57 protein-coding genes and 1 tRNA gene (1 of these 58 running past the window's edge) are annotated in these 53,918 nt (G+C 66.1%); 26 read left to right on the top strand and 32 right to left on the bottom strand.

Annotated elements, in window-relative coordinates:
- The 5 genes in view from ACTIEF_RS07820 to ACTIEF_RS07800 are tightly spaced (at most 15 nt apart) and all read right to left on the bottom strand, a layout consistent with a single transcriptional unit that may run on beyond the window.
- Positions 1-245 carry the 5' portion of a hypothetical protein gene (locus ACTIEF_RS07820; protein WP_439471569.1) on the bottom strand. It extends 187 nt beyond the left edge of the window, so only the first 245 of its 432 coding nucleotides appear in the window; the start codon lies at positions 243-245; its stop codon lies beyond the left edge, outside the window.
- 15 nt (positions 246-260) lie between these two features.
- Complete coding sequence (locus tag ACTIEF_RS07815) at positions 261-2,171, bottom strand: hypothetical protein (RefSeq protein WP_439471568.1); 1,911 nt, start codon at positions 2,169-2,171, stop codon at positions 261-263.
- A complete protein-coding gene (locus ACTIEF_RS07810; protein WP_439471567.1) occupies positions 2,164-3,096 on the bottom strand; it encodes a TniB family NTP-binding protein in 933 nt (310 codons plus the stop codon). The genes ACTIEF_RS07815 and ACTIEF_RS07810 overlap by 8 nt, the downstream gene beginning before the upstream one ends.
- Positions 3,093-5,264 carry a Mu transposase C-terminal domain-containing protein gene (locus ACTIEF_RS07805; protein WP_439471566.1) on the bottom strand — a complete coding sequence of 724 codons (2,172 nt, stop codon included), beginning with the start codon at positions 5,262-5,264 and terminating at the stop codon, positions 3,093-3,095. Before ACTIEF_RS07805 ends, ACTIEF_RS07810 begins: the two co-directional genes overlap by 4 nt.
- Positions 5,261-6,064 carry a TnsA endonuclease N-terminal domain-containing protein gene (locus tag ACTIEF_RS07800; protein ID WP_439471565.1) on the bottom strand — a complete coding sequence of 268 codons (804 nt, stop codon included), beginning with the start codon at positions 6,062-6,064 and terminating at the stop codon, positions 5,261-5,263. Before ACTIEF_RS07800 ends, ACTIEF_RS07805 begins: the two co-directional genes overlap by 4 nt.
- A 514-nt stretch (positions 6,065-6,578) precedes the next feature.
- Between ACTIEF_RS07800 and ACTIEF_RS07795 the strand changes: the two genes are divergently transcribed.
- Positions 6,579-6,989, top strand: coding sequence for a hypothetical protein (locus ACTIEF_RS07795; protein WP_439471564.1), 411 nt, complete (start codon positions 6,579-6,581; stop codon positions 6,987-6,989).
- A 556-nt stretch (positions 6,990-7,545) separates the two neighbouring features.
- Here the strand turns inward: ACTIEF_RS07795 and ACTIEF_RS07790 are convergent.
- The 4 genes from ACTIEF_RS07790 to ACTIEF_RS07775 all read right to left on the bottom strand — a co-directional run bounded on the left by ACTIEF_RS07790 (position 7,546) and on the right by ACTIEF_RS07775 (position 11,970).
- Positions 7,546-8,226, bottom strand: coding sequence for a hypothetical protein (locus ACTIEF_RS07790; RefSeq protein WP_439471563.1), 681 nt, complete (start codon positions 8,224-8,226; stop codon positions 7,546-7,548).
- 2 nt (positions 8,227-8,228) lie between these two features.
- A complete protein-coding gene (locus ACTIEF_RS07785) occupies positions 8,229-10,469 on the bottom strand; it encodes a ThiF family adenylyltransferase (protein ID WP_439471562.1) in 2,241 nt (746 codons plus the stop codon).
- Positions 10,456-11,586 carry a hypothetical protein gene (locus ACTIEF_RS07780; RefSeq protein ID WP_439471561.1) on the bottom strand — a complete coding sequence of 377 codons (1,131 nt, stop codon included), beginning with the start codon at positions 11,584-11,586 and terminating at the stop codon, positions 10,456-10,458. Before ACTIEF_RS07780 ends, ACTIEF_RS07785 begins: the two co-directional genes overlap by 14 nt.
- A gap of 141 nt (positions 11,587-11,727) precedes the next feature.
- Positions 11,728-11,970, bottom strand: a complete 243-nt coding sequence (locus ACTIEF_RS07775) for a DUF2188 domain-containing protein (protein WP_439471560.1) — start codon at positions 11,968-11,970, stop codon at positions 11,728-11,730.
- A gap of 114 nt (positions 11,971-12,084) precedes the next feature.
- On the opposite strand from ACTIEF_RS07775, the gene ACTIEF_RS07770 reads away from it, so the two are divergent.
- The 4 genes from ACTIEF_RS07770 to ACTIEF_RS07755 all read left to right on the top strand — a co-directional run bounded on the left by ACTIEF_RS07770 (position 12,085) and on the right by ACTIEF_RS07755 (position 17,462).
- The gene (locus tag ACTIEF_RS07770) at positions 12,085-15,180 is read left to right on the top strand and encodes an AAA family ATPase (RefSeq protein ID WP_439471559.1); all 3,096 of its coding nucleotides are present in this window, start codon (positions 12,085-12,087) and stop codon (positions 15,178-15,180) included.
- A 283-nt stretch (positions 15,181-15,463) separates the two neighbouring features.
- On the top strand, positions 15,464-15,874 hold the full coding sequence (locus tag ACTIEF_RS07765; protein WP_439471558.1) for a hypothetical protein: 411 nt from the start codon (positions 15,464-15,466) through the stop codon (positions 15,872-15,874).
- A complete protein-coding gene (locus tag ACTIEF_RS07760) occupies positions 15,871-16,821 on the top strand; it encodes a hypothetical protein (protein WP_439471557.1) in 951 nt (316 codons plus the stop codon). The genes ACTIEF_RS07765 and ACTIEF_RS07760 overlap by 4 nt, the downstream gene beginning before the upstream one ends.
- A 2-nt stretch (positions 16,822-16,823) precedes the next feature.
- On the top strand, positions 16,824-17,462 hold the full coding sequence (locus ACTIEF_RS07755; protein WP_439471556.1) for a hypothetical protein: 639 nt from the start codon (positions 16,824-16,826) through the stop codon (positions 17,460-17,462).
- Positions 17,463-17,728: 266 nt separating this feature from the next.
- Here ACTIEF_RS07755 and ACTIEF_RS07750 read toward each other — a convergent pair.
- Positions 17,729-17,805, bottom strand: a tRNA-Arg gene (locus ACTIEF_RS07750).
- A gap of 300 nt (positions 17,806-18,105) precedes the next feature.
- Here ACTIEF_RS07750 and ACTIEF_RS07745 point away from each other — a divergent pair.
- Both ACTIEF_RS07745 and ACTIEF_RS07740 read left to right on the top strand, forming a co-directional pair.
- Positions 18,106-20,592 carry a helicase-related protein gene (locus ACTIEF_RS07745; protein WP_439471555.1) on the top strand — a complete coding sequence of 829 codons (2,487 nt, stop codon included), beginning with the start codon at positions 18,106-18,108 and terminating at the stop codon, positions 20,590-20,592.
- Positions 20,589-20,870, top strand: a complete 282-nt coding sequence (locus ACTIEF_RS07740) for an RNA-binding S4 domain-containing protein (RefSeq protein WP_439471554.1) — start codon at positions 20,589-20,591, stop codon at positions 20,868-20,870. The genes ACTIEF_RS07745 and ACTIEF_RS07740 overlap by 4 nt, the downstream gene beginning before the upstream one ends.
- Here ACTIEF_RS07740 and ACTIEF_RS07735 read toward each other — a convergent pair.
- Positions 20,854-21,483 carry a YceI family protein gene (locus tag ACTIEF_RS07735; protein ID WP_439471553.1) on the bottom strand — a complete coding sequence of 210 codons (630 nt, stop codon included), beginning with the start codon at positions 21,481-21,483 and terminating at the stop codon, positions 20,854-20,856. The two genes, ACTIEF_RS07740 and ACTIEF_RS07735, sit on opposite strands and share 17 nt — an antisense overlap.
- Before the next feature lie 153 nt (positions 21,484-21,636).
- Between ACTIEF_RS07735 and fdxA the strand changes: the two genes are divergently transcribed.
- A complete protein-coding gene (gene fdxA, locus ACTIEF_RS07730) occupies positions 21,637-21,978 on the top strand; it encodes a ferredoxin FdxA (RefSeq protein ID WP_439471552.1) in 342 nt (113 codons plus the stop codon).
- 340 nt (positions 21,979-22,318) lie between these two features.
- Positions 22,319-22,858: a CarD family transcriptional regulator gene (locus ACTIEF_RS07725; RefSeq protein ID WP_331046909.1), complete on the top strand. Its 540-nt coding sequence runs from the start codon at positions 22,319-22,321 to the stop codon at positions 22,856-22,858.
- A 54-nt stretch (positions 22,859-22,912) separates the two neighbouring features.
- Here the strand turns inward: ACTIEF_RS07725 and ACTIEF_RS07720 are convergent, their stop codons facing one another.
- On the bottom strand, positions 22,913-24,376 hold the full coding sequence (locus tag ACTIEF_RS07720; protein WP_439471551.1) for a LytR/AlgR family response regulator transcription factor: 1,464 nt from the start codon (positions 24,374-24,376) through the stop codon (positions 22,913-22,915).
- Positions 24,377-24,465: 89 nt separating this feature from the next.
- On the opposite strand from ACTIEF_RS07720, the gene ACTIEF_RS07715 reads away from it, so the two are divergent.
- Entirely contained in the window at positions 24,466-25,932 is a 1,467-nt protein-coding gene (locus tag ACTIEF_RS07715) for an alpha/beta fold hydrolase (protein ID WP_439471550.1), read from the top strand.
- Here the strand turns inward: ACTIEF_RS07715 and ACTIEF_RS07710 are convergent.
- Together ACTIEF_RS07710 and ACTIEF_RS07705 are read right to left on the bottom strand one after the other, a co-directional pair.
- Positions 25,929-27,062: a hypothetical protein gene (locus ACTIEF_RS07710; RefSeq protein ID WP_439471549.1), complete on the bottom strand. Its 1,134-nt coding sequence runs from the start codon at positions 27,060-27,062 to the stop codon at positions 25,929-25,931. The two genes, ACTIEF_RS07715 and ACTIEF_RS07710, sit on opposite strands and share 4 nt — an antisense overlap.
- Complete coding sequence (locus ACTIEF_RS07705; RefSeq protein WP_439471548.1) at positions 27,059-27,367, bottom strand: PadR family transcriptional regulator; 309 nt, start codon at positions 27,365-27,367, stop codon at positions 27,059-27,061. Before ACTIEF_RS07705 ends, ACTIEF_RS07710 begins: the two co-directional genes overlap by 4 nt.
- A 133-nt stretch (positions 27,368-27,500) precedes the next feature.
- Here ACTIEF_RS07705 and ACTIEF_RS07700 point away from each other — a divergent pair, with 133 nt between their 5' ends.
- Both ACTIEF_RS07700 and ACTIEF_RS07695 read left to right on the top strand, forming a co-directional pair.
- Positions 27,501-28,448 (top strand): DUF808 domain-containing protein, encoded by a 948-nt coding sequence (locus tag ACTIEF_RS07700; protein ID WP_439471547.1) that lies wholly within the window; start codon positions 27,501-27,503, stop codon positions 28,446-28,448.
- 98 nt (positions 28,449-28,546) lie between these two features.
- Positions 28,547-28,798: a hypothetical protein gene (locus ACTIEF_RS07695; RefSeq protein ID WP_439471546.1), complete on the top strand. Its 252-nt coding sequence runs from the start codon at positions 28,547-28,549 to the stop codon at positions 28,796-28,798.
- Between the two features lie 50 nt (positions 28,799-28,848).
- Here ACTIEF_RS07695 and ACTIEF_RS07690 read toward each other — a convergent pair whose 3' ends face one another.
- Positions 28,849-29,319, bottom strand: coding sequence for a DUF3617 domain-containing protein (locus tag ACTIEF_RS07690; RefSeq protein WP_439471545.1), 471 nt, complete (start codon positions 29,317-29,319; stop codon positions 28,849-28,851).
- 210 nt (positions 29,320-29,529) lie between these two features.
- Here ACTIEF_RS07690 and rpmB point away from each other — a divergent pair, with 210 nt between their 5' ends.
- From rpmB to ACTIEF_RS07675, 3 genes are all read left to right on the top strand, one after another.
- Positions 29,530-29,826 (top strand): 50S ribosomal protein L28, encoded by a 297-nt coding sequence (rpmB, locus tag ACTIEF_RS07685; protein WP_439471544.1) that lies wholly within the window; start codon positions 29,530-29,532, stop codon positions 29,824-29,826.
- 86 nt (positions 29,827-29,912) lie between these two features.
- The gene (locus ACTIEF_RS07680; protein WP_439471543.1) at positions 29,913-30,251 is read left to right on the top strand and encodes an MmcQ/YjbR family DNA-binding protein; all 339 of its coding nucleotides are present in this window, start codon (positions 29,913-29,915) and stop codon (positions 30,249-30,251) included.
- 75 nt (positions 30,252-30,326) lie between these two features.
- Positions 30,327-32,054, top strand: a complete 1,728-nt coding sequence (locus ACTIEF_RS07675; RefSeq protein WP_439471542.1) for a M1 family metallopeptidase — start codon at positions 30,327-30,329, stop codon at positions 32,052-32,054.
- 36 nt (positions 32,055-32,090) lie between these two features.
- On the opposite strand, the gene ACTIEF_RS07670 is transcribed toward ACTIEF_RS07675, so the two are convergent.
- Positions 32,091-32,867 carry a transglutaminase-like domain-containing protein gene (locus ACTIEF_RS07670; RefSeq protein ID WP_439471541.1) on the bottom strand — a complete coding sequence of 259 codons (777 nt, stop codon included), beginning with the start codon at positions 32,865-32,867 and terminating at the stop codon, positions 32,091-32,093.
- Between the two features lie 63 nt (positions 32,868-32,930).
- Complete coding sequence (locus tag ACTIEF_RS07665) at positions 32,931-33,092, bottom strand: hypothetical protein (protein ID WP_439471540.1); 162 nt, start codon at positions 33,090-33,092, stop codon at positions 32,931-32,933.
- Between the two features lie 162 nt (positions 33,093-33,254).
- Between ACTIEF_RS07665 and ACTIEF_RS07660 the strand changes: the two genes are divergently transcribed.
- Positions 33,255-33,803, top strand: coding sequence for a lipocalin family protein (locus ACTIEF_RS07660; protein WP_439471539.1), 549 nt, complete (start codon positions 33,255-33,257; stop codon positions 33,801-33,803).
- Positions 33,804-33,835: 32 nt separating this feature from the next.
- On the opposite strand, the gene ACTIEF_RS07655 is transcribed toward ACTIEF_RS07660, so the two are convergent.
- The 3 genes from ACTIEF_RS07655 to ACTIEF_RS07645 all read right to left on the bottom strand — a co-directional run bounded on the left by ACTIEF_RS07655 (position 33,836) and on the right by ACTIEF_RS07645 (position 35,864).
- Positions 33,836-34,396 (bottom strand): HNH endonuclease, encoded by a 561-nt coding sequence (locus ACTIEF_RS07655; RefSeq protein ID WP_439471538.1) that lies wholly within the window; start codon positions 34,394-34,396, stop codon positions 33,836-33,838.
- Positions 34,397-34,543: 147 nt separating this feature from the next.
- The gene (locus ACTIEF_RS07650; RefSeq protein WP_439471537.1) at positions 34,544-35,191 is read right to left on the bottom strand and encodes a trimeric intracellular cation channel family protein; all 648 of its coding nucleotides are present in this window, start codon (positions 35,189-35,191) and stop codon (positions 34,544-34,546) included.
- A gap of 16 nt (positions 35,192-35,207) precedes the next feature.
- Positions 35,208-35,864: a DNA-3-methyladenine glycosylase family protein gene (locus tag ACTIEF_RS07645; protein WP_439471536.1), complete on the bottom strand. Its 657-nt coding sequence runs from the start codon at positions 35,862-35,864 to the stop codon at positions 35,208-35,210.
- 44 nt (positions 35,865-35,908) lie between these two features.
- Here ACTIEF_RS07645 and ACTIEF_RS07640 point away from each other — a divergent pair, with 44 nt between their 5' ends.
- Positions 35,909-37,042, top strand: coding sequence for a cupin domain-containing protein (locus tag ACTIEF_RS07640; protein WP_439471535.1), 1,134 nt, complete (start codon positions 35,909-35,911; stop codon positions 37,040-37,042).
- Positions 37,043-37,054: 12 nt separating this feature from the next.
- On the top strand, positions 37,055-37,900 hold the full coding sequence (gene gluQRS, locus ACTIEF_RS07635; RefSeq protein ID WP_439471534.1) for a tRNA glutamyl-Q(34) synthetase GluQRS: 846 nt from the start codon (positions 37,055-37,057) through the stop codon (positions 37,898-37,900).
- Here gluQRS and ppk2 read toward each other — a convergent pair.
- Positions 37,897-38,646 carry a polyphosphate kinase 2 gene (gene ppk2, locus ACTIEF_RS07630; protein WP_439471533.1) on the bottom strand — a complete coding sequence of 250 codons (750 nt, stop codon included), beginning with the start codon at positions 38,644-38,646 and terminating at the stop codon, positions 37,897-37,899. The two genes, gluQRS and ppk2, sit on opposite strands and share 4 nt — an antisense overlap.
- A gap of 159 nt (positions 38,647-38,805) precedes the next feature.
- Between ppk2 and ACTIEF_RS07625 the strand changes: the two genes are divergently transcribed.
- From ACTIEF_RS07625 to ACTIEF_RS07615, 3 genes are all read left to right on the top strand, one after another.
- Entirely contained in the window at positions 38,806-39,948 is a 1,143-nt protein-coding gene (locus ACTIEF_RS07625; protein ID WP_439471532.1) for a serine hydrolase domain-containing protein, read from the top strand.
- Between the two features lie 42 nt (positions 39,949-39,990).
- The gene (locus ACTIEF_RS07620; RefSeq protein ID WP_439471531.1) at positions 39,991-40,752 is read left to right on the top strand and encodes an extensin-like domain-containing protein; all 762 of its coding nucleotides are present in this window, start codon (positions 39,991-39,993) and stop codon (positions 40,750-40,752) included.
- Between the two features lie 218 nt (positions 40,753-40,970).
- Entirely contained in the window at positions 40,971-41,174 is a 204-nt protein-coding gene (locus ACTIEF_RS07615) for a cold-shock protein (protein WP_141627597.1), read from the top strand.
- 278 nt (positions 41,175-41,452) lie between these two features.
- Here ACTIEF_RS07615 and ACTIEF_RS07610 read toward each other — a convergent pair whose 3' ends face one another.
- From ACTIEF_RS07610 to ACTIEF_RS07570, 9 genes are all read right to left on the bottom strand, one after another.
- Positions 41,453-42,001, bottom strand: coding sequence for a hypothetical protein (locus ACTIEF_RS07610; protein ID WP_439471530.1), 549 nt, complete (start codon positions 41,999-42,001; stop codon positions 41,453-41,455).
- Positions 42,002-42,163: 162 nt separating this feature from the next.
- Positions 42,164-42,703: a DUF6882 domain-containing protein gene (locus ACTIEF_RS07605; protein WP_439471529.1), complete on the bottom strand. Its 540-nt coding sequence runs from the start codon at positions 42,701-42,703 to the stop codon at positions 42,164-42,166.
- Between the two features lie 98 nt (positions 42,704-42,801).
- Positions 42,802-43,479, bottom strand: a complete 678-nt coding sequence (locus ACTIEF_RS07600; RefSeq protein ID WP_439471528.1) for an HNH endonuclease — start codon at positions 43,477-43,479, stop codon at positions 42,802-42,804.
- 106 nt (positions 43,480-43,585) lie between these two features.
- Positions 43,586-43,804, bottom strand: a complete 219-nt coding sequence (locus ACTIEF_RS07595; protein WP_439471527.1) for a hypothetical protein — start codon at positions 43,802-43,804, stop codon at positions 43,586-43,588.
- Between the two features lie 80 nt (positions 43,805-43,884).
- Positions 43,885-44,253 (bottom strand): hypothetical protein, encoded by a 369-nt coding sequence (locus ACTIEF_RS07590; protein WP_439471526.1) that lies wholly within the window; start codon positions 44,251-44,253, stop codon positions 43,885-43,887.
- A 368-nt stretch (positions 44,254-44,621) separates the two neighbouring features.
- Positions 44,622-45,149, bottom strand: coding sequence for a hypothetical protein (locus ACTIEF_RS07585; protein WP_439471525.1), 528 nt, complete (start codon positions 45,147-45,149; stop codon positions 44,622-44,624).
- A complete protein-coding gene (locus tag ACTIEF_RS07580) occupies positions 45,146-46,066 on the bottom strand; it encodes a hypothetical protein (RefSeq protein WP_439471524.1) in 921 nt (306 codons plus the stop codon). Before ACTIEF_RS07580 ends, ACTIEF_RS07585 begins: the two co-directional genes overlap by 4 nt.
- Positions 46,067-46,135: 69 nt before the next feature.
- The gene (uvrB, locus tag ACTIEF_RS07575; protein WP_439471523.1) at positions 46,136-48,481 is read right to left on the bottom strand and encodes an excinuclease ABC subunit UvrB; all 2,346 of its coding nucleotides are present in this window, start codon (positions 48,479-48,481) and stop codon (positions 46,136-46,138) included.
- A gap of 94 nt (positions 48,482-48,575) precedes the next feature.
- Positions 48,576-49,481, bottom strand: a complete 906-nt coding sequence (locus tag ACTIEF_RS07570) for a hypothetical protein (protein ID WP_439471522.1) — start codon at positions 49,479-49,481, stop codon at positions 48,576-48,578.
- Between the two features lie 126 nt (positions 49,482-49,607).
- Here ACTIEF_RS07570 and ACTIEF_RS07565 point away from each other — a divergent pair, with 126 nt between their 5' ends.
- The 5 genes from ACTIEF_RS07565 (at position 49,608) to ACTIEF_RS07545 (ending at position 52,483) form a co-directional block, all read left to right on the top strand.
- Positions 49,608-50,117 (top strand): methylated-DNA--[protein]-cysteine S-methyltransferase, encoded by a 510-nt coding sequence (locus ACTIEF_RS07565; protein ID WP_439471521.1) that lies wholly within the window; start codon positions 49,608-49,610, stop codon positions 50,115-50,117.
- A gap of 62 nt (positions 50,118-50,179) precedes the next feature.
- Entirely contained in the window at positions 50,180-50,662 is a 483-nt protein-coding gene (locus tag ACTIEF_RS07560) for a hypothetical protein (RefSeq protein WP_439471520.1), read from the top strand.
- The gene (locus ACTIEF_RS07555; RefSeq protein ID WP_439471519.1) at positions 50,655-51,329 is read left to right on the top strand and encodes a hypothetical protein; all 675 of its coding nucleotides are present in this window, start codon (positions 50,655-50,657) and stop codon (positions 51,327-51,329) included. Before ACTIEF_RS07560 ends, ACTIEF_RS07555 begins: the two co-directional genes overlap by 8 nt.
- A complete protein-coding gene (locus ACTIEF_RS07550) occupies positions 51,322-51,531 on the top strand; it encodes a helix-turn-helix transcriptional regulator (RefSeq protein WP_439471518.1) in 210 nt (69 codons plus the stop codon). The genes ACTIEF_RS07555 and ACTIEF_RS07550 overlap by 8 nt, the downstream gene beginning before the upstream one ends.
- A gap of 127 nt (positions 51,532-51,658) precedes the next feature.
- Positions 51,659-52,483, top strand: a complete 825-nt coding sequence (locus ACTIEF_RS07545) for a sulfite exporter TauE/SafE family protein (protein WP_439471517.1) — start codon at positions 51,659-51,661, stop codon at positions 52,481-52,483.
- An 83-nt stretch (positions 52,484-52,566) separates the two neighbouring features.
- Here ACTIEF_RS07545 and ACTIEF_RS07540 read toward each other — a convergent pair whose 3' ends face one another.
- Entirely contained in the window at positions 52,567-53,076 is a 510-nt protein-coding gene (locus ACTIEF_RS07540; protein ID WP_439471516.1) for a retropepsin-like aspartic protease family protein, read from the bottom strand.
- 183 nt (positions 53,077-53,259) lie between these two features.
- Positions 53,260-53,427: a DUF1289 domain-containing protein gene (locus ACTIEF_RS07535; protein ID WP_439471515.1), complete on the bottom strand. Its 168-nt coding sequence runs from the start codon at positions 53,425-53,427 to the stop codon at positions 53,260-53,262.
- Positions 53,428-53,918: the final 491 nt, after the last annotated feature.

Raw genomic sequence — 53,918 nt, 5'->3', positions numbered from 1 at the left:
GCCTCGACCTCTGCGCGGTCGTAGTTTGTCGGCAAAATCCATTTCTGAGGCGTCAGCAGCTCGCGTTCCCGCAGCCACGACAACTCCACGGCGGAGCAGTTCAGATAATCGACCACCTCGCCTGGCGTCATGACAGGCGGCGCAGCGCTCGTCCTGGCGGCATAGTCGAATGCCAAGGGGACTGAGATCGCGGCCCGCCGGCAACGAACTCGAGGGCTGACAGGCGCGCCATTGAGATAGTTCATGTCTTTTCCAGCCATCTAGCTCCACCACGTGGGGTTGAGCGCTTCAAGGCGAAGCAGGCGCTCAAGCGAAGCGCGGTCGTGAAAGCCCTGTCCAATCGATGGGACGTCTCCATACGCTTCTAGAAGGAGCCAGAGATCTTTCGGGAGAGCCCCCAGGCGAGCGGCGGCCTCGCGCGAACTCATGAACCGGCGCCCCAAGGCTTCAACGGCATCCCTCAGATAGCGAGTGCGTTCGGTTCGGGGTTCCGGCTTGAGGTAGTCCCGCTGGCGCAGCCAGGACACGTCCTGCGCCGTGCAGTTGAGATAGGTCTCCACTTCGTGGGGTTCGAACCAATCGCGACCCTGATCGCCGTACTGACGCCGTTCGAAACGATAGGGCGATCTGCTTTCGGGTCCTCCCATAATGAGGGCGCGGGCCACCCGTTCGTCCATTGCGAGCTGCGACCTGTTACCGGCGTCGATCCATCTCAATCCTCCAGGCAGCGAACCTTTCAGGCCTAGCGTCAGAACCGGCGCCCAAGGCTTGTCTCGCCCACCCACGCCTCGAAAGATCGCAGATAGCGGCGCGTAGCCAGCTAGCTCATTCACCGGCAGAGTCTCGAGCGCCTTCACGAAGGCCTCTGCTTCGTCTCGCCTTAGGGATCTGGACCCATAAGCCAGGCGAACAACCGGATCGGAATCGTGCGACAGCCATCCGAGCGCAAGCAGTTGCTCAATGGCGATCGCAGGAAGTCTCGTCGCGGCGACAAACTGCTCCCAAGGCATTGAAGCTCTAAGAGATGCTCGGAGAGCTCCCACCCTATCGCGGTGATACATTTCTTTGGTCTGGCAAGTGGTCGGTTGGACGGGTTGGAGCAATCCCGCCTCGGCGAGTTTGCGGACCCTCTCCAGGCTCAAACCGGTTACCCGGCCGACGCCCGCCGCATTCATTTGGTCCGCTTTGCACACAAAGCTCCCGCGGCCCAACTGGGCTGTCGTTCGATGGTGTGTGATCAGACGCCGGATGTTTACGTTCACGATCGGCTCACCGTGATCTCGTCCAATCCTCATGAGATCGCCGAGAAGGGCCGGCTGAACGCGACGTTCCATGCCCCGATAGAGATCCCAGATTGATCGGGGATACTCCAACAACATGCGAACGCCGGCCGCGAGATCGCTGGCCTGCCAATCGGGGTTGAAGTTTCCGCCTGACCGCTCCAGCTGACAAGCATGTCCGAAGACTAACGCCATCTCGTAGGCGTCGGTCGCGGAGTTGATCTCGAAAAAGGTCGGGATCTCACTGAGGGCGCGCTCGCGCACTTTCTCGTCTTCGCTGAACAGCTGAAGAACCCAGGTGAGCGACGGGCGATCCGATCGAGCCACTTTGCGGGTCCGCCAGCCCGAAAGAGGCCAGCCGCAGTATGCGCAATGGTGAAGACTTTTCGCGCCCGGCCAAGTCAGCGGCCTGGAGCACTCCTTCAAGGGGCAGCGATCGACCAAAAGCTCCCAGCTATCCGGACAGAAGTTCAGATGGCGCACCATCCAAGTCGACCTGTCAGAGCGATCCAGAGGCAGGCTCGGCGGAAATCGACGGCGGGCCTGGTAGACGAGATAGGGTCGCAGATGGACCCCTCCCAGCCGGCGCTTGCCGCTCTCGGTGAGAGGCTCGCTTCCCCATAGGCGGGCGAGAACCTCCATCTCCACACCGAAAAGGGAAGCGACCTTGTCCAGGTTCTCGCTGAGCCGGGAGAGGTAGTCTCCTTTGATGCCCATATTGACGTCGATTTGGCTCAGGAACGCGCTTGGCTTTCCCAAGTGGTTCTCTTCCAAACAGCGCACGATGTAACCCAGCAGAGTTTCGTCCGGCTGGGGCGTGACGGGGAAGAGCAAGCCCTTCCCCGCCCCCGATCGCGTCGCCATGGGCGGCACGACCATTCCATCAGCCATTCAGCATCCTCGCGATCGGGTTGCGGCCGACGAAGTTGTGCTCGACAGCCCAACGATCGGCCGCCCAGGAGAGATCGCTCGGCTCCAGGCGATGCCCTCCATGCCGGATCGGCAGTTCGAGCGCGATCTGAAACAGGCGCGCGACCCGTCCCACCATTCCGCTCGATATCTCGAACAAGGGGGGGATGAGGCCCGCTTCCCCAAGGTTGGAAAGCTCCGGAAGAACATCCGTTTCGACCACGATGCGCTCCAGCTTCACAACGAAGCGGGAGAACAGTTCCTGATCGCGCGGGTCTCTCGCGCTCAGCGGATTCAGATCGCAGGGAGCGAGCAGCCGCCCATTGAGCTGGAGGTTCCTCTTGAACATCCCTTCCGCGTCCTCCGTGCCCAAAAAGACCATTGGGACGACACCGGCGTCCAGCATGCCCTTTAAGGTGTCCGTGACATCGCTCGTCGGCCCGCTTCGATAGTTCAGATGCTGCACCTCATCGACGATCAGCAACTCCGTTCCAAAGCGCTGGAAGCAGGCCAGCACGCGACGCTTGAGGACGAGTTCGTTGCCGTGTGACGAGTGCGGATCGCCGAAGAAGTCCAAGATGGAAGTCATGAGCTTCTTCGAGGTCGAGGCGCGCTCCAGGTTGATCTTCACGATGGGAATGAAGGTGGCCGTCCTGGGTCGATTTCGCTCGACCAAGGCCATATAGGCTTCGGCGGCCATACTCTTGCCGGAGCCGGACGGAGCGATAGCGCGCAAACCCATCTGCGGTTGGCCGACGGTCTTCCGGCCAAGCCTCTGCAGGTAGTCGCAGCGATCGTGGAACTCGACGTGTTTTGGATAGGGCACGAAGACCGATTTGAACCGCGCGATCTTCTCGGCGACCAAATCGTTCAGGTCTCCCCGGCTTTGGGTGTGATCGGTGCTCATTGGAACTCCTCCCACTGGGTGTCGTCGTCCTTGACGGCAGGCCATTCGACCGCAGTCGGCGGCTTGGACGGTTGAGCCTTGGGCCGGCTCGGCCTCCCGGCCGTTTTCCCCCTGCGGGGGCGCACCGGCTTGGCATGGCCGTCGGTGCGCTCGGGAGCCAACAACGCCGTCGGGATGACGGGAGCCATCCCATCATGTCGCGGCTCTGCGTAGGCGATGCGGATATGGTCGCCGGCGAGCGCTTCGACGCGCGGCGATGACAACAGGCGCGCCTGGGTTCGCTTGTTCCGAGTCAGAACTCGATCAGGCGTGAGCTTCTCGATCTCGCGCCTTAGTTCCAGACGACGCTTGCGCCGCGCTTCGGCCGACTTGTCCGCATCCTCGCGCCCCCATTCCTGAAGGCGTTCGTGCCGCCATTTGGACAGCCCTTGAGCATAGTCGGGATCGATGCTGGGCATCGTCTCGAAGACACCCCGCCTGTGGTTCCAGATGTGCACCTCCCCAAGGTTGGCGGGATTGTACTTCACCTTCACCTTGGCCCCGGCCGACCCCTTCCGACGTCCGTGGACAGGTTCTCTGCTGGCCAGTTGTTCAAGCAGCGGGCCCGTGATCGCGGGATCGTGGTATTGGATTCCGAACAGGGACACCCCCGATCGCGTGAGGGTCCGCTCTTCGTGCGCGCCGACCATTTTATCGAGTTGGCGATCGTCTCCGATAATTTGGACGCCCCGCTCCCGGACACCTCGCGACCACGCGTGCACAGGTGCGTCGCCGAGGGTCGTGTGCAGTTGCTGGTGATAGACGCCGATCGCGGAGATCAGCAGTTCCTCAGCTTGCTCCAGGGTGAGCACTGCATCCCTGCGCGGATCCAGCTCCCACGCCCTCAGTTGGTCGATCGAGAACGTGCCGCCGGGCAGCTTGCGGTGAAGAAGGGTGTTCAGGGTTCCGAAGAACCGCTCCACGACGGCCTTGTAGGTCGGGGAACGGATAGGAGCCCAGCGGACGCTGGTGCCGATGTTCGTCATCGCGGATTCAAACGAGGTTCCGGTGAACTCCCACCCGTTGTCGACCACGATTTCGTCGAATTTCCCGAAGATGTCGGCCAACTCCGGACAGTCAGGGAACCGATCGCGCATATACGGTTTGGGCCGGTTGGCGCGCTTGATGCATTCGGTCACCGAATACAGGGATGGCGGCTCGAAGGTCAGGACCCAGCCGACGATGCAGCGGGAATGGATGTCGATCAGGATCGTCAGCCATGGCCGCCCCAAGAGCCGCCAGCCGCCGACATTCAGGGCCACGAAATAGTCGGCCCGGGTGTGATCCATCGCCGCCAGGAGCAACGGGCGATGCGAGACCAAACCCGGCCTACAGGCCTTGAAGCGCTGATCGGCTTCCTTCTTTCCGTATTTGGCGGCGACCGTTTCATAGCTCTCAGTCGCCCGGACATGCTGCCGGAACGTTTCTTTGGAGGGGATGGGAACGCACCGCCAGCGCCGCGATTTGAGCCAGGCGTTCAGGCCAGCCAGGTATTCGCAAAGATCGTCGTACGCGTCCCCGACCGTCTTCTTGTGATCCGCCCAGAAGCTCATGGCTTCCTCGTGCATCCGACGCCAAACCGATAGCGGCAGTCGTTTGCGGCGGGGCACCCTCCCCGACATCGAGACCATGATTTTGAGGACGCGCTCTCCCACGTCGCCGCGGAGTTTGAGCCAGCGCCGCACCGTCGAAGGGGAAGGCGGCTTCACACCGGCTAGATGGCGCGGCTTCGCCTCCCAGATCATACCCAGCGCCTTTCGGAGCCCCTGATCGCTTCGGGAGACATTCCCCATCCTGTCCAGCGACTTCAGCACGACCTGGCGTACGAGCGCTTTCGGGTCTCGTGCCTGGATCGTGTCGAAATCATCATCACGTTCGGCAGCGATCCGTTGGGCGCGGGATGGTGCGCCGCCTCGATCCAGACGACGAACAGCGCCTTGCGCGAACTGCGCCTTGAGCCAGTCCAGCGTCGGAGAAACATGCTCCCCGTTGTCGAGCGGGATCTGGAACGGCGCGCCTGTGCGTTCGGACCTGAACAGCAGGAAGCCGCTACCCATTAGCTGATCAAGAAAGTGGCGCTCGCCGGCGATCTCCCAGAGATCGCCGATGTTCAGTTGGATGTCGCTCATTGAAGGACCTCCGGCTGGTCGTCGACCAGCTCCACACGGGTTTCGTTGTTGAGAGGCGAAGCGAGGTCGAGCCGCACAATGCGGCCGACCATCATGGCTTTCAGCTTGGCGACGCCCAGGCTTCGTTCGCCCAGGTGCTCCGCCAATCGACCGAGCGCCATCGCGCCGTGACGGTCGAGTTGATCGACGACCCCGAAGACATCCGCGGAGGTGACTTCCGTGAACGCCCAGGACTGGATGTCGACGATCGACCGGTAGGTTTCTTCCGGTTCGAACAGGGCGGGCTTGAAGACCACCCTGAAACGCCATCCGATGCGATGGCAGATCAAGCGGACCGCTTCGAGCTTGAGTCGGTAGTCAGGGTCTTTCAGCGCGCGACGATCATTCTTGATCTCGACGACCTCGACCTCACCGCCCGCCAGCAGCCTAATGCAGTCGACGATGTAGGTTCGCTTCTGACCGTCTAGGATGAACTCGAAGCGGAACGGTTGGGCACGATAGTCCACGACGTCCGTATCGACCTCGGAATGCATGAAGAACGCGCGTTCGTTCATGCTTTCATACGGCAGCGCCCGCCCAGCCTTGCGGCTGGCGTACGCGCCCGTCGTCGTCAGCCGTCGGCCGGTGACGATCGTCCGGATGGGTCCGCCCGAGGGCGTCAGCACCAAGGTGGCTGTCGCAGACAGACTTTCCCAAGACAACGGGTCGTCTGCTTCGTGCGCGGGGGCTCGTACAGCCGCGTCCAATGCCGTGATCGACGGGAAAGCGGCCAAGCGGAAGGCTTGATGGAGATGATCCATCTTGATCTCCTCTGATCTGAAGAAAGTTCGCTTCGGGTTGAGCGCTCACGCTCCGCGTCTCTAAAAACGCGGTTGACTTCCGAGTCGGTGAGGGGGATCATCTGGCCATCGTCTCGACAACGATTGGTACCGGACAGTCCTCCAAACCGAGCCTCGGGCCAGCCTGGGGCTCGAGTTGTTTCTGGCGCTAAGCGTCAGATATTTTTATATTTTCAAGGCGGTCTCATCGGCGCGATCCTCCCTCTTTCGCTAGGAGACAAGCTCCCCTTCGCCTGAATCGGCGATCAGGGACTCACTAGCTTTCAGAGAGATTTTCGCAGATTGTCGCTTATGTATCTAAGTAATTTTTGATACAGATTCGCGTCTCTGGTGCGCTGCGAAGTAAATTATATACTATAGTATATAAATACTCATAGCGCGTGCTTCGGCTAACGCGCGGAGATTGCCCCACCGGATTGGGCGAATGCAGATGGCCCCAACGGTTCGATAACGAAGCTTGGCCCTATCATCGGCCATGATCGAAACGCCCGAAGCCAAAGCCGTTCGTTGGACAGCCGTCCGCGCCAACTACAAGCTGCTGAAGGAGCTCTGCGATTTCTTCTGTCGGGTCGTCCAGATGTGGGTCGTTCTGGCTGCCATTTGGTTCATACACGTGACCCTCGATTCTGCGCTCGCATTCGTGGTCAGCGGATTTCTCGTCTGCGTGCTGGCTGGCTATTCGCTGTTTGCTCCGCAGGCGATCATCATGGAATGGCGAGAAACCAAAGGGCATCGAACGTACGGACACGGAGGCTACATCGTTCAGGCGATTTGCTTCGTGATCGCGCTTTCGCCGCTCATGTGGATCGATCCAATCATCGCGGGCATCAACTCCGCGAGCCAGAACGCGACCGCCATTGCGACGCAAGGAACGACCGGTGAGTAGGCTCCCCGCAATCCTGTTCGCTGGCGCCGCCTTCGCCATACCCACGACCGCGCATGCGGATCCTTGCGAAGGCCGACTGCCATCTCGGCCAGGTCAGATCTTCAGCGGAATCGTGCGCTATGGGGGTGATGGCGACAGCCTCTGCGTTGAGGTGACCTCCAGCCCGCAAGAATGGATCGAAGTGCGCCTGGCAGATTTCGATGCCCTCGAACTTCATGAGGCAGGGGGGCGGCGCGCTCGCAACGCTCTCGTCCAGGTCGCCAGCGGACGGCGGGTCCAATGCACCGCGACCCGCGGCCGCAACGGTCGCGTCGTCAACGATGATCGAGTGATCGCTACCTGCAGGCTAGGAGGCCGAGGCATCGGCGATCTCCTGCGAGGTCGAAACGCGCCGAGCGGCGGCAACTAACTCAAAGCGGTGGTTGACGGAGGCTGCTTCCGGGAAGAACCTTGAACAACAGGAGAAGGCGCAGTCGCGGGGCTCGAATCGGACCGAGCGGTACCTCAATGATCGGGTGAGCAAGTGTCGTGGACCCGGAGGGCCACGGGAACCGGTCTATTCTGCTTTCGCGACATGCTTCGCGGAAATCGCGATGGGTGTATCAGGCAGGGCGAGATAGGCGGCGTAGACCTCTCGCGCCCAGTAGAGAGCGAACCGGACCATCCGAAAACCGTACCCCGCCATGGCGAAGGCCAAGCCGACGGCATACCAGCGCCACTGGGGCGGTTGGCGCACGAGTGTCGTCGCCAGCAAGATCAGACAGGCGGCCGCCAACCCCCGGTTCAGCCCGTAGCTGCCGAGCATGATCTCAAGCCGACCCGAGGGGTCGTGGGACAGGACGTCACGGTAGATCCCGGAGAACAGGCCCCGCCATTCCGCGCGCGGCAGGCCCCGGATCGCGGTCACCGCGGCGCCGGATCGCTTTTTGACCTTGGACAAGAGCGCTTGGTGTTGGTCGGCGGTGAGCAGCCGGGCGCGCTTGGGGTCTCGAACCCAGGACGCCGGCATTCCGCCGGCCAGCCGCCATAGGGCGCCCTCCAACAGATTGCCGACTGCGGCCACCAGATGCCCGAGGGCGTAGGCGAGGACGAGGAAGAGGCCCAGACCGCCCACGGTCACCGCGCCTTCGGCGGACACCGCCGTGCGAAGCTCCGGCGCCAACAGCACCAAGCCGAACAGGAGCACCGCGCCTGGAAGGAGGATGCCCACCTGTTCGTAAAAGCTCAGCTCTTTCATCTTCACCTCTCCCGCCCCGCAACCGCCGACTGCTCCGTCTGGCCGACGATGAGGCGAAGGCCATCTTCGCCGCAGATGGCCATTAGAGCCGGAACGTCGGAGAAGGCGAGCACGCCGCCGATCCAGCGCAACAGGCGGTCGTCATCCGCGCTAGGCCGGCTGTCATGGCCGGGCGGATGGGTATGCCATTCGCCGACATAGTCCAGATTGAACGCCGTGGCGTCCTGCACCTCTTCCAGCGTCTGATAGACGCCGACCATCCCGCGAACGAATCCCGTGGCGGTTCGAACGCTGTCGGGCGGGGCGTCGTAGTGACCCACCACATAGCCGCGCCGCTGCTGCCGGTCCCATGATCCGACCAGGATGCCGCCGGTCTCCTGACCGCCCGCGCGGGCGCGGGCGGCCGCAATCTGGTCGATCACCGTCTCGCTGACGAAGACCGCCCAATCGCCGATCGCGAGCTCCCGGAAGCCGATCACGTCTCCCTGGACGCGGCGCACCCCGTCATCGTCCAAGCTCCAAATGTCGATGGAGGCGTCCGGCGGGAGATCGCGTTCCAGCAGATGCTGGACGGACAGTCCCGCGAGCAGGGCCACGCGAGACTGCGGCACCTGCAGGCTGACATTGCGACAGCCCCCCGATGGGATAATGCCGACGCCGGCTCGGAGGTGACGTTGCAGGGCCGGCGTCGAGACGAGGGTCCAGTAGTAGGCCATCTCCAACTGGTCGAGCCGAACCGTCCGGCCCGCATCCTCGAGCAGGATGACAAGCGCGTCGCCGCGGGGATTGAAGAAGACCGAAGCCGTTCGGGCGTTGTGCCCGCTCTCAAGCGCGAGCCAGCGCGCCACGGGCACCGAGGCTGACACGTCCAGCACGAGATCGGCGTGCTGCAGCGGCGCGTCTGCAACCTGACGAATGTCGTTGGCGACGCCCGTGGCCGCGCCTGTATCGTCCAGCAGTCGGCTGATAGCCGAGGCCGTCGCCTCCGCCTTGGTGGCGCCGACCGCCCCTGGGCTGAGACCGTGACGCGCCAGATTATGCGGCAGCAGGTGGTCCGGATCGTAGATCGTCCAGGTCCCAATCCCGGCGCGGGCTGCGGTGAGCGCAACCTGAGAGCCGAGCGCGCCAGCGCCGATTAAGGCGATGGCCCGCTTGGGGTCGCTGTCGATCCCCGAAGCTTGCTGCGCCAGATCCCGGTTGAAGGGCGGATGGATGTCCATCGGGCCCAGAATGATCCCGCCCAAAGCGGCCTCATCGATCGGCCCTGGTGTCAGCGGTCGCGCCAGGGTGTCTCCGCCCCATAGGACGGCCCCCATCGCTTCGGCCAAGACTTGAGCCGTCGAGCCGCCAAGGAAGGCCTTGTGCGCCGTTCCCCCGATCACTCCCGGGGTGCGTTCAATCGGCGTGGTCAGGACCAGGAGAAAGGGCCGTTCGAACAGATTGGGCGTAGCCATCCAGCCTTGCAGCCGGGCGCGCAGATCCGGAGTCAGGTCCGCGCCCAGCTCGCGATAGACGTCCAGCAGTTCCGCCATGGTCCGCGGCAGCGATCGCAGGCGACCATGGGGAAGGGCTGCGGTCTCCAGCATCAAGACGGCGAAGCCGTTGTGGGTCTCGCTCAGCCCATGACGGCTGGCCTGCTCTGCGTCCATCAGGATGACGGGGCAGGTGCTCTGTTCGCTTTGGCGCACGCCAAAGACGACCGGCGCGGCAGGGTTCGCCGGTAGGACGACCGCCCAGCCGCTGGCGCCGAACAAGGGATCGAGCGGCTGATCTTCTCCGTGAAGCCGGCCGTATGCTGTCTCGCGCAACCACCGTCGCGTGCGTTCGAGCAGGACGTAGGGCGTGAGGATGCGAAGAATCTCATCCTGGGCGAGATCGAACAGGCACAGCGAGCGAGGTTCGCCCCGAGGTGCCAGGTTGAAGTGCGGCACATCCTCGGGGAAATCCTCGCGCAGAGGATAGACCTGGGGCGGTCTCGGCTCATCCGTCCAGGCGACCGCGATCCGCTCGGTGCGGCGAATGTCGATGACGACGGAACGTTGGCCTAGGGGCACGTCCAGATCGATGACGATCAGATCGGCCGCCACCTCCGGGCGCGCGCGGACCTCGATGAGCCGCGCCGCGCCGTAGCGTCCGCCGGCCAGCAAAGTGATCAGCGCTCGACCGCCCCTCGTTTGAGCGGCGGCGGGATCGACACGCTCGCTGAACGCTTGGTACAGGGCGGTTTCGTTAGGACCCGGCACGCGGCGCCACCACGCTCGCGGCGGCGCGCGCCCCGCCCGATCCGCTGGTGTCCTTGACCGCCCCGTCTCGCGTGATCAGCAGCACGATCGGCTGCGGATTGGTGTGCGACGGCTCCTCCATGGTGCACAGGAAGTGGCGGCGATCAGCCAGAACGTCGGCCTTGTAGTATTCGGCGGCCTGCCGGTGCGGCGGCTGGACATCCTTGTCGGCGTCGGAACCCTTGGTGGGGATCGGCTTGCTCGGCGAGATGACATAGCCCTCCCGCTCGCCGGCCTGTTCGCACAGCCACTTCACCTGATCCACCGGCTTGGTCTTGTCCTCACCCTTGTCGGGCCCGATCGACAAGTACGAGCAGTGATGGGGCAGGTGATAGACGTTCCAGTGCAGGCGTTCGTCGCGCTTGTGGAAACGGGTGATGTCGACAATTTCGGCGAGGACCTTGTGGTCGACGTCGGCGGCGAACAGTACGTCGGTGAAGGCGTCGCCTTCTTCGAAGCGGGCCTGGAACACCATGGAATCACCATTGCGGTCCTCGACCCCGCGATCGTCCGTGCGTTTGGCGTGTGGCGAATGGGCGAAGAACTCGACGTGATGCTCGGTCAGGGTAAAGCCCGGAACGACCTGGCCCGCGTCGACGAAGCAATCCACCCGGCTTTCGATCGTGAGGTCGTTAGCCGCGAGCCAAGCCTTCAGGCGTTCGGGACGCGAGAAGACCTTGATACCCTTGCCGGCCTTCAGCCGGTGGCGCGCCTCCTGCCGAATGATGCGGGCGTCATCTTCGAGCCCGTCCTCGGTGATGGCGCAGGCCGGCACCCACATAGTCTCGATCTTGGGCCGGCCCTCGCCCTGGTATTTCGCGGCGTGCTCCAGCCAGAAATAATCGGGTGCGCCGCAGCAGTGGTCGTTGTCCAGATGGGTGAAGGCAACGACGCGATAGCTGTCGAGGTTCGCCGCCTTCAAATCGTCCTTGAGCAGCTTCGGCAGGTCGCAGCGTTTGTCACTGTTGTCTGTCGCGCAGCGCATGTCCGCGTAGTCCACCAGCATGCGCGTTTCGTCGCGGAACTGGATCAGGGTCGTGTCGCCGCATCCGAGCGGGAAAAAGGTCAGCTGTGTCATTCACGGAACTCCTTGCCGCTTCGGGCTGCCGGGTTGGGGGATTGCTCGGCGGGCCGAACAGGAAGGAGAGACAGGGCTTGTCGGCCGCCGCGACCGAGCGAAGGGACGCCCCAGCGCGCCGCCACCGTCGTCGTTGTGCAGTTAGGCTTTGTCCTTTGGCGGGTTGGGATCGCCGCCGTGACTGTCGCTGCGAGCGATCTGGCCGTCGCGGTTGTGGATGCGGAATTCGGTACCCTGGTTTCGACTGATTTCGCGACCGCGATCCACCGCCTGCTGTTTCGTATCGAAATGTCCGCTGGCGCGCTCGGCTCCGCCTCTTTTCACATCCCAGCCTCCCGCCGGGTTCGGCACGACGTGGTGCGTTTCTGGACCCTTCTTCGTCATCACATGTCCTTTCCAACAAATTTGATGGCAACGAGGATTAACCCTATAGCGACCACGCAGGGCGTTGCCAACAGATTTGTTATGATGCTAGCTGCGGCAGCATAGGAGCCGGCGATGACCAAGGCGTTTAAGTTCAATCCGGGCTTCCAGTCGGACGAGGAGGCGGTAGCCAATTTCATCGTTCGCCGGGTCGAGTTCGAAGCCGTGCTGGAGACGCTGGCTCCGCCAGACTCCTCGAAGGCTCCGCCACGGGTACTCGTGGTCGCGCCGCGGGGCGCGGGAAAGACAACCCTTTGTCGCCGCGTCCTCGCCGAAAGCCGTGGCGACGGGCGGTTCGCCGATACATGGCACGCGATCTTCCTGGGAGAGGAGAGTTACGTCGTCACCACGCCGGGCGAATTCTTCCTGGAGTGCCTGTTCCACCTCCGCGATCAGGCGTCCACGCCCCGCTTGGAAGCAGGATATGAGCTGGCTGTCGCGGCGAAAACCGAGGGCGATCTAATCGCCGCGGCCGTCAGCGCCCTGCGTGATTTCTCAACGCGTTCGGGGCGACGCCTTCTGATCGTGGTCGAGAATTTCCACATCATACTCAACGATCAGATCGGCAACGACGGGGACACCTTGTTGACACTCCTCGCCGACGACTCGCTGTTTGGCGTGCTGGCCACGTCCGTCGTCCAAGCGCTTGACGACGAGCGGGGTGCGGCGAACCGGCTGCCCACCGACTACCGCCGAATCCCGCTTCAACCCCTGACGATCTCGGAATGCCACGCTCTGTGGGAAGCCCTTACTCACCAGCCCGTCAGGCGGGAGCGCATACGTCCGTTGCAAATTCTCACAGGAGGCAGTCCCCGGCTGCTCCACATCCTCGCCGACTTCATGAGAACGCCATCGCTTCAGGATCTGATGGAGAACCTGAACCGGTTGATCGACGAGAATACTGAGTATTTCAAAAGCCAACTCGACGCCTTGCCTCCTGTCGAGCGAAAGGTGTTCGCGGCGCTGCTCGACGCTTGGGATCCAAAGTCCGCAAAGCAAATCTCTGAAGCCGCCCGCGTGAACGTGAATATCGCCTCGGCCATGCTGAACAGACTTGCCGACCGTGGCGCGGTCGTGAAGGCCGCAGGCGATGGACGCGCGGCCATCTATTATGCGGCGGAGCGCCTGTTCAACATCTACTACCTGATGCGCCGACGTAGTCATCCCTCCAGCCGCGTCAGAGCCCTCGTTTCATTCATGACCGAGTATTATGACCAGGACGAACTGGTCTCGACGACGGCCATGATCGCCAAGGAAGCCTGTGGTTTGGAGCCGGCGCGACGGGGTGATCACCACTCGACCTGGGACGCGATCATGTCGATCCAGGACGAGGACGTTCGGAGTCGGATTCTGTCGCGCACGCCACGTGAGTTCATCCTGAGCTTCCGCAAGGATCTGGCTGTACGGCACGATGAGCCGGCGAGCGACGACGCCGCCGAAACCCTGGACATCATTCAGCGGGTTGAGGCGGCGGTCGACCGAGGGGATTTCAACGAGGCCCTCGTCACTGTTCGCGATTTCACCAGCCGCTGGCCTCAGAACAGCGAGGCTTGGCTGAGAACCGCGTTGATCGAGCAACGACTGGACAACAGCGCCGCCGCGATCGCGGCGGCGGGACGCGCGATCGAGCTTGCGCCGCAGGATGCATGGACATGGGCCGTCTATGGTCGGACCTTGAAACATGGTCACCAGAACGCCGATGCGGAAGCTGCGCTGAACAGAGCTCTGGAGCTTGACCCGGCCCAGATCATGGCGGCGGCCGAACTCGCCGATATCCGCCAGGACGCCGGCGACCTGGAGGGGGCCCTGCAGATCTACCGCGACGCCCGGACTGTCGGCGAAATGCCTGATTTCCTGTGGGTCCGATACGCGTTGCTCCTCATGGAGGCAGGCCGTGATGACGAGGTCGAAGAGGCCTTGAGGACAGGCGCCGCCGAAAACGCCGAAAATCGGGCGACCCTGACCATGCTGGTCGACCTCATGCTGGCAGCGGACCGGGTAGACGAGGGGGCCTCGCTACTGATGTCGGCTGCTGAGACCGCGCAGACTTGGGAGGCCTGGGCGGATCTGGGGAGCTATCTCCACTCTGTCGTTTCCGATGAAGTCCAAGCGCGGAGCGCTCTTGAGAAGGCGGTCGAACGGGGTGCAGATCAGATTTACCCTTATGGTCAGCTCGGCCTTATCCTGATCGATGAAGGCGCACCTCCTGAAGCATTGCGGGCGTTGGCCTCCAGCCTCCTCCAAAACGTGCCAGATAAGGGCGCAGCGTGGGCTCTGGCCGGCGACATCCTCGCCACGGTGGATGAAGAGGAGGGCGAGCAAGCGTATCGAACCGCGATCGCGGAGGGGGACAGTGTCAGGGCGCGACTGGGCCTCGCGCGCCTTCTCAGCGAAAAACTGGCGCGGCGACCTGAAGCCGAGGCGATGCTGCGCGAGGTCGTCGCGAATCCTTCCAGATCAGGACTATGCGCCGCATCCAGAGATCTGGCTGATCTGCTGGTCCATAAGGGTGAAGATCTGGAGGCCGAGGACGTCGTTCGACAAGGCCTCGAGGAAAACTCGGAGTGCATCTGCTGCCTGCTGCTTCATGGGCAGATCTGCGCGCGGCGCGGCGATACCGGCACCGCCATTGAAAGCTACGACGCCGCGTTGGCGCTGGACGATGAATCGATCAATGCCTTGACCAGCCTGGCCCTGCTAGATTCTGAGCGGGCGCCAGAGCTGGTTCGGAGAGCCAGCGAACTCGCACCGGACGACCCCCGCTGCCTTCACGCCTTGGCCAAGACCAAATCCGATGATCCGGAGGCGTACATGGCCGTGTTGCGCGCCACACTGGAGATCGATCCGGACTTCCTGCCAGCCGCTCTGGCCTTGGCTCCGCTTGAGGCAGGACATGGAGAACTTGGGGCGGCGCTGGGCCGTCTCCAAAGAGGGCTTGACCGTTTGATGATGCAGCGGGAATGGCTTGGCGAGCTCGTCACCGCTGCCATGGCCACAGCTCAGCGAGGCTATGCGGGCGAGGTCTATCGGCTCATCGAAGACCATGACGCGGCCGCAAATCTGGAGCCTTTGCTTGTCGCGTTGCAGTTGACGCGCGGTGAAACACCCCGCGTGGCGAACGAGGTTCTTGAGGTCGCGAAAGACATCATTGAGCAATCCCAAGCTGTTTGAGATCGACTTCGAAGGAGCGGGTGGTCGCCAGCGTGCTGACCGATCCGGCGACCGGTGATCCCTTCCCTATTAGGCATCCGCGATGGGTCGGAAGCTTACGTATGTCCGATCGCCCCCCAAATGTTTGCTTTGAGACGGTCCAACTTCCGCTTCTGGCGCTGCTAGGTCGCCGTATTTGCTCGCAGCACCAGATTGCGGCTTTGCGGTTGACTTCGCGTTCCGCTTTGGTTCCGATGCGGCTGCAGCGAGCTGGTCGCTTTGCGGTTGAAGTGGGGTCCTTACGATGCGTTCCGACGGTCGGGTGCAACCCCTTCTGGCGCGGTTCGCTGTGCCCCGTTCAAAGGCCCCCGCTATCCAAGGTCGCTTCTGCGAAGCGATGGACTTATGGGTGGTCGATACGCCAGAAGGGCCGCGCCCTTTAGTTCTATTGGAGGGTGCCGGCGACACCACCACGGGCACATTTGTCCAAGCAGAGGCGGACGATACGGATCTCGGCGCTGGCCTGATGCTAGGCACCTCGACCTTTACCAAGGTCGGCGGCGAGGGCGACGACACCGACGTGTCTGCCTCGGCCCTGCTAGAGATCACCACGAAGACAGATGCCCAGGTCGAACGGGATGATGTGGCGACGCGGATCGCCGCAATGGACCCCCGTCACGATCCTGATCGAGCCCTGTCACGCTCAATCCATTGATCCTCCTGGTCACCAATGCCCGGGACCTTACGACCGATTTCGTGGTGCTGGAGCTCCGGAGACGAGGTCTCCCTTGGTTCAGGCTGAACACGGAGCGTCTGCCAACGTCGCGGGTCTGCATGGGTTGGGAAGCGGACGAAGATTGGTCGATCGCGTTCGAGACCGGAGCGGTACGCGGGGCCGATGTGACTGCGGCGTACTTCCGGCGGCCCGGCGCGCCTGAGATCGACCCTGCGGTCGCTAATCCCGCCGAGCGGACATATTGTGAGGCAGAGTGGGCGGCTTGGCTGAAGAGCCTTTACCTCCGGCTCGACCCGCTCTGGCTGAACTCGCCCAACGCCATCGGCCTTGCCGAAGACAAGCCGCGACAGCTGCGCGCGGCGCAGCGACTCGGGTTTCAGATCCCCCACGGCCTGGTCACCAATGATCCCAATCGGCTCGCCGCCTTCGTGGAAAGCGGTGCCAGCATCGCCAAGCCCCTGCGTGAAGCGCTTCTCGACGGTGCCGAGGAAGCGGTGATGTTCACCTCGCGGCTGGATCGGGCTGAAGCGCGTGACGCAAGCAGCATTCGCGCCGCGCCGGTGATCCTGCAGCGGGAGATTTCCAAAGCGGCGGACCTCCGCGTGACCGTGGTGGGCGACCGCGTCTTCGCCGCCGCCATCGACTCTCAAGACCAGCCGGAGGCCGTCGTAGACTGGCGTCGCGGGGCCTCACGCGATCTGCCGCACCGAGCAGTCAGCTTGCCGCCAGACGTGGTCGGCAAATGCACTGACCTCGTCGCCGAGCTTGGCCTGACCTATGGCGCGATCGATCTCGTCGAAGACCGAAGTGGCGACTACTGGTTTCTCGAGTGCAATCCCAACGGACAGTGGGCCTGGATCGAGACCCGTACTGGCCTGCCGATCGCATCGGCGATCGTCGACCATCTGGCGAGCGGCGAAGCATGAACGTGCGTGAGTTCTTCTGGCCCATCCTCGAAGCGGACGGCGAAGCCGAGGACGCCGAGCGGCTTCGGATCGATCTCAATCGAATCGAGACCGATCCCATCAAGGACGATCTCGACACCCTCATCGAAGAGGCACGCCTTCTGGCGGCCTCAGAACTCGAGCGACGGCGCGCGGTGGAAGCCCGCGCGAACACCTATCTAGCGATCGCAGGGGTACTGACACCTGTTCTCGCAGCGGTCACGCCGGCGACCTTGGGCCGAGACGGCGACCTCGTTCGAACCCTGGTCACGCTCATACTGTTCATCGCGGCCGGGGCCTATCTGTTTCAGAGCGGGCGATGGGCGTTTCGATGCCTCGAGGTCGGCATCGCGTCGCGACTGGATGCGGTCGATCTCCTGTCCCGGTGGGCGGGCACCGACCGCAAGGCGGCCCTTATCCGCGGCAAGTTCATCTGCGTCCGTCGAGATCGTGCCCGGATCAACTTCAAGGTCACATGTGTGAAGATGGCCCATGTGTTCGCGGTACGCGCCTTCGCCGTCTTCCTGGTCGCCATCTGCTGCCGCTACGCTTGGGAACCGGTGATGGCCATCGTTTCGGAACGACCTGTCCCGGCTGTGACGCCGGACAGGGCTAGCTCCTGACCGAAAGGCGTGATCTTCGAAAGTCATCGGCTGATCCCGAGCATTCGAGCTCTCAAGTTGCTAGGCCGCGAGGTCAGCATTGGGCCATAGGCAGACCTCCGCCGGGCTGAGCCGTGAGTGTCTGGTTCCTGCTGTCAAGCCAATGACCGATATTGGCGCAAAACGGTCGGGATCACGGAGCCGCACTTGCGAACCTCTCGCATATTGAGCCACTTTTAGCTGGTTTTGAGCCAGTTCTAAGTGGTTTCGACAGGAAAAACGGGCGGTGGCGACCCCGGCAGGACTCCAACCTGCGACCTCGGCTTTAGGAAAGCCTTGCTCTATGCAGCTGAGCTACGGGGCCACGCACGGGCTGACCTAGCGGGTCGCGGGCGGCGGGGGAAGCCGGGCTTTTCGGGAAATCGGACTCACCGGTCGCGGTCGCGCGCCGCCGCCTCATCGACCGTCACTTTCTGATTGTGGTTAATCGACTTTAAGATACAATATCTTGTAGGGAACAAATCCCGAATCGGGCCGAGTCGCTGATTCGGTCCTGATTCGTTTCGCGCCTGTTCCGCCACAGCGCAGCTTTGCATTTACCTCGCTCACGTCCACGAGACTTCCGCTTGAGGAACCGCGCCGGACACGCCACCTTCCCAGAGACATGAGTGACCGCGGCACAGGCCGGGCCCCGTCGCGCGTAACGGCGATCCTGGGCCCCACGAACACCGGCAAGACCCATCTGGCGGTCGAGCGGATGCTGGGCCATGCGTCCGGCATGATCGGCCTGCCGCTGCGCCTGCTGGCGCGCGAGATCTATGACCGGATCGTCGCCCGGCGCGGCGCCGCCGCCGTGGCCCTGATCACGGGCGAAGAGAAGATCATCCCCGCCCGGCCGCATTATTTCGTCTGCACGGTCGAGGCCATGCCGCTGGAGCGGACGGTCGAGTTCCTGGCCATCGACGAGATCCAGCTGGTCGCCGATCCGGAGCGGGGCCACGTCTTCACCCAGCGCCTGCTGCACGCGCGAGGCCGCGAGGAGACCATGTTCCTCGGCGCCGGGACGATGGCGCCGCTGATCCGCGCCCTGGTCGAGGATGTGGAGATCGTCTCGCGCGACCGCCTGTCCACCCTGTCCTATGCGGGCTCCAAGAAGCTGACCCGCCTGCCCCGACGCAGCGCCGTCGTGGCCTTCTCGACCGAGCAGGTCTACGCCATCGCCGAACTGATCCGGCGTCAGCGCGGCGGCGCCGCGGTGGTCATGGGCAGCCTGTCGCCCCGCACCCGCAACGCCCAGGTCGAATTGTTCCAGTCCGGCGAGGTCGACTTCCTTGTGGCCACCGACGCCATCGGCATGGGGCTGAACATGGACGTGGACCATGTCGCCTTCGCCGGCCTGCGGAAGTTCGACGGCCGCCGCACCCGCTGGCTGCACGCCACCGAGATCGGCCAGATCGCCGGCCGGGCCGGTCGCCACCTGCGCGACGGCACGTTCGGGGTGACGGGCGAGGCGCTGGAGCTGGACCCCGATCTGGTCGAACAGGTGGTCGAGCACCGCTTCGATCCGGTCGAGAGCGCCGAATGGCGCAACGCCCGGCTGGACTTCGACACCCTGAACGACCTGCTGCGCTCGCTGGTGGTGACGCCGGGGGTCAGGGGGCTGACCCTGACCGCCCCGGCGCTGGACGAAACCCTGCTGCGCCGCCTGATCAAGGACGAGGAAGTGGCCCGCATCGGCCGCTCGCGCGGGGCCATCATGCGGCTGTGGGAGGCCTGCCAGTTGCCGGACTTCCAGAAGACCACGCTGGACGAGCATGGGCGGCTGGCCAAGGAAATCTTCCAGGCCCTGACCGGCAGGCGCGGTCGCCTGACCGAGGACTGGATCGCGCCCCGCTTCGCCGAACTGGACCGCGACGACGGCCAGATCGACCAGCTTTCCGCCCGCCTCAGCGGCGTGCGCACCCTCAGCTACATCGCCAACCGTCCCGACTGGCTGGACCAGGCCCAGGACTGGCGCGACCGCACCAAGGCGCTGGAGGAGCGGCTCAGCGACGTCCTGCACGAAAGACTGACGGCCCGCTTCGTCGACCGCCGCACCACCGCCCTGATGCAGGCCCTGAACGTGCGGGGCGACGCCGTCGCCGAGGTCGAGGCCGAAACCGGCGAGGTCATCGTCGAGGGCCACGCCGTCGGCCATCTGTCCGGCATCCATTTCCAGATAGACAAGGGCTCCTCGGCGCTGGAGGACCGCGCCCTGCGCCACGCCGCGCGACAGGCGGTGACGCCCGAGATCGCCAAACGCCTGGGTCAGCTGGCCGCCGAGCCGGACGAGGCCTTCTCGGTCACCCCGGACGGGTCGGTCCTGTGGCGCGGGGTGCAGGCGGGCGTCATCACCGGCGGCGAACCCTTCGCGCCAAACATTCGGTTGCTGGGCGACCTCGGCGCCGTGGCCGCTCGCGAGCGGGCGACCAAGCGGCTCGAGGCCTGGCTGGCGGGTGAGGCCGGACGCGCGCTGCGCCCCCTGCGCCGCCTGAAGACCGCCATCGAGAACGGCACGCTCAAGGGCCTTCCGCGCGGCGTGGCCTACAGGCTGCTCGAGGCGGGCGGCGTCATCGACCGCCGCGACGTCGAACGGGATCTGGCCGCCCTGTCCCAGGCCGAGCGGCGCACGCTGAAGGAGTTCGGCATCCGGCTGGGCGCCCACTCGGTCTGGCAGCCCGCCCTGCTGAAGGAGCGCGCCCGCGTGGTGGGGCAGGCCTTCATGGCGCGCGAGACCTTCCGCCCAAAGCCGACGGGTCTCAGCATCCTGCCCGAACCGCCGCCGCCCGCCCGGCTGCTCTCCGCCTTCGGCCTGCGCGCCGTCGGCCGCTTCGCCGCCCCGGTGGAGCTGCTGGAAGCCCTGTCCGAAAAACGGGGCAAGGGCGAGGGCAAGCTATCCGACAGGGACCTGCGCGAACTGCATCTGACGGCGGATGAGGCCAAGGTCCTGACCGCCGGGCTAAGGACCACCCGCGCCCAACAGCCCGACCGCCCGGACCGGACGCCGAAGCCGGTGAAGGACTCGCCCTTCGCCGTCCTTTCGGCCCTGACCGCGCCGAAGCTCGAGCCGGTTCGCCGCAAGCGGCCCAGACGGCGCAAGGAGGCCCGGTGAGCGAGACGGGCTGTCGTATCGATGTCTGGCTGTGGCGCGCCCGGTTCGCGAAGACGCGGACGCTGGCGGCGGCCCTGGTCGAGAAGGGCGCCATCCGCCTGACCCATCACGGCCAGCAGGTGCGCCTCGATAAACCCAGCCGCACCGTTCATCCCGGCGACCGGCTGGTCTTCGCCCTCGGCGGGCGGCTGATTGATCTGGAGGTGACCGGTCTGGGGGAGCGGCGCGGACCCGCTGAAGAGGCCCGCGCCCTGTACGCCCTTACGGCTGAAGGGTGAACTCGCCTTCAATGTGCAGCTTCACATCGTCACCGAGGCCCATCGGGATGCCGTAGGTAATGCCGAAGTCCGACCGCTTGATGGTCGCCTCGCCGTCGAAGCCGGCCTTGTAGGTGTTGCCCATCGACGGACCGGCCTGATTGAACTCGACCTCGATGGTCACCGGCTTGGTCACGCCGCGCAGGGTCAGGTCGCCGACCACGGTGGCTTCGTTAGCGTCGTCGGCATCGATGGTCACTGAGCGCGAGACGAAGGTCGCCGTCGGGTGGTTGGCGGTGTCGAAGAAGTCCGGCGACTGCAGGTGGCCGTCCAGGCCGTTGCTGCCCGTCATGACGTCGGTTAGCGGGATGGTCGCGGTCAGGGTCGAGGCCGACGGGTTCGACGGGTTCAGGCTCAGCTCGGCCTGCACGTTCACGAACTGGCCGGTGTAGGTCGAGAAGCCCATGTGGCTGACCGACCAGGTGATCTTGCCGTGGTCCGAATCCAGCTTGTAGGCGCCGGCGGCGACTTCCGAGGGGACCTTGGTCAGGGTCGTCTGGGCGACCACGGCGCCCCCGGTCAGCAGGGCGAGGGAGGCGATGCCGGCGGCGGCGTAGCGAAGGTAGGGACGCATGAGGGGGAGCTCCATGGATCTGTAAGCGTGACAGATACCAAATAGAGACTGAAGCCGTCGCCGCAACCCCGAAACAGCCCGTCCGGTTGACAGTTGCGCCCGCGGGGGTCATCTGCGCGTCCCGCGCCCCACACCGAAACGCTTGCCCCGCCCATGACCTATATCGTCACCGACGCCTGCGTCCGCTGCAAATTCATGGACTGCGTCGAAGTGTGCCCGGTCGACTGCTTCTATGAGGGCGAGAACTTTTTGGTCATCGCCCCGGACGAGTGCATTGACTGCGGCGTCTGCGAACCCGAATGCCCGGTCGACGCCATCGTCCCGGACACCGAGGACGAGCCGGACGGCAAGTGGCTGCAGATCAACGCCGAATACGCCAAGGTCTGGCCGAACATCACCGTCAAGGGCACGCCGCCCGAGGACAGGGAGCAGTTCGAGCGCGAGACCGGCAAGTTCGAGAAATATTTCTCGCCCAAGCCTGGCACGGGCTCCTGACAAGCGGAACGGTTCTGGTTAGCGCCGGGCGTCGCCGCGCTGCCCTGATCCGGCGAGGATTTCCAGCCTTCCGTACTCGGACGCTGTGGACGTTTTGAAATTCCGCAGATTTGTGATAGGTTACTGTCATTGGGTCGGGCGGTCTGCGAAAACCTCGCGCCGCCCGCGTTTGCGACAGAATCCCGTCCACGAAGGCGGGATCGGCCAGAGGTTGGGTGATCCGTTTCCGCATTTGACGACCAGACAGACATCTCCGACGGGGCAAGTTTCCGGCGGCTGTCAGCCTGTTGTCCTTGCGCCTTCGCCTCTCCCCTCCCGCTGAGCCGGGAAAGGAAGTGACATGACGAGCAAGACTGGTCTGGAATTCAAGGTTGGCGATGCGGTCGTCTATCCGGCGCACGGCGTCGGCAAGGTGGCGGCCATCGAGACCCAGGAAGTCGCGGGCATGTCGCTGGAGGTCTATGTCGTGACCTTCGACCACGAGAAGATGACCCTGCGCGTCCCGACCAAGAAGGCCAAGACCGCCGGTCTGCGCTCGCTGGCCGCCGACGACGTCGTCACCAAGGCGCTGACTACCCTGAAGGGCCGCGCCCGCGTGAAGCGCACCATGTGGTCGCGTCGCGCCCAGGAATACGAAGCCAAGATCAACTCGGGCGACCTGATCTCGATCGCCGAGGTGGTCCGCGACCTGCACCGCGCCGACAGCCAGCCGGAACAGTCCTACTCGGAGCGTCAGCTGTACGAGTCGGCCCTGGACCGCATGGCCCGCGAAGTCGCCGCCGCCAACAAGATCGACAAGGACGCGGCCGTCGAGCTGCTCGGCAAGTCGCTGAGCGCCAAGAAGGCCGCCGCTCCGGCTGCCGAGGCCGAAGCCGCCTGATCAGACGCGCATCGCTGAAATGACGAAGGCCCGGGAGCGATCCCGGGCCTTTTTTCATGTCTCGCCCAGGGGTTCATCCAGCCGGTCACGCACCGCCTGCGCCCGCGCCCGGCTGACCGGCAGGGGCGCGCCTTCGGTGAGGATCAGCCGCCAGCGCCCGCCCTCGCGCTCCATGCCCCGCACATGGTCCAGATTGGCGATCACCGACCGGTGCACCCGCATGAAGGACGGCGGCAGCTCGGCCTCCAGCCGGTCCAGCCGCGCCGCATGCAGCAGCGTCCGACCGCCGGTCATCCTCAGCTCGACGTAGTCGTCCGCCCCGACCACGGCGACGATCTCCTTCAGCGGCGCCCGCTCCACGCCCCGCGCCGAGGCCACGGTCAGACAGTTGGGCCGCGCCGCCGCCCGACTCAGCGCCGCCTCGCGCTCGCGATCATCCCGCCCCAGCCGCACCACCTCGACCATCAGCAGGGGTAGCACCAGCGCCGCGGCCAGCAGGAAGTAGGACAGGTCCACCAGCCATTCCGGGAAGCTGACGGCGACCACCAGGAACACCGCCAGATAGGCCAGGGTCAGCCGCGCCGTGGGCGTGCGCCGCCACGCCCCCACTCCCGCCGCGACCAGCGACAGGGCCGCCCCGACCAGCAGGGCCAGTCCGGTCTTCAGATCAAAGCCCGGCGCCAGGCCGGTCGCCACGATCAGCACCGCGGCCCCTCCGATCACCGCAGGCCTCCGCCCCGGCCAGAACCGCAGCACCACCCACGAGACCAGCAGGATCGAAAAGGCGGCGGCCAGCCCCCAGATGCCGACCAGACGCCAGACATGCAGCGGATAGGCGTAGGCTGTCAGATGCCTCAGGCTCTCCAGCACCGCCTGCGCGCTCGCCACCCCGGCGATGGCGGCGAGGATCAGGCTGGAGGTCGTGCGCCTCAGCATATGGATCACGCCGAAGCCGAAAGCCGCCGCGAACAGGGCGCCCGCCACCGCGAACACCACCGCCAGAAAGGCCATCGGCGTCGCGGGCAACGGATAGGCGGCGACGAACAGGCCCATCACCGGCCGGCTCAACTTCAGCCCGCCATGAAAGGACGACATCCGCACGACCAGCACATTCTCGCCGTCCCGCCACGCCCGCTCCGGGATCGGCAGGGCGATCTGGTAGCGCCCCGGGCGCTCCCTCGCCGCTGAACCTCCGGGCTGGCCATTGCTCCCGAACCTCCGCCCGTTCAGCCAGACCTCCGACGCGGCGGTCCCCACCACATAGAGGGCGCGCGCCTGATCATCGTCGGGCCGGGCCACAACGCCGCGCAGCCAAATCTCCCGCCCTTGCGGATCGATGGCCTTCCCCACAGGCCTGCAGTCGCCCAGCACTGGTCCTGCCGCACCGGGCCGGCCCGTGCAGGCCTCCCAGACCACGGGGTCGCCCGCCGGGGCCTGGGCGCGGCTCTCGCCCGGCAGGACCAGCAACAGGACAGTCAGAAGAAGGAAGCGCCACATGGCGTCACTGTATCGCGTCATTCACCGGAAGGCTTCGCCACTCACCGATCCGCCGGCGCCGTTCACCGATCCGGCCGGACAGGCGGGCGGAAAGCGGTCCAGCTGCGCCCATGACCCAAGCTCTTCTGAACCGCCGCCTCCTCCTCGCCGCCGCGGGCCTGACCGTCCCGGCCCTCGCCCTGCCCCGCTGGGCCCATGCCCAGGCGGCGCTCGCGCCCCAGCCGCCCGCCGGCCCCATCCGCTTCGCCGGTTGGCGGGATCAGGAGGTCGACGCCGAGCGCGGCTATTTCGAAGTGCCAGAGGATCGCCGCGATCCGACTTCGCGTCGCATCCGTCTGGGCTATGTACGCTTCGCCTCGACCGCCGCCCGCCCCGGCCCGCCCATCGTCTATCTGGCGGGCGGTCCCGGCGGTGAGGGAACCGGCGCGGCCACCGGCCCGCGCTTCCCCATCTTCATGGCCCTGCGCGAAGTGGCCGACGTCATCGCCTTCGACCAACGCGGCACGGGCCTGTCGAACCACATCCCGCCGCGCCCGCCCCTGACCGCGCCCTGGCCCGCCCTGACCCGCGACGGCCTGACCAACCATTTCCGCGCGGAGATCCAGCGCGGCTGGGCCGACTGGACCCGCGCCGGCGTCGCCATCAACGGCTACACCACCGAACAGAGCGCCGACGACATTGATGACCTGCGTCGCCACCTCGGGGCCGAGACGATCAGCTTGTGGGGCATCAGCTACGGCTCCCATCTGGCCCTGTCGGTCCTGAAGCGGCACGGCGCCCGCATCAACCGTGTCGCCCTGGCCAGCCTTGAGGGGCAGGACCAGACGGTGAAGCGCCCCGCCCATATCGACGCCTATCTGAAGCGGGTGGACGCCTGCCTTGCCGTCGATCCTGTCGCGCGCGCCGCTGTCCCGGACCTGCCCGCCCTGATGCGCCGGGTGCACGAAAGGCTGGACGCGCAGCCCGCGACGGTCACCGTCCCGACAGTCTCCGGACCGGTCGATCTGACCCTCGGCGGCTTCGCCATCCAGTATATGGCGGGCGGACTGATCGCCAATCCGCGCACCATGTCGATGCTGCCCGGCCTCTATCTGGCGCTGGAGGCGGGCATGACCTCCGTGCTGACGCCCTTCCTCAGCGATGTCCCCGGCCTGTTCAGCATCCGTGGCATGCCCGAGGCCATGGATCTGGCGTCCGGCATCTCTCCGGCGCGGCTGGCGCTCGTCGAGCAGGAGGCGCGCTCCGCGGTGCTGGGCGACGCGCTGAACTTCCCCATGCCACACGTTCTGGGCGCCGTGCCGGGCCTTGATCTCGGCGAGGCGTTCCGGGCGTCTTCCAGCTTCGACACCCCCGCCCTTCTGATCGCGGGAACCCTGGACGGCCGCACCCCGCTGGAGGAGCAGGCCGAGGTCATCGCCCAGTTCCGCAACCGCAGCCGGGTGGTGGTCGAGAACGCCGGGCACAACGTCTTCGAGGCCCATCCGGACGTTCAGGACCTGATCGTGCGCTTCTTCCGGGGCGAGGCCGTGCCGGACACCAACCTGCAGCTTCCGCCGCCGACCTTCCCGATCGGCTAAACCTGCGCCCTGGCCGCGCCGACGTAGAGGGCGCGGTCGCCGTCAGACGACGCCCCGGCCTGAGGCTGCGCCTCTGTCGAGGCGGCGGCCAGGGCCGACCGGCGCGGGAAGACCATCAGGCTGATCAGATAACCGATCACCGCGCTGCCGCCATAGCCGACGAGGGGCGTCGGATAGTTGCCCAGCGCCGCCGCCGCGATCAGGGCGGCCCAGACCGCGCCGAACACCGCGAGTTCCGGCGCCTTCGCCTGACGTCCTGCCAGCACCGGCACGGTCAGCAGGGCCGAGCCCAGCACCACAGCGACGCCCGCCAACGGATGCAGGCTGAAGGACGAGTAGAGAATCTGGTCCACGAAGGGCAGGGCGGGCGATGGGTCCGGCTGAACCAGCGTCGCGGCGAAGCCGGCGGCCGCGCAGGCCAGCGCCGCCAGTACGCTGCGGTTCGGTCGGGTGAAGGCCAGAACCGCGATCCCGGCGGTCAGGGCGCCCGCCATGCCCCGGTCCGGCTGCAGGGCCAGGGCCAGCGCCGCCACCGCGATCCCGATCAGAGAAAGCCCATCCCGGAACCGGGCGAACAGAACCACCATCAATGGCAGGATCATCATCGACGGCTGAATCGTCAGCGGCCCCAGCGCCAGCCAGCGCGTGATCCCGTCGACCCGCACGCCCAGCAGACTGGTCGCCAGCAGGACCGCGCCCAGCCCCACCGCCAGCAGCCGCCCCGGCAGATGCCCCCGCCCATCCGCCAGCGTCAGGATCGCCAGCGCGATCAGCCCGAAGGCGAAGGCGCCGATGTTCATCATCAGATAGCGGGCGGGCGCATTCCCCATGACCATATAGACCAGCCCCAGCGCGACCGCGCCGGTCGCGCAGAGCAGGGCGACGCCCCGGGGACCACGTATAGCGTCGGCAAAACTCATCGGGTCATCCCCTTGCTGGAATAGGTGTGAAATGCGGTCGGCAGCGGCTTCCCGTATCGCCCACATCAGGCATCCGAAGGCGAACCTCAGGGCCTCGCCCGGATGCTCGATCTCCTCGGCCTCACGCTGGGCGGCCTCGCCCCACGACCGGTTGCGCGGCGTCAGCAGGCGCTTGGCCAGACGAAGGACAAAAACGGCGACGCCCCTCACGCGGGCCGTCCTTCCGGCAGGGCCGCGCGAGCGGTGTCCGGGACCAGGTTCTCGGCGGCCAGACGCCGCCCTTCCGCCGTCAGCCGGTAGACGTGCCGCGGAGGCCGCCCCGGCGTCTCCGCCGCCTGCCAGTCCGCGGCCAGATATCCCTGCCCCTCCAGGCGCATCAGCAACGGGTACAGGGTGCCGGATTTGATGTCGGCCTCGCGGCATAATTCATAACCGTGCCGTCCCACGCTCCCCGCCTCGGCGAGCGCTTGCAGAACACGACGGGCGGCGGGCGAAAGAGCACGGGGACGAGTCATGCCTCAATAAATCTACCTATGTAGATTTAAGTCAAGCCACCTACCGGAGGACGGTGTTCGCGGGCGGCATCGACACGCGCCCGCGCCTGTCCTACCTCTGCCGTCTCCCTCCGTTCCTGCTGTGACGCACCTCATGCCCTCCGGACTTATCGCCCTGCTCGACGACGTGGCGGGGATCGCCAAGCTGGCGGCGGCGTCCATCGATGATGTGAGCGCGGCGGCGGGCAAGGCGGGGGCCAAGGCCGCGGGCGTCGTGGTCGACGATGCGGCTGTGACGCCGAAATACGTCACGGGGCTGGAACCCAGCCGGGAGCTGCCGATCATCGGCAAGATCGCCATCGGCTCCATACGCAACAAGCTATTGCTGATCCTGCCGGTCGCCCTGCTGTTGACGACCTTCGCGCCATGGGCGCTGACACCCATCCTGATGCTGGGCGGGACCTACCTCTGCTTCGAGGGCGCCGAGAAGCTGATGGAGATGTTCGGCGGCGGGCATCACGGCGAGGACGCGCCCGTCATCGATGATCCGGCCCATCTAGAGAAAAAGACCGTCTCCGGCGCCGTGCGTACCGACCTGATCCTGTCCGCCGAGATCATGGTCATCGCCCTGAACGACGTCGCGGATCGCCCACTGGCCATCCAGGCCGGGGTGCTGGTCGTCGTCGGCCTGGCCATGACCGTGGCCGTCTACGGCGCGGTCGGACTGATCGTGAAGATGGACGATATCGGCCTGCACATGGCCCAGAAGTCCTCACCCCTCAGCCAGCGCATCGGACGCGGACTGGTCAAGGGCATGCCGGTGGTCATGTCGGCCCTGTCGGTCATCGGCACCTTCGCCATGCTGTGGGTCGGCGGCGGCATCCTGATGCACGGCACGCATGAACTGGGTCTGCACTGGCCCGCCGAGCCGGTCGAGCATCTGGCCCACGCCATCGCCCACGCCTCGGGCCCGCTGGGCGGTCTGACCGGCTGGCTGACCACCGCCCTGATCTCGTCAGTGATCGGCGTCATCGTCGGCGGCGTGGTCGCGTTCGTCCTCCACCAGATCGGGCGGCTGAAGCCGGGCGGCGCCGCGCATTGATGCGAAACACGCGAAAGTTATCGGTTAACTCTATTTAAGATTGTACAGACGCACCCGCGTTTGCGCCAATGCGAACCTTCACCAATGGAGGGTTCGAGATGAAGCTGATCAAGTCTCTTGCGTTCGTGGCGGCCGTGGCCGTCGCCGGTGTGGCCGGGGTCGCGTCCGCGGTTCCGCCGGGTCTGCTCTACGAAAAATATTATTATACCGACGCGACTTACACGACGGTGGTCGGTCATCAGCTGGACCGTTGCGTCAACGGCAATGTCGGTTCCGGCACGCTGCATGGCTCCAAGTCCGACTACGTCATCGCGACGGCGGTCGGCGAGTGCCCCGGCGGCTACTGGTAAGCCTCAGATGTCTCCCGTCGCTGATCGGGCGGCGGGAGACGTTCCGATTGTCAGAAATACTCGGCGTTGGCCGGGCACTGGGCCGCGATCCGACGGGCGGTGATCGAGGCGGGAAGATAGGGCGTGCCGCGCGCCAGTTGGGCCCCGCCGCGGAAGGTGAAGCTTTCCGACGTATAGGTGCCGTTCAGACGCACATTCACCCGGCGATTCTTGTGGTCGGTGCAGGTCCCTTCGAAGCGGGCATTGCCGTTGCCGACCTGACGCACCGGATAGGTGCAGCGCCAGCGGCGCGTCGACAGGCCGCCGAAGAATCGGTTGATCTCGCTGGGCCGCACGCACTTCTGTTCAGTGTCGCGAACGCCTACGGCGCTGGTCGTATATTCCCAATAGCCGGGCAGGACGGTATCGCCGCCGGTCTGCGGCTGCATGGCGGCCTGCGGCGTCGCCGGCGCAGCCAGGAACAGGGCGCCGACGATCGCGGGAACGGCGACGGCGGCGGCTCGGGTCAGGACGGTCTTCATCTCGTGGCCCCTCGGGCGATTGGTCCGTTAGTGACTAGAGGGGATATATGGCGGGAATTGAACAGTGGCTGAACGGCTGGCCCGCTCCAGACGCCTTGACGCCCGGCAGACTCTTCCTCTATACGCCCCACCTCTCGCGCTGGACGGTGTCTCGCGCGCACCTGTTTCATGCGTCTGCGCCCGTCGCGGACCGCTCCGAAGGATAGTCAGATGTCGCGTCGTTGCGAACTCACCGGTATCGGCCCCATGGTCGGCAACAGCGTGAGCCACTCGAACATCAAGACCAAGCGCCGCTTCCTGCCGTCGCTGAAGGCGGTCAAGGTCAGCTCGGACGCTCTGGGCCAAACCTTCTCGCTGCGTATCTCGAACGCCGCCCTGCGCACCCTCGACTACAAGGGCGGCCTGGACGCCTTCATCGTCAAGGCTCGCGACGAGCAGCTGTCGGTCGCCGCCCAGCGCATCAAGCGTCAGGTCAAGGCCAAGCTGGCCGAGCAAGCCGCCGCCTAAGCAGCGCTGCTCTATAGAGTTCTGAAGGGGCCGGTGGTGACACCGGCCCTTTTGTTTTGCGCGAAACAGGGCGCATCCTTCGCCCCATGACCCGCGACGAGATGTTCGCCTACGCCCTGACCCAGCCAGGCGCCGAGGATTCGACCCTGCACGGCGGACGCTGCGTCCGCGTCCGGGGCCACTGGATCGTCAATGACAACACCGACCCGAAAGCCCTGGCCCTCGCGCTGGACCGGGAGACCGTGGACTTCCTGATGGCGACCGAGCCCCGGACCTATTTCCAGACGCCGCATTTCGAGGGCTGGCCCGCGGTGCTGGTGCATTATGAGGCCGCCGACGACGACCGCCTGCGCGAACAGATCGACAAGGCCTGGGCCCGACGCGCCACCAAGGCCCAGCGAAAAGCGCGAGGGATGGAGGTCTAGAGCCTCGCCTCGACGGTTGCGCCGACCGCCCCGCCCGGCCAGTCTGCGCCCCTGTTCGCCGGGGAGGCTCATCACATGTCCGCATCCATCCGCCACGCCGTCCTGCTGGGCGCCTCGCTGCTGGCCCTGGGCGCCGCGCCTGCCTTGGCGCAGGATCAGGCCACGCCCGCCCCGGCCCGCGAATCGACCGCCTTCACCCTGGCCACCGACCAGCCGCGCACGCCCGAACAGGAGGCCGTCCGCTTCGACAAGGCCGACCTGACGCTCAAGGTCATCCCCGACGACAAGACCATCGAAGGCGTCGCCGTCCTCGACTTCACTGCCACCGGAATGCTCAGCGTCCTGCCGCTGGAACTCGACACCCTGCTGACCATCTCCTCGGTGCAGGTGGACGGACGCGAGATCCAGCAGGGCGAAGGCGGCTGGCGCAATCCGGAGGGCCGCCTGTGGATCGAGCTGGGCCGCGACCTGGCGCCCGGCGACACCGTCCAGATCCGCATCGCCTACGCCGGCGCCCCGCGCGTCGCCCCCCGCGCCCCGTGGGACGGCGGCTTCGTCTGGGGCTCGACACCCGACGGCAAGCCGTGGATCGCCACCGCCGTCCAGCCTGAGGGCTGCGACATCTTCTGGCCCTGCATCGACAGCCCCCTGGCCGAGCCGGGCCGGGTCGATCTGCACATCACCGTCCCGTCGGACCTCGCCGCCCCGTCCAACGGCCGCTTCCTGGGCACGGTGGACAACGGCGACGGCTGGACAACCTGGAACTGGTCGGCGGCCAATCCCAACACCTACGCCATCGCCCTGAACATCGGGCCTTACGACGAGATGAAGGCCGACTATCGTAGCCGGTTCGGCAACACGATCCCGATGTCCTACTGGTATCTGCGCTCGGACGATCCGGCCAAGGTCGCGGCCCTGTTCGCCGAGTTCGCGCCGATGATGGACTTCTACGAATCCACCGTCGGCCCCTTCCCGTTCGGCGATGAGAAGATGGGCGTGGTCGAGACCCCGCACCTGGGCATGGAGCACCAGACCATCAACGCCTACGGCAATGAGTACCGCCTCGACGGCAAGGGCTACGACTGGCTGCTGCACCACGAACTGGCGCACGAGTGGTTCGGCAACCAGATGACGAACCGCAACGCCGACGACATGTGGCTGCACGAGGGTCTGGGCAGCTATATGCAGCCCCTCTACCTGCGCTGGCTGCGGGGCGAGCAATATTTCCAGGCCGAACTGCTGAAGCAGCGCAACGGCCTGCTGAACCGCTATCCGGTGGTGTCCGGCACGGACAAGTCCGAGGACGAGGTCTACAAGGGCGACGTCGGCCCGGGGAACGACATCTACAACAAGGGCTCTCTGATCGCGCACTCCCTGCGCCTGCTGATCGGCGACGAGGCCTTCTTCCGCTCGGTCACCCGGCTGGTCTACGGCCGCCCCGATCCGCGCCCGGGCAATTTCACGCCCCGCTACGCCACGACCCGCGAGTTCCTGGCCATCGTCAACGAGGAGACCGGCCGCGACTACGGCTGGTTCTTCCAGGGCTACCTCTACAACGCCGCCCTGCCCGACCTGCGCCAAACGCGCGAGGGCGACCGACTGGCGCTCGAGTGGGTCACCGGCGACGGCCAGACCTTCCCGATGCCGGTCGAGGTCGAGGTCGACGGCCAGGTCACCACCGTCCCGATGACCGGCGGCCGCGGCCAGATCACCGTCCCGGCCACCGCCCACGTCCTGATCGACCCGCGCAACAATGTGCTGAAGCGCGAGGTCTTCATCGAGGAATGGCGCGCACGGTTCTGACCCTCACTTCCCTTCTCCCGTTGGGAGAAGGCAGCGTTACTCAGCCACCGCGCTGACCGACTGCCGCACGAACCGGCACGTCCCCTGCGTCGTCAGGAAGGCGATGTCCGCCGCGTCGCGCCCGCAGGCGATCCGCACCAGCCCCTCGACCGGCGCCAGCCCCGTCGGATCGACCAGCCACCAGCCGTCCGACAGCCAGACCTCGAAGATGGCGTGGAAGTCCGGCGGCGTCAGTTGGTGCGCATAGGCGCTGACCGCCCGCGCCGGAATGCCCGACGCCCGGCACAGGGTAATGCCCAGGTGGGTGAAGTCGCGGCACACGCCGGCCCGGTCGATGAAGGTGCGCGCCGCCGTCGTCTCGCTGTCCGACGATCCCGGCTCATAGTCGATATTGGCCTTCAGCCAGTCGAGGATGGCCAGCACCCGCTCGCCCCCGATGGTGCCGCCGAAGGTCCGCTCCACGAACCGCCCGAATTGGTCCGACGGGCAATAGCGGCTGGGATTCAGATAGGTCAGCACCTCGGCCGGCAGCTCATTCCAGTCATGCTGCACCGTCACCGGCGGCAGGCCCTTCAGGATGCCGTTGTCGACCACCGCCTCATAGGTCAGCGTCACCTCGCCCGACAGATGCGCGCGCAGGGTCCGCGCCCCGAACTCATCGTCCTCGTTCTCGATGAAGTCGACGTGCGGCATCGTGGTCAGCCGCTCCTCGAGGATATTCTGCCCCGGCCAGTGCGCGACCTGGATCTTGTAAATGGCGTCCGTCGGAGGATCGAAGCGATAGACGAGTTCGGCGCGGACGCGGATTTTCATGGGAGCTCGACTGAGGCAAGCGGGACCCGCCGTCAACGTCGCGGATGCGAGCGGCGTTCCGCGTCAGTGCAGCCGCCCCTGCCTTGCCTCGATGAGGTCTGCGCTGCGCTCGCACTCTTCCGCATATTCGGTGAGCTGACGAATGGTCATCGGATCGGTGGCGGCTTTCAGCAACGCCCGAGCCTTTGTGGCTTGCGCGCGCAGTCTTTCTACGGTGTTGGACATGCTCCCCGAAAGCACTTCGGGATCGGCTTGTTCCGAAGCGCACCACTCGCTTATGCTGGACAGAATGTCGCATCGCGCTGTGTGCGACGGCGCCTTGTACACGCGATTTCAAAGCCCCGGTCCGCGCCGGAACGCCGCCCCGGTCTCCGCCGTTTGGGGGCGATGAAACGCATCCTAACTCTTTCCGTCATCGCCGGCGCCGCCATCGCCCTCACGGCGTGCGCTACGATCCAGCGTGGTCCGGTCGGCAATGCCGCGGTCCCGCAGCCCGCCAAGGCCGTCGATCTGGGGCGATACTCCGGGCTCTGGTATGAGATCGGCCGCTATGAGAATGGCTTTGAACGCGGCTGCGAGGGCGTAACCGCCGAGTATACCGTAAGGCCGGACGGCCTTGTCGGTGTCCGCAACACCTGTCGCCAGGGCAGCGTCACCGGTGATGAAAAGGTCTCCGAAGGCAGGGCTCGCATTGTCGAGGATAGCGCGAACGCAAAGCTGAAGGTGTCCTTCTTCGGCCCATTCTATCTGGGCGACTACTGGGTGCTGGATCGAGCGGACGACTACTCCTGGTCCATCGTTGGAGAGCCTTCCGGTCGATACCTCTGGCTTCTTAGCCGGACGGCTCAACCGTCTTCAGCCGAGCGTGAGCGGATCATGCTCCGTGCACGGCAACTGGGCTATGACCTGTCGCTTGTGCGCGAAACGCGACACTGAGCGATAGATCCCTGAGAGCGTGGTCGCCGCTCCTACGGCTCCAGCTCGATGTCCCAGTACAGATAGTCCAGCCAGCTCTGGTGCAGATAGTGCGGCGGGAACCTCCGTCCGTGCTCCTGCAGTTGCCAGGCGCTGGGCCGGTGCGGCGCGCGGCGGACGATCATCTGGGCCTGCTGGGGCGTGCGGCCGCCCTTGCGCAGGTTGCAGGGGCCGCAGGCGGCGACGATGTTCTCCCACGTCGTGCGCCCGCCGCGACAACGCGGGATCACGTGGTCGAAGGTCAGTTCGGTGGAGTCGCCGCAGTACTGGCAGACGAAGCCGTCGCGCAGGAAGACGTTGAAGCGGGTGAAGGCGGGCTGCCGGTCCTGATCCACATAACTCTTCAGCGCGATCACGCTGGGCAGCTGGATTTCCATGGAGGGGCTGCGCACGACCTTGTCGTAGACGGACACGACGTCGACGCGGTCCTGGTACACCGCCTTGACCACCTCCTCCCACGGCCAGATCGACAACGGGTAGTAGGACAGCGGCCGGAAGTCGGCGTTCAATACCAGAGCGGGCCAGCCCGAAGGGGGACGACTGAGGACCTGCATCAGGTCCGCTCCGCGGTACGGAGGGTTATCAAAGCGACAGGACTGAAGACACGTCTCCTTCCCTCGTCAGGCAGGATCGACGGTAGCCTTGATTCGTGGGCTTGGCGATGACCGGACGACGACGCTTTCGCGACGTTCGCGCCGGGTTCAGCGGGCCACGGTGCCGGGGAAGGCGGGCAGGCTCCAGCCCCAGGCCAGCGCTCCCGCGCGCAGGGCGAAGCCCAGCGTTCCGCCCACGACGGCCGCAGGCCAGACGTCCAGCCCCAGCACCCGCGCGACCACGAAAACCGTCGCGGCCAGCAGCGCGGCGGACACGGTGATCTCACGCCGCAACAGGATCGACGGCTCGCCGGCCAGCAGGTCGCGCACCACCCCGCCGAAGCAGGCGGTCAGCGCCCCCATGACGATGCAGATCAGCGGCGCGATGCCGAAGGCGCCCGCCTTGGCCGCCCCCATCACCCCGTAAGCCGCCAGCCCGATCGCATCGAGCCACAGCAGGGCGCGGAACCGCCAGGGCCGCGCGCCCACCATCCACACCGCCACCGAGGCCGCCAGGCAGATGGCGATGTAGCGCCAGTCCTGCACCCAGAAGACCGGCGCCCCGATCAACAGGTCGCGCAGCGTCCCGCCGCCCACCCCGGTGATGGCGCCGAAGAAGGCGAAGGTGACCAGGTCGTGCTTCTGGCGCGCGGCGGCCAGCGCGCCGGTGGCGGCGAACACGGCCACGCCCGCGAAATCGAGCGCGCCGAGAACCGTCTCGGGATTGGCGATGGCGGGGTCGACCAGAGGCGTCATGCCCCTAGCCTAGCCGCTATGCGGGCGGGTTCTCCAGCACGATCTCGCCGCGCTTCACCGCCCCGTACCAGGCCCACAAAAGATGGGCCGCGACACTCCGGTGGGGAGACCAGGCCTCGGCCCGCAGATTGGCCGCCTTTTCCTTCGGCCGCAGCGGCGCCCCGTCGGCCCAGCGCATGGCCTCCTGCAGGGCGATGTCCCCGCCGGGGAAGACATCCGTCCGCCCCTCGCAGAACATCAGAAAGGTGTCCGCGGTCCATCGTCCCACGCCCTTGATGGCCACCAGCTTCTCGACCGCCTCCTGATCCGACAGCCGCTCCAGATGATCAAAGTCGATCCGCCCCTCGACATGCGCCCGCGCGATCTCATGGCCATAGGTCGCCTTCTGGATCGACAGCCCCATGGCCCGCAGCGCCTCGATGTCGGTGGCCAGCGTCCGCTCGGGCGTCACCTCCCCGCCCAGCCCGTCGAAGACCCGCTTCCAGATGGCGGCGGCGGACTGCACCGAGACCTGCTGCTCCACGATCATGCGCAACAGCCCCTCGAACCCTCCGGTGCGCGACCGCCATTCGAACACCGGCAGCGTCCGATGGGCCTCGCCCAGACGGGGATCCAGCGCGACCAGGGCCTCGCGGGCGGCGGCGATCTGGGCGGGAGCAGGTGGAACAGGCATGGCGCTTCATCGACAGGCGGGGACGGGCGATCTAATCCTGGAGAATGATCACCTTTGACGATCTTCTGCATCCGATCACGCCCGCGCAATTCTTCGCGGACTATGACGACCGGAAACCGCTGCACATCCCGGCGGGCGACGACCGGCGCAAGCGCGAGGTGCTGCGCTGGGCCGACTTCAACGCCATGCTGGATCGCACCACCATCTGGTCGCCGAACAGCCTGCGTCTGGTGATGAACCACAAGGCCCTGCCCGCCGAGGACTACTGCGCACCGATGCAGACGATGGAAGGGACCTTCCTGCGCCCCGTCGCGGGCAGGGTCGAGATGCTGCTATCCACCGGCGCCAGCCTGGTCGCGAATGACGTCATGCACCTGCATCCGCCCGTGACCGCGATCACCGCGGCGCTGGGCGAAGCCTTCGGCGCCAAGATCGGGGCCAACATCTATTGCTCGTTCCAGGGCGTGCAGGCTTTCGGCACCCACTACGACAACCACGACGTCTTCGTGATCCACACCGAGGGCGAAAAGGTCTGGAACCTCTATCAGGGCCGCGCAGCCAATCCGGTCGATCAGCTTCCGGACGACGCCGACACCCGCCGCTATTTCGAACAGACGCGCGGCCCGATCCTGCAGAAGGTCACCATGCGGCCCGGCGACGTCCTGTATCTGCCGCGCGGCTGGTATCACGACGCTCTGGCCCAGGACGGCGGCTCGCTGCACGTGACCTTCTCGGTCTCGCCCCTCTATGGCCGCATCCTGCTCAAGCTGCTCGACAATGCGGCCATGCAGAACACCGCCTTCCGCGCCTATCTGCCGCCCGCCTCGCGCGACGGCGGCGTCGCGCTGGGCGCCCGGCTCAAGGAGCTGGGCCAGTTGCTGGCCGATATCGCCGCCTCGCCCGCCTTCCGCGACGAGATCGCCATGACCCAGACCCAGCTGGTCGCCCGTCCCTCCGGCTTCACCCTGCCCGAGCGCAAGCCGGTGACCACCTACCGCACCACCGGACGCGGCTTCCCCCGCGCCTCCATCGCTGTCGGCGTGGCCTATGAATGGATGCAGTCCGAGCGCCAGTTCTCGCTCGAGGACGCCATCGCCCGGTTCGATTTCGTGTCCGAGGCCGACATCCGCGCGGGCGTCGAGGCCGCCGTCGCCGCGGGCGCGATCCAGCAGGTCTGAAGCCACCACCGGATGATCACCCGCTTCGCCCCCTCGCCCACCGGCCGCCTGCACAAGGGGCACGCCTTCTCGGCCCTGACGGCGTGGACGACGGCCAAAGCGGCGGGCGGGCGCTTCCTGCTGCGCATCGAGGACATCGATCCGACCCGCTGCAAGCCCGAGTTCGACGCGGGCGTCCTCGAAGACCTCGCCTGGCTGGGGTTGGACTGGGAGACGCCTGTGCGTCGCCAGTCCGCGCATCTGACCGACTACGCCACCGTCATCGACACCCTGAACCGGCGCGGCCTGCTCTACCGCTGCTTCCGCACCCGCAAGGAGATCCTCGACGCCATCGGCGACGCCCCGCACGGGACCGCCGAGGCGGTCCGCCCCGGCCCGCATCCGCCTGAGGAGGAAGCCGCTCTGCTGGCCGAGGGCCGCGCCTTCGCCTGGCGGCTGTCGCTGGACCGCGCGCGCGAGGTGCTGGGCGACCGGGCGTGGCAGGCGCTGACCTTTGTCGAGGAGGGTGAAGGTCCCGACGGCGAACGCGGCCTGATCCGCGCCCGGCCCGAGACCGCTGGCGATGTCGTCGTGGCCCGCAAGGACGCCGGCGCCGCTTACCATGTCGCCGTCACCCACGATGACGCCCTGCAGGGCGTGACCCACGTCATCCGCGGGATGGACCTGTTCGAGGCGACGCACATCCAGGTCCTGCTGCAGGCCCTGATGGGCTGGCCCACGCCGGTCTATCGCCATCACCGGCTGGTCACCGGCGAGGACGGCCGCCGCTACGCCAAGCGCGACGGCTCGGTCACCCTGGCCCATCTGCGATCAGAGGGCCTGCCCCCCGCGAGCTTGCGCGCCGAACTCGGCTTCTAACGGAACAACCGGTCGAGGTTGTCCGCCGCCGGGAAGACGATCTTCGCATCCGGCGCCTCCACCTCCGCCCTGGGACAGGCCAGGGCGGTCAGGACGTGGCGGATGATGTTCAGCCGCGCCGTCTTCTTGTCGTCGGTCGCGATCGCCGTCCAGCGCGCGGCCTTGCTGTCGGTTTCCTCCAGCATCCGGTTGCGCGCCCCGCTGTAGGCGTCCCAGCGCGCCTCGGCCTCGGCGTCCAGCGACGACAGCTTGAACCGCTTCAGCGGATCCTCCCGCCGCTGGGCCAGCCGCTTGGCCTGCTCCTGTCGCGAGATGTCCAGCCACAGCTTGATCAGCACGATCCCGTCGTCCGTCAGCATCCGCTCGAAGCGCGGCGCGTCCTTCAGGAACTGGGCGTGCTGTTCCGGCGTGCAGAAGCCCATCACGGGCTCCACCCCGCCGCGATTGTACCAGGAGCGGTTCAGGATCACCGTCTCGCCCGCCGCCGGCAGATGGCCGACGTAGCGCTGGAAATACCACTGGCTCGACTCGCGCTCGGTCGGCTTGGGCAGGGCGACCACCCGCGTCTGCCGCGGCGACATATATTCCGTCAGCCGTTTGATCGCCCCATCCTTCCCCGCCGTATCCCGGCCCTCGAACACGATCAGGGTCCGCACGCCCTGCTCGATCGTCCAGGCCTGGGTCTGCACCAGCGCGATCTGCAGGCGTTCCAGATCGGCGTCGTAATCGTCTTTGCTCTTGCCCATGGCCCCACCGTGCGCCCCCGCCCGCCCGAGGGCAATGTTGCAGCCCTGTTTCAGTCCTGTTTCAAATCGGCCCCCGGACCGCCCGAAAGCTGTCGCCTTTCTCACGTGTCCGGAACCGGCGTTACGGCTAAGCCTGCCGCCGCAAACAGGAGTTTCCGGATGATCGCCGACCGCCGCCGCCTGCTGACCGGCCTGGCCGCCCTGCCCGTTCTGGGCGCCCTTCCCCGCATCGCCTTCGCCCAGGATGCGACCGCCGCCGACGCCGCGCTGGATGAGGTCTTCGCCGCCGCCGCCCCGCCCGCCATGGCCGCCGCCGTGGCCACGCCCGACGGGCTGAGCTGGTCCGGCGTGCGCGGCATGCGGCGCGCTTCCGACGCCGATGGCGTGACGATCAACGACCGCTGGCACTTGGGATCGAACACCAAGGCCATGACCGCCGCCGTCTTCGCCCGCCTGGTCGATCAGGGCCGCGCCCGCTGGGCCATGCCGCTCAGCGAGGCCTTCCCCGGCCTGACCCTCGACAGCGGCTGGAACGGCGCCACCCTCGACGATCTGATGCACCACCGCGCCGGTCTGCTGGATCAGGGCGTGCTGGGTCGCGAGTGGCTGACCGCCGCCCGCGCCGACACCCGCGGCCTGCCCGAGCAGCGCGCCGCCCTCGCCGCCGCCGTCCTGTCCGCCCCGCCGCAGGGGCCGCGCGGAACCTTCGCCTATGGCAACGCCGACTACATCCTGCTGGGCGCCGCCATTGAGCGGATCACCGGCGCCAGCTGGGAGGACGCCATGCGGACCCAGCTCTACGCTCCGCTCAACCTGACCAGCGCCGGGTTCGGCCCGCCGCCGGGTCGCGACAATCCCTGGGCCCACCGCCTGATCAACGAGCAGCGCACCCCCATCCCGCCCGAGCATCCCGCCGCCGACAATCCCCAGGCCCTCGGCCCCGCGGGCACAGCCCATATGAGCCTGGCCGACTACGGCCGCTTCGTCGCCGCCTTCATGGGCGGTTCGCCCGGCTGGCTCAGCGCGGAAAGCCTCAGCCGCCTGACTGCGCCGCCCGCCGGCTCCCCGCCCGCCTACGCCTGCGGCTGGGGCGTGCGCGAGCAGCCGTGGGGCGGTATCGACGGCCCCGGCCCGGTGCTGGGCCACGACGGCTCCAACACCATGTGGCACTGCACCGTCGCCCTGGCCCCGCAGCGCAAGCGCGCGATCATCGTCATGGCCAATGACGGCCCCACCGGCCGCGCCGCCTGCCAGTCCATGTCGTCCAGGCTGGTCCCCCTGGTCTTCGCCCCTTCGACCTGACCCCCTTGCCCGCGCCGCCGGGACGGTTAACCCTGTCCCGGCATGAAGCGCGACTTCGCCGATTTCTGGAACCTGCTCTGGGAGGCCGCGCTGGGCGTCTGCGCGGCCTTCGCCCTGCTGAACGCCTTCGCCCCGGACCAGGACCTGCCGTGGAAGCCGCTGGACCTCAACCACCCCATCGGCCAGGCCACCGCCGCCAAGGTCGATGATTTCGAGCTGACCCGCGTCGCCGCCCCGGAAGAGGTCACCGCCGTCACCGACGCCTGCATGCGCATCCTGCGCGAGGCCGGCGTCACCGTCGAACGGGCCGAAGACCGCGACGACGGCGGCTTCTGCGTCGTGCGCGGCGCCGTGCGGATCACCGGCGGCGACATCACGCCCCTGGCCCCCGGCGGTCTGGTCATGCAGTGCCCGCTGGCGGTCCGCTACGTCATCTGGGACCGGCAGGTGCTCCAGCCCGCCGCCGAGGAAATCCTCGGCTCCAAGGTCGCCCGCGTCGACAACTACGGCTCCTACGCCTGCCGCCGCATCTACAACTCCGACCGCCCGCAGGACCGGCCCAGCGAGCACGCCCGCGCCAATGCGCTCGATGTGGCGGGCGTGACGCTGGAGGACGGCCGCACCGTCTCTGTGGCCAATGACTGGACCGGAACCGGCCCCGCCGGAGAGCCCGGCCAGCGCTTCCTGCACCGGCTGCGGCAGGGCGGCTGCCGCGTCTTCTCGACCGTTCTGAGCCCTGACTATAACGCGGCGCACCGCGACCACCTGCACGTCGACGGCGCCCCGCGAGGCCTGTGCCGTTAGCCGACGGTAAGGCCTCGCTTACCCTTTTCGCCTTGCGAGTGAATCGCTTTGCTGTTGACCGCCGCTGTTTTGCGGGTGAGAACTTCGCCCGCAGTCCGGATTTCGCGCGGTCTCCATCCCCGTGCAGCGCTCCTTCTACTGAACGAGCTTGTCCAGATGGGCTGACGGATTCCCCGCAGGGGCATCCGCCTGGAAAAGCGCGTTTACGGAGACGCACAATGGCGACCGGTACGGTCAAGTGGTTCAACCCGACCAAGGGTTATGGCTTCATCCAGCCTGATGGCGGCGGTCAGGACGTGTTCGTCCACATCACCGCGGTTCAGAAGGCTGGTCTCGCGGGCCTCGATGAAAACGCCAAGGTCGAATACGAGCTGGAATCCCAGCGCGGCAAGACCTCGGCCGTGGACCTGAAGGTTCTCTAGGAACCGACACCCACGTCGAAACGGAAGGGCGCGGTAGCCACTGGCTGCCGCGCCTTTTCTTTTGGGCCGCGGACCGTCGGCCCTTCGGGACCTCCCGACCCGACGCGGCCTGGCGCTTCGCGCGATGTTCTCCCTCCCCGCCCCGGGGAGGGTGGCCGAGCCGCAGGCGAGGCCGGGTGGGGGCGGCTTGGCGAAGCAGCCGCGCTCCCGTCGCCGGGCCCTCCCCACCCGGTCGCTTCGCGACCACCCGCCCCGGGACGGGGAGGGAGACCCCAGATTTAGGGCACATCCTCCGCCGCCCCCGGCGGCAGCCCCATCTCCTCGCGCCACGCCTCCCGGTTCGCCATCAGCGTCACCGCATCCAGAAACCCGGCGCGCCCCAGCCGCCCTTCGTCGTTCCAGAACCGTTCCGCCCAGGGGTGCGCCTCGGTCAGCCACGCCCGGTCCCGCGCCGCCACCTCCGGCCCCAGATGCTCGGCCCGCCATTCCAGCACGAAGCCGACATGCCACAGCGGCACGCCCGCCGGCGACGCCTCCCCCCGCATGGCGGCGGCCAGCACCATCGCCACCGCGCGCTGCTCGGCCAGCCTCAGCTCGAACTCTTCCAGCTTCGCCCGCGCCCACCGGTCCCAGCCCTCCACCGGCTCCGGCTTCGGATCGACCCGCTCGGGCCGATACCAGTTCTCCGACGCCCGTCGTCGCCACAGGTTGGCCAGCCCGACCTGATACCGCCGCGCCAGCGACGCCCCGGTCTCCCCGGCCTCCCACTGCCGCCGGATCTCGGCCCAGGTCTCTTCCGAACGGATTTTCTGATCGCTCCAGTCCATGGGCGAACGATAAACCGCCGATACGTCAAATTTGGTCGCACGGCTCTCCCTCCCCCCATGGGGAGGGTGGCTGTCGCGCAGCGACAGACGGGTGGGGAACCGCTGCTCCGCCCCGGGGAGGGTGGTCGCGCAGCGACCGGGTGGGGACGGCTCAGCGCCCCCTCACCCCGCGTTCGGATCGCGAATGCTGACCTGCCCATAGGTCATGAACACCAGCGCGCTCCCGGCCGGTCCGCGATAGCCGCCCTGCGCCCCGGCCAGATGGCAGGCCAGGGCGGTGAAGGTCCAGCCGTCCGTCTCGTCCGCCTCGATCTTGCGGGTGGTCAGCGCCTCCAGCCCATGCTGCTCGCCGAACGCGCGCACCGCCTGCGCATGCTCCGAAACCGGCGCGGGCACCGACGGATGGTCCCAGCCCCACAGCCAGGTGCCGTCGGCGGTGTTCAGCGTGCCGATCACCTGCACCGGCGCGGTGATCTCCCAGCCCTTGTCATTGATGAAGGTGATCGTCCCGGCCTCCAGATCCGCGGCCCAGCTCTCGCCCGACCCCAGCCCCCACATCCCGACCGCGGCTTCGGTCTTCAGCTGCAACTCCGCCTCGGCCCGCGCGAAGGTCGCATCGATCTCGGCGTCATCGGCGGCGGGTGAAGGCTCTGCCGGGGTCGGGGCTGGTTTCTTGCCGAACAGGGAGTCGAGAAACTTCATCGGACGCGCCTCCGTGGGGGATGACAGGCACCGTGCGGGGGAAACCGGTCTGGAAGCAAGCGGTGAAGGCCGCTGGGTCTGTGGCGCGACCGGAGCCCTCAGTCCTCGCCCTCAACCCAAACCACCCCAGGCTCAGCAGCCATCGGATAGGGCTGCCTCCGCGCTTCAAGACGCTCAACCAACTCCTCAACGGAAATCAGCCCGTTGCGATGGATCATCCGATGGCAATTGGGGCAGAGCGCCGCGAGATCGGACAGCTTCGTCGTCGCCCCATCCTCAAGCTGCGCGACCGGCAGCCGGTGGTGCGCCTCGATGTAGCCTTGGCCGAGATCGCCGTAGACCTCCCCCAGATCAGTCTTGCAGGCCTCGCAGGCGAAGCTGGTCAGGGAGTCCTTGAAGGTCTTGATCAGACGTCGCGACCGCTCGCGCCCCAGATGGACCCGCAACCGCCGACGGCCCTCGGCGGCTTCGACGTCCACCTCGGCCTCATCCAGCACCACATCCGTGTCATCGGGCGCCGATTGCCAGCCCTTCAACCGCCAGCGCCCGGTGTTGGCCTCCAACCCGTCCACGCTCTCGAACAGGTCCGGCGTTCCAGCCTTGTAGGCGCTGGTCTGGGAAGAGAACTGGTAGAGCCGCCCTCGCACCACGTTACGCGCGAATTTCGGATGCGGCTTCGGTGCAATCTCAAGCACCCGCCGAAGCAGGTCGCCGATCTGGGCCTCCCCGCCCAAGTCGTCTAGCGCCTGCACCACATGCGAAACAGAGATCGGCATGACCTAGGCCAACCGTCCCATGCCGGGTCCACGCCCGACGCCCGCTTCCCACTTGCAGTAGGTTTCGCTCCCCATCCACCCACCGTAGCGGGTGGATGATCAGCCGTCAGCCCTTGCCGCGCGAGTAGCCGTCAATGTCATTCCCGTCCTTATCCACGGCGGACATGCGCACGGCGTCGAACTCTTCCGTGCCTGCGGCCTCCCATTTCACCTCGACCAAACCATCGTAAACCAGATCGACGGCCTCTTCGGCATTCCGGGCCGTCACTGTGCAGGTGTAATCCACATAGGCGTCGACGCGGGACAGGATGGTGAACTTCGGCATGGCGCTCTCCTTTCCCCGAAGTGTGCCGATGACGCCTGAACGCCGCTACCAACCCGAGGTAGGAACCTGTTCCGCCGCCCCTACGTCCGCCGGAACCACGCCTCCCAGTCCCGCCGGTCATAGGGGTCCCAGCGCCAGTGGCGCCGCAGGCGTTCGGCGGCGAAGGCCTCGCCCAGCGCCCATTTCTCCTTGCGGCACCCGGCCAGCTCCGACTCCGTCACCTCCAGGGAGGTCGCAGGGCGGCCGCAGCCGGAACAGCGGAACCGCCCGCACAGCCACAGCTCGCCCAGCGAGACGGCGCGCAACTGCGCGGGCAGGTCCGCCCCGCGCACCTTCCGCCAGCGACCGCAGAAGTCGCAGCCGATCCTCAACGCCATGTCATGGCGCCGCGCCGACTGCAGGGTGATCAGGGCGGGCGGCTTATCCGGACCTTGCGGGCGATGGTGCATGGCCTACAGCCACCCGCAGCCGTTCTCGCGTTTCGGCTTGCGCGTCTCGTGGCTGACATGCGCTGTCCGCGCCCCACACTCACAGACAAACCGCCGCGACAGCCCCTGTGGCGGCAACGCTCGCCCGGCGAACCGCTTGGCGGCGTCGATTACGGCGTCATGGCCGCAGCCGGGGCGGAGGCAGCGGATGTGGAGGAAGCGGACGATGAAGTCGGGCGAGACAGGCGGGGCGGGCAAGAGATTGGGCTTACGTCAGTGGCCACACCACGGGTAGCGTGGTGGCACTGAGAACGCGAGCCAAAGTTCACTCTTTGTTCCCTTTAGGCTGTGGAGAAGCCGCGCACCGGACAGTGCCTGCCAATCAATTTTCAAGTTACGGCATACTCTTTCGAAAAGAGTATATAGCTGCGCTTGATCGTCATCATCAGCGTAGAAAGGAAATGAAAAAGCGTCGCAACCGAGAAAGCAACAGCCCACTCACTAGTGTTCCTGAATGTAAAGAAGCAGAAAAACTCAATCAACGCGACACAGCTAAACAACGTCAAATATGAAAGATTTGTGTTTAACTCAGCCAGCAATCCCCTCCTCTCTGAGGATCTACTCTTGAATCTTTGAAGCTCCTTTGGATCCGACGGTAAAGACCATTGCCTTTGAAATATAGCAAACATTGCTACCTGAACATTCAAGAGCAAGCCGACAAATATGCCGAAGAAAGTGATAGTTACATTATAAACATCACGATCTAGGGGTATCTTGAACAAGAACGCGGCGATGCCCGCTCCGATGGGAATCGCAAAAAAAATGGCTAGATCAGCGAAAGAAACGCGGTCCTTTGCGTGATCCGATAAAGTAGCAAGGTGATCCGTGACGATCTTTATTACATTGATCTTAGTCATCTCTCATCACCGATCCTGTTGTTCAGATCTATCATAAGAATATCCGACTGCTCCGCGATAGAATCGAACGTCGGATGTCCGTTCGCTCCCTTCACGACCACCTCTGTTACATCGACCGCTCCGGTATCAGCCGTGGGCCCCAGAATTCCTACGGGACGATATTTTCCGCCGATCATGATAGTCGCCACCGCTTCCTCGTACTCATGCCCGTCAATCACAACAACGCCGTTGTCATCTGGCTCAAAATCCCCAGCGATATCACTGAGTATGCCGAGAATTGCGCCTCGTTGCGGCTTGACACTGAGCTCAAAATTTACCGAGCGAACCTCTCCGGATGCAGAATAGGCTTCGAACCGATCACTATGTTTCTGACTGCGGATGAAGGTTAGTTTCTTTACAGGCGCATCCCTATAAAGCGAGTTGGGAGAGTCTACCGCCACCAGCTTTTTAAATCGAAGTATATAGTTAGGATTTACAGCTTCAAAAGCCTTCTGGATGGCGACCACAACCAGAGACACGCAGCTTCTGCCGTGAAAAGATTGGAACGAGAAGATATGTCGACGATCTTCCTCGCGCTCCCAAAATTCAAAGAACAGAGGGACTTCCTCGACATCATCAACTTGGCGATCGTACCGTTTTGCTTTGGTCTTAGCACTTCGAAATGTACTCTCGAAACCAAAAGTCCCGTAGTTGATGTAACCCCGTATGCTTCCGTCGTGTTCCGACGCTTTTCGCTCAAAGAACCAGCTACGCTCGACTTCCGCGTCGTCCACGGCTTCGCTATGGGACGCGACGAACTCCTCCAGAAAAGCATGGACAGACGAAGCCAGTTCTGCGGGATCACACGGCTCTGAACCGCGTTGGTGCTTGGCGTGGGCGGTTACTTTGTAAAAGCGAAGGCCGATCGACGATGTCATTTTATGCTCCGACTCGGATCGGAGAATACCGATGGTTGTTTGACGTACAAGTATGGTTGAAAGCAGGCTTCACCGCCCCTTCCGGAACGCCTCCGCCTTCTCCGCCGCCGCTTCCGCCCGCCAGCGTTTCGGGGCGGACTTGTCGACCTCTTCCCCGGCGCCGGTCAGGGCTTCGTTGGCGAATTCGAGGTCGAGGAGCTTCATCTTCTTGATCTCGTCGCGGAGGCGGGCGGCTTCCTCGAATTCCAGGTTGGCGGCGGCGTTGCGCATGCGGCCTTCCAGATCCTTGAGGGCGGCCTGGAAGTTGGAGCCGATGAAGGGCTTGGCCTCCTCGGCCACGCCCGGGCGGGTCAGGCGGTCCATCTCGCGGCTCTCATAGGGCGAGGCCATGATCTCCTTGATGTCGCGCTTGACCGATTGCGGCGTGATGCCGTGCTCCTCGTTGTAAGCTTGCTGCTTCTCGCGCCGGCGGTTGGTCTCGGCGATGGCGCGCTCCATCGAGCCGGTCATGCGGTCGGCGTAGAGGATGACGCGGCCGTCCACGTTCCGCGCGGCGCGACCGATGGTCTGGATCAGGCTGGTTTCGGAGCGCAGGAAGCCCTCCTTGTCGGCGTCGAGGATGGCGACCAGACCGCATTCGGGGATGTCGAGGCCCTCGCGCAGCAGGTTGATGCCGATCAGGACGTCGAATGACCCGAGGCGCAGGTCGCGCAGGATCTCGATGCGTTCGAGGGTGTCGACGTCGGAGTGCATATAGCGGACGCGGATGCCCTGCTCATGCATGTATTCCGTCAGGTCCTCGGCCATCTTCTTGGTCAGGGTGGTGACGAGGGAACGGTAGCCCTGGGCCGCGACGGCGCGGACCTCGTCGATGACGTCGTCGACCTGGTTGCGGGTGGCGCCGGACACGGGGCGGATCTCGACCGGGGGGTCGATCAGGCCGGTGGGGCGGATGACCTGTTCGGTGAAGACGCCGCCGGTCTGGGCCAGTTCCCACTCGCCGGGGGTGGCGCTGACGTGAATGGTCTGGGGCCGCATGGCGTCCCATTCGTCGAATTTGAGCGGGCGGTTGTCGATGGCGCTGGGCAGGCGGAAACCGTACTCGGCCAGGGTCGATTTGCGGCGATAGTCGCCCCGGTACATGGCGCCGATCTGGCCGACGGTGACGTGGCTCTCGTCGACGAACAGCAGGGCGTTGTCGGGGATGTATTCGAAGAAGGTGGGCGGGGGCTCGCCGGGGCCGCGGCCGGTCAGCCAGCGGCTGTAGTTCTCGATGCCGGCGCAGGAGCCGGTGGCCTCCATCATCTCCAGATCGAAGCGGACCCGCTGTTCGAGGCGCTGGGCTTCGAGGAGTTTGCCGTTCTCGACCATCCAGTCGAGCGTCTCCTTCAGTTCGGCCTTGATGCCGGTCATGGCCTGGTTGAGCGACGGGCGCGGGGTGACGTAGTGGCTGGCGGCGTAGACGGTGACCTCTTCGAGGTCATTGGTCTTCCTGCCGGTCAGGGGGTCGAACTCCTGAATGGACTCGACCTCGTCGCCGAACAGCTGGACGCGCCAGGCGCGGTCTTCCATGTGGACGGGGAAGATCTCCAGCACGTCGCCGCGCTTGCGGAACATGCCCCGCTCGAAATTGAGGTCGTTGCGCTTGTACTGGAGCGCGATCAGGTCCGCCCGCAGCTTGGCCTCGTCGATCTGGTCGCCGACCTTCAGGGTGAAGGTCATGGCCGTATAGGTCTCGACCGAGCCGATGCCGTAGATGCAGCTGACCGAGGCGACCACGATGACGTCGTCCCGCTCGAGGATCGCCCGCGTCGCCGAGTGCCGCATCCGGTCGATCTGCTCGTTTATCGAGCTATCTTTCTCAATGTATGTATCAGTTCTCGGAACATATGCTTCCGGTTGATAATAATCATAATACGATACGAAGTATTCGACCGCATTGTCCGGGAAGAAGGCCTTGAACTCGGAATAGAGCTGGGCCGCGAGGGTCTTGTTGTGGGCCAGGATCAGGGCCGGACGCTGGGTCTGTTCGATGACCTTGGCCATGGTGAAGGTCTTGCCCGAGCCGGTGACGCCCAGCAGCACCTGATCGCGGTCGCCCGCCCTGGCCTGCTCGACCAGTTCGGCGATGGCGGCGGGCTGGTCCCCGGCCGGGGTGTATTGGGTCTCCAGCCGGAAGGGGATGTGTTTGCGGTCGGTCGGCCGGTCAGGCCGGTGCGGCACCCAGTCGGCGGGCTTGCCGGGCGCCTCCTCGGGCGTCAGGCGGGGGCCGGTGACCGGGGCGAACATGGGCATGCGACCGCCGCCCGCGCCGACGGGACCGTCCTGGATGAAGGGGGCCTGCGCCTCCTGCAGACCCGGCTGGTGGACGGGCTTGGGCGTGCCTTGCGGGGTCGGACGGGTAGAACGGGCCATGAACGCAATCTAGTCAGCGGAAGGGGCGCGCGCCAGTGACGCGCGCCCCTTCGAGGTTCGCCTGCTGACAGCAGGTTGGCAGCAGGACCGCGCCCTAGCGACGGACGCGGGCGCGGGTCTCCAGATCGCTGATCCGGCGTTCGAGGTAGCTGCGGTCGTCGGACGACGGCTGGATGCGGCTGTAGGCGGCCTCCAGACGGGTCAGGTCGCCCAGCTCGACACGGATCTGGGCCTGCGCCGAACTGCTGAGGCCCGAGGACGACAGGGCGCGGTCGACGTTGCTCAGACGGGTGCGGTTGTCGATGACGGTCGAGCCGCCGCCGGACGGGCCGTCGCCCACACGGGCGTCGAGCGCGTCGAGGCGGCTGTCGAGATCGTCGCGTTCCTGCGAGGTCAGGCGGCCGTCGCGCAGATAGCCGCTCTCGACCCGGATCAGGTCGGCGTAGTCGGTCTTCAGCCGGGTGCCCTCGGTGCGGGTCAGGCGGCGGTTGCGGACGGCGGCGTCGACGCGGGCCTCGAAGTCGACACGACCGTCGGCGACGGTGGTCCGGCCCGAGGAATAGTCCGAGCCGCCGGCTTCGACGCGCTGCGAGAACTCACGATATTTGGCCACCAGATCGGCGCGCTCCTGCGTGGTGACGCGGCCGTCAGCGGTATAGCGGGCCTCGAGCTGGACCAGATCGTCATAGTCATAGCGCAGGCGGTTGGCCTCGCTGCTGGACAGGCGGCCCGCGCGAACGTCGGCGTCGAGCCGGGCCTGAAACTGGCTGCTCTGGTTGGACAGGGGGCGGCGGCCCCGGCTCCACTCGCTCTCCAGCGAGGTCGAGACGCCGAAACGGTCGCCGAACAGGGCGCCGAGGATGGCGCCGAAGGCCTCCTGCTGCTGGCTGGGCTGCTGCTGCGGGGACGAGGAATAGGGCGTCTGGGCCAGAGCCATGGGCGCGGCGGCAAGGATCAGGGCGCCGGCGGCCACGGCGGGCGCGAATTTGAGGGAGGTCATCGGGTCATCTCCGACCGTTGTTCGGGTCCGGAGAACGACGGCGCCGAAGGATGGTTGCCTTGCGCCGCCGAGGAGAATGTCCGAAAGCCGCGAGCTTCAGGCGCGGATTCAGGGCAGGATGCTGGGATGATCCTGAGCCTCTCCATCCTGCCCTCCCCCGTCGGTCCGCTGGCCGTGGCCTGCGACGCCGAGGGCCGGCTGCGCGGGGTCAGCTTCGGCGAGGGGCTGGAGCGGGTGATGCGGCGCGAATATCCGGGCGCCGCCCTGACCGAAGGCGAGACGCCGACGGCGGTGCGCGACGGGCTGGAGGCCTATTTTGCCGACGATCAGGCGGCGCTGGGCCGGGTTCCGTGGTCGCTGGAGGGCGCGGTCGCCGCCGACGGCTTCCAGGCGCGGGTCTGGCGGGCGCTGGCGGAGATCCCGCCGGGCCTGACCATCAGCTACGGCGAGATGGCGAAACGGGCCGGAGAGCCGGGCGCGGCCCAGGCGGCGGGCGTGGCCCTTAACCGCAATCCGATCGCCCTGGTGCTGCCCTGCCACCGGGTCGTCGGCGCGGACGGCGCCATGGTCGGCTTCGGCGGCGGGCTGGAGCGCAAGACCTGGCTGCTGAGACACGAAGGGGCACTGCTGCTCTGACCGCTTGACTCATGTAACCCACAGGTGACATGTAACCCGTAGGTGACACGGGAGGCGGACACATGGGCGGGAACACACGACAAAGGGCCGGCGAGAGCTATCGCGACCGGGTGCAGCGCGACTGGGTCCGACGGATCACCGTCCTGCCGGGCGCGACGCTGGGCATCACGCTCATCGCCATGATGCGGGCGGACGAATGGCTGAGCGGCGAGGATCCGGGCCTGAGCGGCGTCATTCTGGCCGGCGCGGCGGCGATCAATCTGCTGCTGATCCCGCTGATGCTGATGGGGTGGGACGGCGGCTCGCGGAAGCAGAAGCGGCTGCTGGAGGACGAGCTGACCCGCGCCTACCGGGCCAGCGCCATCACCTGCGCCTTCTGGATGCTGCTGGTCGGGGCGATGGGCGTCTATCTGGTCGGGCTGTGGAAGCCGCATGTGGCGGTGGTCGCCCTGCCGATGGTGCTGTGGGTCGCCGCGGCGACGGCGGCGCTGAGGTTCGCGCAGCTGCATCGCCGGGCCGAGCGGGAGATGGAAGCCTATGACTGACTCGAAGAAACGGCGCAGCGCCCCGCGCATCAGACTCGGCCTGGCCCTCGTGGCCGTGATGTCATTCATCTGCGCCGGCCTGCCGGTATGGATGTGGCATGACGGGCTGCTGGACACCGTGGAGATGTCCACCTCGCTGATCATGTGCCTCGTCGTCGGCTTCACCCTCGGCGGATCGGCGCTGACCTACACGCCGGAGCCGATCCCGGACACCGGCCGCATTGGGAAGCCGGTGGTTGAGCCCAACCTGAGCTGGCAGTTGGTCAGCAATGTTGTCGCCGGCTTGCTGTGGACCGCCTGGGGGACCATGCAGGCGGTCAGTGCATTCGGAGACGAACACCATTTCGCCGGATATGCCTATGCGTCTCTTGTCCTGCTCTGGCTCTATGTCTCGCCCGCCACCCTCATGGGCTGGGCGCCCCAGGGAAAGCAACTGCGCGACGATCCGGACCGCGAGTTGAACCATGCCTTCCGGGCGCGGGCGACCGCATCCGGCTTCTGGGTCCTGCTGGCCGGTGGCGCCGCCGCCTTCCTGATCAGCTTCAGCGCCCCAGCCATGCTGACCTATGTGCTGCCCTTCGCCCTGTGGCTGGGCGGCAGCGTGGCCTGCGTTCATTTCGTCTGGCTGCATCGTCAGGCGGACAAGGGTCTGGGCGACGATGGGTGATCCGCGACTGGCATCGCGCCTGAAGGAGGCGCGGCAGGCGGCGGAACTGACGCAGGCGGAACTAGCCGAGAAAGCTGGTGTCTCTCGCAAGACCGTCAACACCGTCGAGAACGGGGTCTTCATCCCCTCGACCATCCTCGCCCTGTCGCTGGCGCGCGCGCTCGGCGTGACGGTGGAAGAGCTGTTCTGGTTGGCGGACTGAGCAGAGGGAATTGGGAATAGAGATTGGGGATTAGGGAAGCATGCGCCCGCCCCCGGGGCTCCTCCCGCGCCTAATCCCCAATCCCTAATCCCTTCTCGCCCCCGCGCCCGACGGCTAGACCGGAACCATGACCGCCCTCCCCCTGTCCGAAATCCTGATCCTGCTGGCGGCGCTGGTCGCGGCGGGGCTGGCGGGCGGGCTGGTGGCGGGGCTGTTCGGGGTCGGCGGCGGGACGGTGATCGTGCCCGCCCTCTTCTACGCCTTCGAGGTGCTGGGCGTCGGCGGCGAGAGCAATCTGCACGTCGCGGTGGGCACCTCACTGCTGACCATCGTGGCCACCTCGCTGCGATCCCTGAAGGCCCATCGCAGCCACGGGGCCGTGGACGAGTCGGTGCTGAAAAGCTGGACGCCCTGGGTCGGATTGGGTGGACTGGTCGGCGCGGCCATCGCCGGGGTCGCCTCGATGGAGGGGCTGGCCGTCGTCTACGGCGTCTGCCTGGCGCTGATCGGCCTGCAACTCGGCTTCCTGCCCGAGCGGTTCACCCTGGCGAAGGACATGCCGACCGGCTGGGCGCGGCGCGGGGTCGGCACGGCCATCGGCGGGCTGTCGGCCATGATGGGGATCGGCGGCGGCAGCTTCGGCGGGCTGGTGATGACGCTGTGCGGGCGGCCGATCCATCAGGCGGTCGCGACGGCTTCGGGCTTCGGCGTGGCCATCGGCGCCGCGGCGGCCTTCGGCTTCCTGGTGTTCGGCTGGGACGCGGTCGGTCGCCCGCCCTTCTCCATCGGCTACATCAATATCCCGGCGGCCATCGTCATGGGCGTGCTGACCACCGCCGTGGCGCCCTGGGGCGCGAAGCTGGCCCACCGGCTCGACAAGCGCGTCCTGCGCAAGGTGTTCGCCGTCTACATGGTGGCGACGGCGCTGTCGGTGGTGGTGAAGGCGGTTTGAGCTTAGGAGTTAGGAATTAGGGGCGCGGTGCGTGCCGTGGGAGCCATCCCACTAATTCCTAATTCCTAAGCCCTACGCCCTTCCTACGGTCGCAACGTCAGCGCCGCCGGAGTCGCGGTGAACGCCGAGAGGCGGCCAAGGTAGCTCATGCCCAACAGCGAGTGCGGCAGGCCCTGCTCGACGACCAGCGCTTCGACGCGGTCCACTTGAGCGCCGGCGACCGAGACGGCCTGAAGCTGGACGGGAGCGGCGCGGACGGGACCGGAGGCGGTCGTCACCGTGGCGCTGAAATCAGCGGGCTTCAGACGCAAACCCAGACGGCCGGCGTCGGCAGGGGTCAGGACCACGACGCTGGCGCCGGTGTCGATCATGACCGGGACGGCGTGACCGTCGATATTTGCTTCGGCCCAGTAGTGGCCGTCAGCAGCCTTCAGCACCTGACCGGGAACGCCGCTGGCCGGCGCGTGGACGGCGGGGCGCTCAGCGGCCTTGGCCTCGCCGCGCAGGCCCGCCTGATCCATCCACCAAAGGACGCTCAACGACGAGGCGACAGCCAGGGCCACGACCCCGAGGGAGGACAGGTCGAAACGCATGAACACGCGTACTCGCGGCAACCACCGCTTCCTGCGGCCCCTCCCCTGTCGCACACGCCCTGTTGGGATGCGGTGAAGGAGGATGGTGGATAGGGAGTTAAGCGAAGGGATTAGAGATCCGGTCACCCCATCGCAACCACCGGCGCCCCAACCTCGCGCCTTCTAATCCCTAACCCCCAATCCCTACCCGCCCAGCTTCCCCGGATCGATCCGCGACCGCCGCGAGGGCAGCTCGGCCGTGATCTCGGCGCGGCGGTCGTCGGTCAGGGCGCTCCAGCCGCCGATCTCCTGCAGGGTGCGGTAGCAGCCGAGGCAAAGCCCGCTCGGACCATCGACAATGCACACCTGCACGCACGGCGTTTTGACCGCGCGCGGTGGGCCTGAAGGCGGGGAAGAGGCGTTCGATGACATCTGAGCGAAATATGATCCGGTAGCGGAGTAAAAAGGATTGCAATTCGCGCGTAACCATACTACCTTGACCATGACGCGAAACGACTATGACGGTGAGACCCCCGATCAGCACGACGTGTCTCTTTTCATCGTTCAACGAAAGGAGACATCACAGATGAACGACAGAGACAGAAATCTCCAACACGCCATGATGAGCTTCGCGCTCTGGGGCGGAATGCTGGTGAACACGAAGAACACGAATGGGGCGGGCGACCGCGTTGTAAGCCACCCTTCGAATTTCGTACCAGTAAAGATCGACAGGGCGCGCCGGTAAGGCGAGACCCGGATCCGAAGAATACAGAAGCCCCGGGCCGCAAGGTCCGGGGTTTTTGTTTGAGCTAGGCCGAATCGACATTCACCGCATCCAGATCATGGAAGCGGCGATATGGACG

It is taken from the genome of Brevundimonas sp. (assembly GCF_051858995.1).
GTDB lineage: Bacteria > Pseudomonadota > Alphaproteobacteria > Caulobacterales > Caulobacteraceae > Brevundimonas.
The sequence above is the reverse complement of the archived record's forward strand: the minus strand, read 5'-3'. Positions and strand labels throughout refer to the sequence as shown.

Excerpts from the sequence above, each read along its gene's own strand:
- ACTIEF_RS07805 (WP_439471566.1), bottom strand. The coding sequence starts at position 5,264 with ATGAGCGACATCCAACTGAACATCGGCGATCTCTGGGAGATCGCCGGC.
- ACTIEF_RS07600 (WP_439471528.1), bottom strand. The coding sequence starts at position 43,479 with ATGCCGATCTCTGTTTCGCATGTGGTGCAGGCGCTAGACGACTTGGGC.
- ACTIEF_RS07650 (WP_439471537.1), bottom strand. The coding sequence starts at position 35,191 with ATGACGCCTCTGGTCGACCCCGCCATCGCCAATCCCGAGACGGTTCTC.
- ACTIEF_RS07690 (WP_439471545.1), bottom strand. The coding sequence starts at position 29,319 with ATGAAGACCGTCCTGACCCGAGCCGCCGCCGTCGCCGTTCCCGCGATC.
- ACTIEF_RS07545 (WP_439471517.1), top strand. The coding sequence starts at position 51,659 with ATGACCGCCCTCCCCCTGTCCGAAATCCTGATCCTGCTGGCGGCGCTG.
- ACTIEF_RS07675 (WP_439471542.1), top strand. The coding sequence starts at position 30,327 with ATGTCCGCATCCATCCGCCACGCCGTCCTGCTGGGCGCCTCGCTGCTG.
- ACTIEF_RS07555 (WP_439471519.1), top strand. The coding sequence starts at position 50,655 with ATGACTGACTCGAAGAAACGGCGCAGCGCCCCGCGCATCAGACTCGGC.
- fdxA (WP_439471552.1), top strand. The coding sequence starts at position 21,637 with ATGACCTATATCGTCACCGACGCCTGCGTCCGCTGCAAATTCATGGAC.
- ACTIEF_RS07790 (WP_439471563.1), bottom strand. The coding sequence starts at position 8,226 with ATGAAAGAGCTGAGCTTTTACGAACAGGTGGGCATCCTCCTTCCAGGC.
- ACTIEF_RS07640 (WP_439471535.1), top strand. The coding sequence starts at position 35,909 with ATGATCACCTTTGACGATCTTCTGCATCCGATCACGCCCGCGCAATTC.
- ACTIEF_RS07680 (WP_439471543.1), top strand. The coding sequence starts at position 29,913 with ATGACCCGCGACGAGATGTTCGCCTACGCCCTGACCCAGCCAGGCGCC.
- ACTIEF_RS07745 (WP_439471555.1), top strand. The coding sequence starts at position 18,106 with ATGAGTGACCGCGGCACAGGCCGGGCCCCGTCGCGCGTAACGGCGATC.
- ACTIEF_RS07610 (WP_439471530.1), bottom strand. The coding sequence starts at position 42,001 with ATGGACTGGAGCGATCAGAAAATCCGTTCGGAAGAGACCTGGGCCGAG.
- ACTIEF_RS07670 (WP_439471541.1), bottom strand. The coding sequence starts at position 32,867 with ATGAAAATCCGCGTCCGCGCCGAACTCGTCTATCGCTTCGATCCTCCG.
- ACTIEF_RS07815 (WP_439471568.1), bottom strand. The coding sequence starts at position 2,171 with ATGGCTGATGGAATGGTCGTGCCGCCCATGGCGACGCGATCGGGGGCG.
- ACTIEF_RS07585 (WP_439471525.1), bottom strand. The coding sequence starts at position 45,149 with ATGACTAAGATCAATGTAATAAAGATCGTCACGGATCACCTTGCTACT.
- ACTIEF_RS07695 (WP_439471546.1), top strand. The coding sequence starts at position 28,547 with ATGAAGCTGATCAAGTCTCTTGCGTTCGTGGCGGCCGTGGCCGTCGCC.
- ACTIEF_RS07765 (WP_439471558.1), top strand. The coding sequence starts at position 15,464 with ATGCGTTCCGACGGTCGGGTGCAACCCCTTCTGGCGCGGTTCGCTGTG.
- ACTIEF_RS07715 (WP_439471550.1), top strand. The coding sequence starts at position 24,466 with ATGACCCAAGCTCTTCTGAACCGCCGCCTCCTCCTCGCCGCCGCGGGC.
- ACTIEF_RS07810 (WP_439471567.1), bottom strand. The coding sequence starts at position 3,096 with ATGAGCACCGATCACACCCAAAGCCGGGGAGACCTGAACGATTTGGTC.
- ACTIEF_RS07770 (WP_439471559.1), top strand. The coding sequence starts at position 12,085 with ATGACCAAGGCGTTTAAGTTCAATCCGGGCTTCCAGTCGGACGAGGAG.
- ACTIEF_RS07540 (WP_439471516.1), bottom strand. The coding sequence starts at position 53,076 with ATGCGTTTCGACCTGTCCTCCCTCGGGGTCGTGGCCCTGGCTGTCGCC.
- ACTIEF_RS07645 (WP_439471536.1), bottom strand. The coding sequence starts at position 35,864 with ATGCCTGTTCCACCTGCTCCCGCCCAGATCGCCGCCGCCCGCGAGGCC.
- ACTIEF_RS07780 (WP_439471561.1), bottom strand. The coding sequence starts at position 11,586 with ATGACACAGCTGACCTTTTTCCCGCTCGGATGCGGCGACACGACCCTG.
- ACTIEF_RS07620 (WP_439471531.1), top strand. The coding sequence starts at position 39,991 with ATGAAGCGCGACTTCGCCGATTTCTGGAACCTGCTCTGGGAGGCCGCG.
- ACTIEF_RS07705 (WP_439471548.1), bottom strand. The coding sequence starts at position 27,367 with ATGACTCGTCCCCGTGCTCTTTCGCCCGCCGCCCGTCGTGTTCTGCAA.
- ACTIEF_RS07655 (WP_439471538.1), bottom strand. The coding sequence starts at position 34,396 with ATGCAGGTCCTCAGTCGTCCCCCTTCGGGCTGGCCCGCTCTGGTATTG.
- ACTIEF_RS07625 (WP_439471532.1), top strand. The coding sequence starts at position 38,806 with ATGATCGCCGACCGCCGCCGCCTGCTGACCGGCCTGGCCGCCCTGCCC.
- ACTIEF_RS07605 (WP_439471529.1), bottom strand. The coding sequence starts at position 42,703 with ATGAAGTTTCTCGACTCCCTGTTCGGCAAGAAACCAGCCCCGACCCCG.
- ACTIEF_RS07700 (WP_439471547.1), top strand. The coding sequence starts at position 27,501 with ATGCCCTCCGGACTTATCGCCCTGCTCGACGACGTGGCGGGGATCGCC.
- uvrB (WP_439471523.1), bottom strand. The coding sequence starts at position 48,481 with ATGGCCCGTTCTACCCGTCCGACCCCGCAAGGCACGCCCAAGCCCGTC.
- ACTIEF_RS07560 (WP_439471520.1), top strand. The coding sequence starts at position 50,180 with ATGGGCGGGAACACACGACAAAGGGCCGGCGAGAGCTATCGCGACCGG.
- gluQRS (WP_439471534.1), top strand. The coding sequence starts at position 37,055 with ATGATCACCCGCTTCGCCCCCTCGCCCACCGGCCGCCTGCACAAGGGG.
- rpmB (WP_439471544.1), top strand. The coding sequence starts at position 29,530 with ATGTCGCGTCGTTGCGAACTCACCGGTATCGGCCCCATGGTCGGCAAC.
- ACTIEF_RS07665 (WP_439471540.1), bottom strand. The coding sequence starts at position 33,092 with ATGTCCAACACCGTAGAAAGACTGCGCGCGCAAGCCACAAAGGCTCGG.
- ACTIEF_RS07660 (WP_439471539.1), top strand. The coding sequence starts at position 33,255 with ATGAAACGCATCCTAACTCTTTCCGTCATCGCCGGCGCCGCCATCGCC.
- ACTIEF_RS07550 (WP_439471518.1), top strand. The coding sequence starts at position 51,322 with ATGGGTGATCCGCGACTGGCATCGCGCCTGAAGGAGGCGCGGCAGGCG.
- ACTIEF_RS07580 (WP_439471524.1), bottom strand. The coding sequence starts at position 46,066 with ATGACATCGTCGATCGGCCTTCGCTTTTACAAAGTAACCGCCCACGCC.
- ACTIEF_RS07775 (WP_439471560.1), bottom strand. The coding sequence starts at position 11,970 with ATGACGAAGAAGGGTCCAGAAACGCACCACGTCGTGCCGAACCCGGCG.
- ACTIEF_RS07615 (WP_141627597.1), top strand. The coding sequence starts at position 40,971 with ATGGCGACCGGTACGGTCAAGTGGTTCAACCCGACCAAGGGTTATGGC.
- ACTIEF_RS07795 (WP_439471564.1), top strand. The coding sequence starts at position 6,579 with ATGATCGAAACGCCCGAAGCCAAAGCCGTTCGTTGGACAGCCGTCCGC.
- ACTIEF_RS07720 (WP_439471551.1), bottom strand. The coding sequence starts at position 24,376 with ATGACGCGATACAGTGACGCCATGTGGCGCTTCCTTCTTCTGACTGTC.
- ACTIEF_RS07735 (WP_439471553.1), bottom strand. The coding sequence starts at position 21,483 with ATGCGTCCCTACCTTCGCTACGCCGCCGCCGGCATCGCCTCCCTCGCC.
- ACTIEF_RS07595 (WP_439471527.1), bottom strand. The coding sequence starts at position 43,804 with ATGCCGAAGTTCACCATCCTGTCCCGCGTCGACGCCTATGTGGATTAC.
- ppk2 (WP_439471533.1), bottom strand. The coding sequence starts at position 38,646 with ATGGGCAAGAGCAAAGACGATTACGACGCCGATCTGGAACGCCTGCAG.
- ACTIEF_RS07590 (WP_439471526.1), bottom strand. The coding sequence starts at position 44,253 with ATGCACCATCGCCCGCAAGGTCCGGATAAGCCGCCCGCCCTGATCACC.
- ACTIEF_RS07570 (WP_439471522.1), bottom strand. The coding sequence starts at position 49,481 with ATGACCTCCCTCAAATTCGCGCCCGCCGTGGCCGCCGGCGCCCTGATC.
- ACTIEF_RS07565 (WP_439471521.1), top strand. The coding sequence starts at position 49,608 with ATGATCCTGAGCCTCTCCATCCTGCCCTCCCCCGTCGGTCCGCTGGCC.
- ACTIEF_RS07725 (WP_331046909.1), top strand. The coding sequence starts at position 22,319 with ATGACGAGCAAGACTGGTCTGGAATTCAAGGTTGGCGATGCGGTCGTC.
- ACTIEF_RS07800 (WP_439471565.1), bottom strand. The coding sequence starts at position 6,064 with ATGGATCATCTCCATCAAGCCTTCCGCTTGGCCGCTTTCCCGTCGATC.